General features: G+C 59.0%; 49 protein-coding genes and 7 pseudogenes. 29 read left to right on the top strand and 27 right to left on the bottom strand.

Annotation, left to right across the window (positions count from 1 at the left end):
- Nucleotides 1-575 precede the first annotated feature (575 nt).
- Nucleotides 576-4,175, top strand: coding sequence for a PAS domain-containing protein (locus ASD52_RS05345; RefSeq protein WP_057209154.1), 3,600 nt, complete (start codon nt 576-578; stop codon nt 4,173-4,175).
- 68 nt (nt 4,176-4,243) lie between these two features.
- Here ASD52_RS05345 and ASD52_RS05340 read toward each other — a convergent pair whose 3' ends face one another.
- On the bottom strand, nt 4,244-4,651 hold the full coding sequence (locus ASD52_RS05340) for a cupin domain-containing protein (protein ID WP_057209199.1): 408 nt from the start codon (nt 4,649-4,651) through the stop codon (nt 4,244-4,246).
- 406 nt (nt 4,652-5,057) lie between these two features.
- Between ASD52_RS05340 and ASD52_RS05335 the strand changes: the two genes are divergently transcribed.
- Together ASD52_RS05335 and ASD52_RS05330 are read left to right on the top strand one after the other, a co-directional pair.
- Entirely contained in the window at nt 5,058-7,358 is a 2,301-nt protein-coding gene (locus ASD52_RS05335; protein WP_057216279.1) for a mechanosensitive ion channel family protein, read from the top strand.
- 201 nt (nt 7,359-7,559) lie between these two features.
- A complete protein-coding gene (locus ASD52_RS05330) occupies nt 7,560-8,834 on the top strand; it encodes an alpha/beta hydrolase (protein ID WP_347369217.1) in 1,275 nt (424 codons plus the stop codon).
- A 304-nt stretch (nt 8,835-9,138) separates the two neighbouring features.
- Here ASD52_RS05330 and ASD52_RS05325 read toward each other — a convergent pair.
- From ASD52_RS05325 to ASD52_RS05310, 4 genes and pseudogenes are all read right to left on the bottom strand, one after another.
- Nucleotides 9,139-9,370: pseudogene (locus ASD52_RS05325) on the bottom strand (LysR family transcriptional regulator); the annotation flags it as partial.
- Nucleotides 9,371-9,495: 125 nt separating this feature from the next.
- On the bottom strand, nt 9,496-9,954 hold the full coding sequence (locus tag ASD52_RS39230) for a hypothetical protein (RefSeq protein ID WP_063963334.1): 459 nt from the start codon (nt 9,952-9,954) through the stop codon (nt 9,496-9,498).
- A 144-nt stretch (nt 9,955-10,098) separates the two neighbouring features.
- A complete protein-coding gene (locus ASD52_RS05315; protein WP_057223509.1) occupies nt 10,099-10,386 on the bottom strand; it encodes a hypothetical protein in 288 nt (95 codons plus the stop codon).
- Between the two features lie 2 nt (nt 10,387-10,388).
- The gene (locus tag ASD52_RS05310) at nt 10,389-12,182 is read right to left on the bottom strand and encodes a chloride channel protein (protein ID WP_057223507.1); all 1,794 of its coding nucleotides are present in this window, start codon (nt 12,180-12,182) and stop codon (nt 10,389-10,391) included.
- A gap of 155 nt (nt 12,183-12,337) precedes the next feature.
- Here ASD52_RS05310 and ASD52_RS05305 point away from each other — a divergent pair, with 155 nt between their 5' ends.
- Entirely contained in the window at nt 12,338-12,757 is a 420-nt protein-coding gene (locus tag ASD52_RS05305) for a helix-turn-helix domain-containing protein (protein WP_244494682.1), read from the top strand.
- 230 nt (nt 12,758-12,987) lie between these two features.
- Here the strand turns inward: ASD52_RS05305 and ASD52_RS05300 are convergent, their stop codons facing one another.
- Nucleotides 12,988-14,109, bottom strand: a complete 1,122-nt coding sequence (locus ASD52_RS05300) for an HPP family protein (protein WP_057216286.1) — start codon at nt 14,107-14,109, stop codon at nt 12,988-12,990.
- A 62-nt stretch (nt 14,110-14,171) separates the two neighbouring features.
- Entirely contained in the window at nt 14,172-15,053 is an 882-nt protein-coding gene (locus ASD52_RS05295) for a LysR family transcriptional regulator (protein WP_057209172.1), read from the bottom strand.
- A 48-nt stretch (nt 15,054-15,101) separates the two neighbouring features.
- Between ASD52_RS05295 and ASD52_RS05290 the strand changes: the two genes are divergently transcribed.
- Nucleotides 15,102-15,842: a 5-formyltetrahydrofolate cyclo-ligase gene (locus ASD52_RS05290; RefSeq protein WP_347369215.1), complete on the top strand. Its 741-nt coding sequence runs from the start codon at nt 15,102-15,104 to the stop codon at nt 15,840-15,842.
- A gap of 39 nt (nt 15,843-15,881) precedes the next feature.
- Here ASD52_RS05290 and ASD52_RS05285 read toward each other — a convergent pair whose 3' ends face one another.
- Together ASD52_RS05285 and ASD52_RS05280 are read right to left on the bottom strand one after the other, a co-directional pair.
- Nucleotides 15,882-16,133 carry a hypothetical protein gene (locus tag ASD52_RS05285; protein ID WP_146160879.1) on the bottom strand — a complete coding sequence of 84 codons (252 nt, stop codon included), beginning with the start codon at nt 16,131-16,133 and terminating at the stop codon, nt 15,882-15,884.
- A gap of 763 nt (nt 16,134-16,896) precedes the next feature.
- Nucleotides 16,897-17,871: an MBL fold metallo-hydrolase gene (locus ASD52_RS05280; protein ID WP_057209177.1), complete on the bottom strand. Its 975-nt coding sequence runs from the start codon at nt 17,869-17,871 to the stop codon at nt 16,897-16,899.
- A 101-nt stretch (nt 17,872-17,972) separates the two neighbouring features.
- Here ASD52_RS05280 and ASD52_RS05275 point away from each other — a divergent pair, with 101 nt between their 5' ends.
- The gene (locus ASD52_RS05275) at nt 17,973-18,944 is read left to right on the top strand and encodes a LysR family transcriptional regulator (RefSeq protein ID WP_057209208.1); all 972 of its coding nucleotides are present in this window, start codon (nt 17,973-17,975) and stop codon (nt 18,942-18,944) included.
- Nucleotides 18,945-19,069: 125 nt separating this feature from the next.
- Here the strand turns inward: ASD52_RS05275 and ASD52_RS05270 are convergent, their stop codons facing one another.
- Both ASD52_RS05270 and ASD52_RS05265 read right to left on the bottom strand, forming a co-directional pair.
- On the bottom strand, nt 19,070-19,507 hold the full coding sequence (locus tag ASD52_RS05270) for a VOC family protein (RefSeq protein ID WP_057209180.1): 438 nt from the start codon (nt 19,505-19,507) through the stop codon (nt 19,070-19,072).
- Between the two features lie 451 nt (nt 19,508-19,958).
- Entirely contained in the window at nt 19,959-20,828 is an 870-nt protein-coding gene (locus ASD52_RS05265) for a LysR family transcriptional regulator (protein WP_057209210.1), read from the bottom strand.
- 109 nt (nt 20,829-20,937) lie between these two features.
- Between ASD52_RS05265 and ASD52_RS05260 the strand changes: the two genes are divergently transcribed.
- Complete coding sequence (locus ASD52_RS05260; protein ID WP_199196999.1) at nt 20,938-21,927, top strand: zinc-dependent alcohol dehydrogenase family protein; 990 nt, start codon at nt 20,938-20,940, stop codon at nt 21,925-21,927.
- A 239-nt stretch (nt 21,928-22,166) separates the two neighbouring features.
- Here ASD52_RS05260 and ASD52_RS36870 read toward each other — a convergent pair.
- The 3 genes and pseudogenes from ASD52_RS36870 to ASD52_RS05250 form a co-directional block, all read right to left on the bottom strand.
- A pseudogene (locus tag ASD52_RS36870) lies at nt 22,167-22,549 on the bottom strand (DUF983 domain-containing protein).
- Between the two features lie 48 nt (nt 22,550-22,597).
- Entirely contained in the window at nt 22,598-22,906 is a 309-nt protein-coding gene (locus tag ASD52_RS05255) for a 4-oxalocrotonate tautomerase family protein (protein ID WP_025431004.1), read from the bottom strand.
- Between the two features lie 54 nt (nt 22,907-22,960).
- Complete coding sequence (locus ASD52_RS05250; protein WP_057209184.1) at nt 22,961-23,950, bottom strand: zinc-dependent alcohol dehydrogenase family protein; 990 nt, start codon at nt 23,948-23,950, stop codon at nt 22,961-22,963.
- A 249-nt stretch (nt 23,951-24,199) separates the two neighbouring features.
- Between ASD52_RS05250 and ASD52_RS05245 the strand changes: the two genes are divergently transcribed.
- Nucleotides 24,200-24,916 (top strand): hypothetical protein, encoded by a 717-nt coding sequence (locus ASD52_RS05245; RefSeq protein WP_057223687.1) that lies wholly within the window; start codon nt 24,200-24,202, stop codon nt 24,914-24,916.
- An 82-nt stretch (nt 24,917-24,998) separates the two neighbouring features.
- A pseudogene (locus ASD52_RS05240) lies at nt 24,999-26,161 on the top strand (aminotransferase class I/II-fold pyridoxal phosphate-dependent enzyme).
- Between the two features lie 242 nt (nt 26,162-26,403).
- On the opposite strand, the gene ASD52_RS05235 reads toward ASD52_RS05240, so the two are convergent.
- The 3 genes from ASD52_RS05235 to ASD52_RS05225 form a co-directional block, all read right to left on the bottom strand.
- A complete protein-coding gene (locus tag ASD52_RS05235) occupies nt 26,404-26,748 on the bottom strand; it encodes a carboxymuconolactone decarboxylase family protein (RefSeq protein WP_082571734.1) in 345 nt (114 codons plus the stop codon).
- 24 nt (nt 26,749-26,772) lie between these two features.
- On the bottom strand, nt 26,773-27,738 hold the full coding sequence (locus tag ASD52_RS05230) for an MBL fold metallo-hydrolase (protein ID WP_244497426.1): 966 nt from the start codon (nt 27,736-27,738) through the stop codon (nt 26,773-26,775).
- 79 nt (nt 27,739-27,817) lie between these two features.
- Nucleotides 27,818-28,642: an alpha/beta hydrolase gene (locus ASD52_RS05225; protein ID WP_057223502.1), complete on the bottom strand. Its 825-nt coding sequence runs from the start codon at nt 28,640-28,642 to the stop codon at nt 27,818-27,820.
- A gap of 510 nt (nt 28,643-29,152) precedes the next feature.
- Here ASD52_RS05225 and ASD52_RS05220 point away from each other — a divergent pair.
- Genes ASD52_RS05220 through ASD52_RS05210 form a run of 3 tightly spaced genes read left to right on the top strand, consistent with a single transcriptional unit; the run spans nt 29,153 to nt 32,224 of the window.
- Nucleotides 29,153-31,201 carry a PAS domain-containing protein gene (locus ASD52_RS05220; RefSeq protein WP_057223686.1) on the top strand — a complete coding sequence of 683 codons (2,049 nt, stop codon included), beginning with the start codon at nt 29,153-29,155 and terminating at the stop codon, nt 31,199-31,201.
- A gap of 3 nt (nt 31,202-31,204) precedes the next feature.
- Nucleotides 31,205-31,840 (top strand): response regulator, encoded by a 636-nt coding sequence (locus ASD52_RS05215; RefSeq protein WP_057223500.1) that lies wholly within the window; start codon nt 31,205-31,207, stop codon nt 31,838-31,840.
- A 3-nt stretch (nt 31,841-31,843) separates the two neighbouring features.
- Nucleotides 31,844-32,224: a response regulator gene (locus ASD52_RS05210; protein ID WP_057210966.1), complete on the top strand. Its 381-nt coding sequence runs from the start codon at nt 31,844-31,846 to the stop codon at nt 32,222-32,224.
- Here ASD52_RS05210 and ASD52_RS36865 read toward each other — a convergent pair.
- Complete coding sequence (locus ASD52_RS36865) at nt 32,196-33,161, bottom strand: AraC family transcriptional regulator (protein ID WP_082523787.1); 966 nt, start codon at nt 33,159-33,161, stop codon at nt 32,196-32,198. The genes ASD52_RS05210 and ASD52_RS36865 overlap by 29 nt on opposite strands.
- A 103-nt stretch (nt 33,162-33,264) precedes the next feature.
- Between ASD52_RS36865 and ASD52_RS05200 the strand changes: the two genes are divergently transcribed.
- The 4 genes from ASD52_RS05200 to ASD52_RS05185 all read left to right on the top strand — a co-directional run bounded on the left by ASD52_RS05200 (nt 33,265) and on the right by ASD52_RS05185 (nt 36,513).
- A complete protein-coding gene (locus ASD52_RS05200) occupies nt 33,265-33,717 on the top strand; it encodes a nuclear transport factor 2 family protein (protein ID WP_082523788.1) in 453 nt (150 codons plus the stop codon).
- Complete coding sequence (locus ASD52_RS05195; RefSeq protein ID WP_057210967.1) at nt 33,714-34,805, top strand: Gfo/Idh/MocA family oxidoreductase; 1,092 nt, start codon at nt 33,714-33,716, stop codon at nt 34,803-34,805. Before ASD52_RS05200 ends, ASD52_RS05195 begins: the two co-directional genes overlap by 4 nt.
- Nucleotides 34,798-35,832, top strand: coding sequence for a zinc-binding dehydrogenase (locus ASD52_RS05190; RefSeq protein WP_057223497.1), 1,035 nt, complete (start codon nt 34,798-34,800; stop codon nt 35,830-35,832). The genes ASD52_RS05195 and ASD52_RS05190 overlap by 8 nt, the downstream gene beginning before the upstream one ends.
- 240 nt (nt 35,833-36,072) lie before the next feature.
- A complete protein-coding gene (locus tag ASD52_RS05185; RefSeq protein ID WP_057210971.1) occupies nt 36,073-36,513 on the top strand; it encodes a DsrE family protein in 441 nt (146 codons plus the stop codon).
- Between the two features lie 106 nt (nt 36,514-36,619).
- On the opposite strand, the pseudogene ASD52_RS05180 reads toward ASD52_RS05185, so the two are convergent.
- Nucleotides 36,620-37,328 (bottom strand): annotated as a pseudogene (locus ASD52_RS05180) (ATP-binding cassette domain-containing protein); the annotation flags it as partial.
- 75 nt (nt 37,329-37,403) lie between these two features.
- Nucleotides 37,404-38,330, bottom strand: a complete 927-nt coding sequence (locus tag ASD52_RS05175; protein WP_057210972.1) for a LysR family transcriptional regulator — start codon at nt 38,328-38,330, stop codon at nt 37,404-37,406.
- Nucleotides 38,331-38,497: 167 nt separating this feature from the next.
- Here ASD52_RS05175 and ASD52_RS05170 point away from each other — a divergent pair, with 167 nt between their 5' ends.
- From ASD52_RS05170 to ASD52_RS05150, 5 genes are all read left to right on the top strand, one after another.
- Nucleotides 38,498-39,553, top strand: a complete 1,056-nt coding sequence (locus ASD52_RS05170; protein ID WP_057210974.1) for a glutamate cyclase domain-containing protein — start codon at nt 38,498-38,500, stop codon at nt 39,551-39,553.
- On the top strand, nt 39,550-40,524 hold the full coding sequence (locus tag ASD52_RS05165) for a tripartite tricarboxylate transporter substrate binding protein (protein ID WP_057223496.1): 975 nt from the start codon (nt 39,550-39,552) through the stop codon (nt 40,522-40,524). Before ASD52_RS05170 ends, ASD52_RS05165 begins: the two co-directional genes overlap by 4 nt.
- A gap of 63 nt (nt 40,525-40,587) precedes the next feature.
- A complete protein-coding gene (locus ASD52_RS05160; protein WP_057223494.1) occupies nt 40,588-41,061 on the top strand; it encodes a tripartite tricarboxylate transporter TctB family protein in 474 nt (157 codons plus the stop codon).
- A 15-nt stretch (nt 41,062-41,076) separates the two neighbouring features.
- On the top strand, nt 41,077-42,585 hold the full coding sequence (locus ASD52_RS05155; protein ID WP_057210980.1) for a tripartite tricarboxylate transporter permease: 1,509 nt from the start codon (nt 41,077-41,079) through the stop codon (nt 42,583-42,585).
- Between the two features lie 134 nt (nt 42,586-42,719).
- Nucleotides 42,720-43,112 carry a Rid family detoxifying hydrolase gene (locus ASD52_RS05150; RefSeq protein WP_057210987.1) on the top strand — a complete coding sequence of 131 codons (393 nt, stop codon included), beginning with the start codon at nt 42,720-42,722 and terminating at the stop codon, nt 43,110-43,112.
- A gap of 114 nt (nt 43,113-43,226) precedes the next feature.
- Here ASD52_RS05150 and ASD52_RS39740 read toward each other — a convergent pair.
- The 3 genes and pseudogenes from ASD52_RS39740 to ASD52_RS36860 form a co-directional block, all read right to left on the bottom strand.
- Nucleotides 43,227-43,407: pseudogene (locus ASD52_RS39740) on the bottom strand (aldehyde dehydrogenase family protein); the annotation flags it as partial.
- Nucleotide 43,408: 1 nt separating this feature from the next.
- A pseudogene (locus tag ASD52_RS05145) lies at nt 43,409-44,428 on the bottom strand (aldehyde dehydrogenase family protein); the annotation flags it as partial.
- Between the two features lies 1 nt (nt 44,429).
- Nucleotides 44,430-44,950 (bottom strand): aldehyde dehydrogenase family protein (locus tag ASD52_RS36860; protein WP_156612936.1); only part of this gene is annotated, 521 nt, incomplete at its 3' end.
- A gap of 212 nt (nt 44,951-45,162) precedes the next feature.
- Here ASD52_RS36860 and ASD52_RS05130 point away from each other — a divergent pair.
- From ASD52_RS05130 to ASD52_RS05095, 8 genes are all read left to right on the top strand, one after another.
- Complete coding sequence (locus ASD52_RS05130) at nt 45,163-46,197, top strand: ABC transporter substrate-binding protein (RefSeq protein ID WP_057223683.1); 1,035 nt, start codon at nt 45,163-45,165, stop codon at nt 46,195-46,197.
- Between the two features lie 4 nt (nt 46,198-46,201).
- On the top strand, nt 46,202-47,014 hold the full coding sequence (locus ASD52_RS05125) for an ABC transporter ATP-binding protein (RefSeq protein ID WP_057223491.1): 813 nt from the start codon (nt 46,202-46,204) through the stop codon (nt 47,012-47,014).
- A gap of 62 nt (nt 47,015-47,076) precedes the next feature.
- Nucleotides 47,077-47,850 (top strand): ABC transporter permease, encoded by a 774-nt coding sequence (locus ASD52_RS05120; RefSeq protein ID WP_225906586.1) that lies wholly within the window; start codon nt 47,077-47,079, stop codon nt 47,848-47,850.
- Between the two features lie 108 nt (nt 47,851-47,958).
- On the top strand, nt 47,959-49,314 hold the full coding sequence (locus ASD52_RS05115; protein ID WP_057223489.1) for an FAD-dependent oxidoreductase: 1,356 nt from the start codon (nt 47,959-47,961) through the stop codon (nt 49,312-49,314).
- Entirely contained in the window at nt 49,311-50,468 is a 1,158-nt protein-coding gene (locus tag ASD52_RS05110) for a CoA transferase (RefSeq protein ID WP_057223488.1), read from the top strand. The genes ASD52_RS05115 and ASD52_RS05110 overlap by 4 nt, the downstream gene beginning before the upstream one ends.
- Nucleotides 50,465-51,238 carry an enoyl-CoA hydratase-related protein gene (locus tag ASD52_RS05105; protein ID WP_057223486.1) on the top strand — a complete coding sequence of 258 codons (774 nt, stop codon included), beginning with the start codon at nt 50,465-50,467 and terminating at the stop codon, nt 51,236-51,238. Before ASD52_RS05110 ends, ASD52_RS05105 begins: the two co-directional genes overlap by 4 nt.
- A 44-nt stretch (nt 51,239-51,282) precedes the next feature.
- Nucleotides 51,283-52,206 carry a LysR family transcriptional regulator gene (locus tag ASD52_RS05100; protein WP_057217570.1) on the top strand — a complete coding sequence of 308 codons (924 nt, stop codon included), beginning with the start codon at nt 51,283-51,285 and terminating at the stop codon, nt 52,204-52,206.
- A gap of 71 nt (nt 52,207-52,277) precedes the next feature.
- Nucleotides 52,278-53,600, top strand: coding sequence for an amidohydrolase family protein (locus ASD52_RS05095; protein WP_347369216.1), 1,323 nt, complete (start codon nt 52,278-52,280; stop codon nt 53,598-53,600).
- On the opposite strand, the gene ASD52_RS05090 is transcribed toward ASD52_RS05095, so the two are convergent.
- The 4 genes and pseudogenes from ASD52_RS05090 to ASD52_RS05075 all read right to left on the bottom strand — a co-directional run.
- Nucleotides 53,585-54,472 carry a dihydrodipicolinate synthase family protein gene (locus ASD52_RS05090; RefSeq protein ID WP_057223484.1) on the bottom strand — a complete coding sequence of 296 codons (888 nt, stop codon included), beginning with the start codon at nt 54,470-54,472 and terminating at the stop codon, nt 53,585-53,587. The two genes, ASD52_RS05095 and ASD52_RS05090, sit on opposite strands and share 16 nt — an antisense overlap.
- 26 nt (nt 54,473-54,498) lie before the next feature.
- Nucleotides 54,499-54,837 (bottom strand): ferredoxin, encoded by a 339-nt coding sequence (gene fdxA / locus ASD52_RS05085; protein WP_057217566.1) that lies wholly within the window; start codon nt 54,835-54,837, stop codon nt 54,499-54,501.
- A gap of 390 nt (nt 54,838-55,227) precedes the next feature.
- Nucleotides 55,228-55,453: pseudogene (locus ASD52_RS36855) on the bottom strand (DUF3088 family protein); the annotation flags it as partial.
- Between the two features lie 232 nt (nt 55,454-55,685).
- On the bottom strand, nt 55,686-57,671 hold a 1,986-nt coding region (locus ASD52_RS05075), incomplete at its 5' end, for an AsmA-like C-terminal region-containing protein (RefSeq protein ID WP_244497424.1).

Below are 57,671 nucleotides of genomic sequence, written 5' to 3'. Positions count from 1 at the left end.
ATAGCACTTGTCTTGAGATCAGGACCGGGTGAACTCGTCACTTATCCTATTCCCGCTGCGCCTCGTGTGCACCCTATGGAAATCTATGACAACCGGGTGGTGCAATCTAACCTGTACTTCAGGATAGCTTGGTCTGGATCGTTGCGACGGGGTGGGAGCCGCCGGACAACGAGTTGACCTCCGTTACGTGTCGGCGTCCAGGGTGGCTTCGCGCTCTACCTCACGTTGATCATCGTTCTGGACTCACAAGCGATCCCGAGCCAAGGCGCCGTTTATCGCCCACAAATATCGACGGCCGACCAAGCTAGGCTAGTGGTTTTTGCTGCCTCTGAGCGTAGATTTCGATAGATTGAAACTTTGGCATGAGGGGTAGAGCGGTGGCTAATAAAGCCCAGGCTTTCTCTGTCCGGTTGGAGAAGCCAATGAAATCAACGTTTCGCCCAGTTAGCAAAACCAATTCAGAAGCAGCGCGTACACAAACGCAACACCGAGATGGATCCGAACCAGGATCAAGTGGGGAAGCAGTCGTTGTGCCGCCAGTTGAAAGAGAATCGGCCCGGCGCGATTTTCCAGCAATGCGCCGATGGCGTGGGGTCGGGCTGCACCGCCCGCGGTTCGCGTATCTCGCGCTATTTTTCGCAGCCTATGTGTTGGGATGCGGATTCGCAAATGTGCTGGCGATCGTGCCTGGCATAACTGTTTCGATTTGGCCTCCTGGCGGGGTCTTCGTCGCTACCCTGATCCTAACATCTCCATACAGTTGGCCCTGGTGGATATTGGGGGGCTGCCTGGCTGAGATGTTCGCGCAGATCGTGTGGTTTCACAGTCCGCTGCCTGCCGGCTTTTTGATCTACGTGGGCAATGCCCTGTGTGCTATTGCCGGCGCTGCTCTCGTCAGCCGGGCGACCGGCAAGCCGGTCAAGTTGGAGACCTTGCAGCAGGTCCTTGCATTCGTCGTTTTTGGAGCGGGAATTGCGCCGCTCATAAGTGCGACGGTGGGAAGTGCGACGCTTGCTTGGTTCGGTGTAAAAGCGCAGACTTTCACAGGCGTGTGGCCGCTATTTTGGATTGGAGATGCTACCGGCATCCTGCTCGTTGCGCCACTTGTATTGGTTTTGGTCCAATACTGGCGCAGCAAGTCCAAACTATCTGCCGCGCAGTTGGCAGAAGCCGGAGTGCTCGGTCTGATTTTTTTGGGAGTCGCCGCTCTCTCCCTGAGTGATAACTATCTTCCGTCTCCCTACATCATCCTGCCATTGCTTCTTTGGGCCTCAGCGCGTTTCGAGTTCCGGGGAGCCGCAGTCGCGCTGACACTCCTCGGCTTAATGACGTTGGCACTTACAATATCTGGTGACAGTCAGTTTGTCGGCGAGTCCCAAAGGCAAAGGCAGGTAATGCTGCAGCTTTTCCTGGCGATATCAGCGTTTTCAGCGCTGATTGTCGCCGCCATCTCGCGACAATATCAACTGGCGTTGCTGACTGTGCGCGAAAGCGAGCGCCGCCTTCAGCAATTGATCGATGCAGTCCCAGCGCTCATATGGTGCACAACTCCAGAAGGTATACCCAGCTACCTCAACAAACAGGCCACGGACATCACAGGCATGACTCTCAAGCAGGTGATCGCGCCCGACGGGTCAAGGTCTCTGACAGACATTCATCCAGACGACCGGCAATCAACAGATGAGGCACTTAAGCGCTCGTTCGAGACGGGCGCGTCATTTGTGGGTAGGTATCGCCAATGCCGAGCGGACGGACCCCACAGATGGGTTGAGGCGCGCGCCGAACCATTGCGCGACGAATCCGGCACGATCATTCAGTGGTATGGCGTGTCTGTTGACATTGAAGACATGGTGAGGGCGCAGGAGGCCCTGAGTGAACGAGAGGAGGAGCTCTCCCAGCTTGTCAATATGGTTCCAAGCCACGTTTGGCGTCTGACCCCTTCGGGCGAACCAGCATTCTTCAACAAACGCATGATCGACTTCCTTGGCTTGAATGTTTCAGATACGCTCAAACCGGGTATGACGCGGTTAGCCGCCTTGGTGGAGGCATCCGTTCATCCGGAAGACGCGGTTCCGTTCAACGATTTGCTTTCCCGCGCGCTCGCCACCGGGGAAGTCTTTGCCATGCGATACCGTCTGCGCCGGGCGGACGGCGTTTACCGCTGGATGTCCAGCCGCGCCGAACCGCGTCGGGATCAGTCCGGGCTTATCGTCCAATGGTACGGCATTTGTCATGACATTGACGATCAAATGCGTGCCCAAGACGCGTTGCGCGAACGGGAACGCGAGCTATCGCTGCTTGTGGACATGGTGCCGGCTTTCATCGCACGTCAGGCTTCAGACGGAGCGTTGACGTTCTTTAACAAGCGGTTGGTAGACTTCCTCGGGCTAGACGTTGCGCATGCGGACAAGTTGGGGATGAGGCGCGTGACCGCCATGATCCAAGCTGTCGTCCATCCCGACGATGTTTCCCTGGTGAGGGAGAACGCCACACGCGGCTTCTCGACAGGCGAACCCTTCTCGAATCGATATCGTATGCTTCGCGCCGACGGTGAGTATCGCTGGATGGACGGGCGCGCCGAGCCGTTGCGTGATGAGCGCGGGACGATAATGCAGTGGTATGCGGTCGCCATCGACGTCGATGATGAAGTGCGCGCGCAGCAAAGGTTGTACGATCGGGAGCGAGAGCTTTCGCAACTGGTGGATATGGTACCCAGCCCGCTCTGGCGGTTGACCCCAGAAGGGGAGCCGGTCTTCTTCAACAAAAGCTTGATTGAATTCCTGGGCCATGATGTTGGAGATGGGCGGCGCAAAGCATTGGCCGCTGCTCTTGTGTCTGCGATCCACCCAGATGACATGACAGCGCTTGAAGCATCACTGAACAAGGCACTTGCCACTGGCGAGAGCTTCTCCGTGAACTATCGCATGCGCCGCGCCGACGGCCTGTATCGCTGGATGTCTGGCCGCGGAGCGCCTCTGCGGGACACCGGCGGGCGCATCCTGCAATGGTTCGGCATTTGTCACGACATCGACGATCAACTTCGCGTCGAACAGGTCCTGCGCGAGAGGGAGCGCTCGCTGCGCCAACTTATTGAAACCTTGCCCGCAATGGTCGAATGCACGGGGCCAGACGGCCATCCGGTCTATCGAAGTGAGCAGCTTTGCGATTTCCTAGGATACAAACTTGAAGCGCCGGTCGGATCGGGAGAGCCGCGGCCGTCCGCAACGCTCAGTGCCGCTGTCCATCGTGAGGATATGCCCCTCGTCCGCGAGAACCATGAGCGCGCATTGGAAAACGGCACCCCTTATGCGCAGAAGCATCGTCTGCGGCGTTCGGATGGTGAGTACCGCTGGGTGGAAACCCGAGCTGCACCCATGCGAGACACCGACTCTTCGATTATTCAATGGAATGTTATCTGCCTGGACATCGATAGCGAGGTCAGGACGCAAGAGGAATTGCGTTTGACGCGAGAGGGCCTGGCGCGAGCATTTCAGGCGGCAAGCCTTGCCGAACTTTCCGCTTCGATCGCCCATGAGGTGAACCAGCCGCTGGCAGCGATCGTGGCAAACTCGCACGCATGTCAACGCTGGCTCACAGCCGACCCTCCAAATCTTGAGCGAGCGCAAAAGACGATCGGACGCATTACGCGCGATGCAAACGCTGCGGCTGATGTTGTGAGCCGTATCCGCGCATTGTTCAAGCGATCCCTGGAGACCGAAGCGAGCGCCACCCCCCACGAGGTCATCGCGGAGGCCCAGAGCCTGATGGCCGACGAGGCTGCACGACGTCGTGTCCGGATCGAGGTGAACATTGCGAACGAACTTCCGTTTGTTCCTATGGATCGCGTTCAGGTCCAGCAGGTGCTGGTCAATCTGATGAGAAATGGCATCGAAGCCATGACATCCTCGGATGCGCCCAGGGTTCTAGGTCTAAGCGTGTATCCGATGGACAACGCGGTACAGATCGCGGTGAGCGATCTGGGCACAGGCGTGGAGTTCCCGGACAGGATCTTCGAGCCATTCTTTACAACGAAGCACGACGGCATGGGCATGGGGCTGGCGATCTGCCGTTCGATAGTCGAATCACACGGTGGGCGGCTTTGGGCGGAGAAAAACGAGCCGCAGGGCACCATCTTTTTCTTCACATTGCCGACTGAGCCAATAACAGTCGCTTGAGGCGCGACTTACATGGAGTTATATCGCCGGTCTAGAGGAGCCGCACCTCGGCCCCGGCCGTTAGCGGCCTACTTTGCCGGTGTTACGAGCTCCGTTTCGGCAGTATCAAGAACGAAGACAGCCAGGATCTTTGCTGGCTCGCTATCGCTGGCGTTCGCGCTTACGCGGTGATGGTCGCCGGGAACTTCGACCCAGTTTTCGCCAGTCTTGTATACCTTGATTTCGCCGTCGTTGATCTGGCTCTTGATGCTGCCTTCGATTACCGTGGCATAGATAAAGGCGCTCCTGGGATGCGTGTGTGAAGGGTTGTGACCACCAGGGCCATATTCGACCAGAACACCGCGCATGCTCTTTCCTGGCACGTTGGGAAGCGCTTGGTCGAACACCACTGAGACCTTGGCATTATAGGGCTGGTCCGAGGCTGCTGCAGGTGTAATCAGCGCCGCAAACATCAAGCCAGTCGCCAACTTTCGCATGAATATCTCCTCCTGCTTCATATTCGATTAATCTCGGGTGCGATCGTATGCCCGGCGCTCCGAAAGGAGGAGCTATACGTAGGTTGGTGGTGTTATGCATACGTGCCCGCCCCTGCGGCCGGGCGTAATCAAACATTGCACGTTGTTGCTCGACCAGCCGGGATTGGGCAGCATCAATGGTTTCGGCAGCTGGCATGAGCCTTTGTTGCCGGCGCGACAATGCCAGACCTCAAACTCGACGCCACGCACGCCGCGTCGCCCTATACCAACAGACAATTGGAATTTTAACACGTTGTGTCAGCTTACGTCAGACTGGCGCAGCGCGGCTCGAGACAATTCGGAAAAAGCGCGCGGCGCCTCTTCCGAAACTGCGTCCGTTCAGTTGGCTTTCGAGGGTTAGATTTTCATGTCAGATAGCCCGCTCAGCCGCTGTTGGTTGCTGGCAAGCCTCGCGCTCCTCTTCGCCCTTGGCAGTGCCCATTTGACGCTGGCCCAGATGCCACCGTCCTCGATCACCGTCATTCTCACACCTGATCAGAGTGCCATCGAGATCGAACAAACGCTGGGCGCCGCCTTAAAAGTCGGCGGGTCGGTGACTGTCGAATGGCGCGACGAGTCAAATGAAAATGCAGGCTCCGGCAATGCGACAATACCCGGCACTGGAACGAGCGAGACAACGCCCCACATTGCACCTTCCGCCGACACGGACGAAAATGAGATATCGGCCAGGACGCTGCCAGCTTTTCAAGCCGCGGATTCAGTGGAATCCTTCGACAGCGTTTCCGGCCACCTTCTCAATGGGCTGCAAATCGGTTTTGCCGGCATCTACGGTATCGGTGGGGCGATGGCAGACGTCGTGGCGGGGATCCATGCCGAGGGATGGTCGGTGATTTCTGTTGCCACAACTGCCCTCTGCGCCATCACGGCTGGCCTCGCCGCAGCACTGGCCAGCCGCCTCCTCATGAACCGGCTTTTCGGTGCATCGGTTGAGGTTGTCGACGGGCTGCACCGTGTGCGGGCCTCGATGATCAGACTCTGCTTCGATATCGCCTATCTCGCGCTCCTTGCAACCGTCGCACACGGCGTCATCAGGGTCTTCCTAGGGCGGGGGACCGCTTCGGCTGAATTGGCTCACGCTGTCGTCACCATCGCGCTGATATCGGCGGCCTATATTGCGGGCGCCCATTTCCTCTTCGCCCCGACACGCCCTGCAATCCGTCTGCTCGATATCGCCCATCCCCGCTTTCACGCCAACATGCTGTCAGCTTATGGCGCGATGGTCGCCGTCGTCAGCGCCAGCGTGCGCTTTGCCCACCAGCGCGCACTAGACCCGGTCGCCATCGACGGCTGCTTGCTGACCGGCGTCACGGCGCTGACATTCGTGAAGCTCTACTGGTTCATCGCCGGCGCCCGCGATATCCGCACGCTGTTTGCCGGCTCGAATCCCGGACATTTGCGCCGCGCCATCGCCTTCGGTGTGCCGGAATTCTATGCGCTGAGCGCAATGGTACTGTGGCTAATGACCGCCATCGTCGCCGGCAGTCCGCACAGCGCCGCCTGGAGCTTTGCCGGCGGCGCCACACAGATCATCCTGCTCGCCCTACCGATCCTGGCCTTCGGGATCCATTCGTTAGCCGGAGCCGCCGCCGCGCGCCGCCGCACGCTGACCTCCTCGCCGCTTCATGCGGCGATCTCGGGCAGCGTGCAGACGGCGCTTGCCGGCGCTATCTGGCTGATCGGCCTGCATGCCATCATCGGCCTGTGGCGGCCGGTAATGGACGGGCACGAGACCTCTGGCGCCGTCGGCTGGATCGCCGTCCTCGAGCGCATCAGTCTTGCGATCGTGGCTGCCTGGGTCATCTGCAGCTTCCTGTGGAAGAGTTTCGAGGCTTTCTCACCCTCCGTCCGCGTCGCGATACCCGGCGACCAGGAGGACGACACGGATGCCCACCAGCGAAGCCGGCTCGCGACGATCCTGCCGCTCATCCGCAACCTCATTTTCGGTGGCATCTTGGCCGTCACCAGCCTCGTCATTCTCTCCGCCCTCGGCATAAACATCGCGCCGCTGCTCGCAGGCTTCGGCGTGCTCGGTCTAGCCCTTTCCTTCGGTTCACAAACGCTGGTAAAGGATGTCGTCTCCGGCATTTTCTTCATCGCCGACGACGCCTTCCGCGTCGGCGAATATGTCGAAAGCGGCAAGCTCAAGGGGACGGTCGAGCGGATCTCGCTCCGTTCCCTGAGGCTCCGCCACCAGAACGGTCAAGTGCACACCGTCCCCTATGGCCAGCTTCAAGCGGTGACCAACTACAGCCGCGACTGGAGTACGGTGAAGTTCGAACTCAAATTCGAGCACGACGCCGATCCCGAAAAGATCCGCAAGACCATCAAGAAGGTCGGACTGGCCATGCTCGAAGACCCGGAAACCGGCGGCGAGTTCCTCGTGCCCTTGAAGATGCAGGGTATCCAGGACGTGACCGAAAACTCTCTCGTCGTCCGCCTCAAGTTCACCGCGCGGCCCGGCAACCCAAGCATACTCCAGCGTGAGGCGATGAAACGCCTTCTTCCTGCATTGCGCGAAGCCGGCCTCGACCTTGCCTCGAACGCTGTCACCGTTCGCTCTCGTGCCGCCGGTATTGTTGAAGCGGAGGCTGCGGCGGCAAACATGACGCTGGCCAGGAAGCCGGTAGAAATCGAGGCGGCTGTGTGAGGCATGTGTCGCCGTGCCGACCTGGTCGCCGCAGTTCACGAAGCTACGATCACCTAAGCGCGCCGGAGCGGATTTACGCAGACACCGTAAATGAATCGAAGGGGAAAACATTTGGCAAACTGCTATCGCGTTGCTGAACGTGGGCTTGGCCGCAAGTTGACCAGCTCTTCCGAACAGCTCGGGTTGATTTTTTGGCGGGCCATGGCAGTGTTCGTCTTCCTTTTCTGCCTCGCTGGTTGTTTAACGCAGCGCGTGGAGCTTGCAACGCTGCCCAAAACTGTGTCTCCCACCTCGCAAAGCCCTCAGACCGTTCACGCAAGTTCCGAAACCTTCGACCTCCTCTACGTTACCGATCGCGCACGTGTAGCCGCTTCGGAAAGTGCACTGGCTTATGGTGCCGAAAGGGCCAGTTTCTTGAGCTTTGGCTCGGTGTCGATCACCCCGACACGTAGCTCTCTCAGCAGCAAAAAGCGGTTACGTGCCAGCGCGTTTTCCGAGACCGGACGGTTTCCGGCGACACCCTACGGCGTCGAGGCGACCGCAAACGGGCTACGCCGCCCTCCGGCGGCACTAGCGGCCCACGACCAGGCCGCCGCATCCCTACAGGCTGAAGTCGCTCGTCGTCTCGCAACAGCCGATCGTAAAGAAGTCGTGGTCTTTATTCACGGATACGGTAACAGTTTCGACGACGCCGCGCTCGCGACTGGCGAGATTTGCAGGTCGCTGCAGAACCAGTTTGTTTGCGTTGTCCTGACGTGGCCCGCGGGAGGCTCCGGCGGCTTATTTTTCGGTTACAATATCGACCGCGAGTCGAGCGAATTTTCAGTCGCGGACCTCAAGAAAGCCATCCGGATCATCGCAGAAACACAGGGTGTCGAGCGACTTCACCTCATGGCCCATAGCCGCGGAACCGATGTCCTCGCCAGCGTGATCCAGCAACTCGGCATTGAGGCTTATGTTGGCCGATCCTCGATATGGCAGCGTTTCAAAATCGCGAATGTGGTATTTTTCGCTCCCGATATCGATCTCGACGTGGCTTCCTCCAAGATGTTCGCGTGGGTATCGGATCCAGACCTGGCCTTCGGCAGCATATCAAGGCCAAGCGAGATCCCGCCTCAGGGCCCTCTGCATCTTACGGTCTATTCGTCTCCAGGTGACAAAGCGTTGGGGGCATCAACACTACTCTTTGGCAGCGCCTTGCGGCTGGGGCAGCTGGCTGTTGATAGGCTGCCCAAGGACAGGAGCGAGGCGGCGAACAGGTGGGCGGGGTCGCAGATGGGCGGTTTGGTCGATTTCATCGAGTTTTCGGGCGGCGGGTTGATTGGCCATAGTTATTTCTTGTCTGATCCGGCTGTTAAGGCGGACTTCGTTGCGCTCATCCGCGATAGAGTGAAGGCTGGCGATCCAGGTCGGCAAATCGTCGAGATCAAACGCCCTTTCTGGCGAGTAACTGATGTCCAGCAGGCCTTGCGATGATCGCTTTTCCGAACTTCGAAGCGATCTGCGGTAGGGCAGCGTCGTGCGGGGCGCCGGCTAACGAATCTCTTCTTTTGAGCGGAGTAGAACGACGGGCCATCGCTGACAGCCCAGGCCGGAAATGAGCGGATCGAGCGGCGGCAGCAGCGTAAGCCAGAGCCCGTTCGCGCGCGATTTGACCGGATAAAAGCCTCGTCTCGGAGGATCAGCATTGCAACGGCGGGGATCCGGGAAGCCCGGTCAAGCCGATCCGTTTGATTGAGGGACCCGAGACAACGAGGTTTTCGCCACCTCGCCTATCACTTCCCGCTCTGTCCAGAGCTCGTGCTATATCGATAATGTCGTCTCTGGCGGCAGTCGGTTCATTATTGGACCAGGCGACCCAAGCCCGATCCTGAATTCGCCCCCCTCACCTTTCTCAGTTCGAAATTGCCGTTGGGAAGATCAAGCGTCCATTCCGGGGCAAAGCCGATACCAAGAACGGCCGAGACGAGTGACACCAGCGAGAAGGTGTTGCACCAGGTATGGACGACGCTCTCGACCGCCGTTTCCATCGGTCGGTAGAACCGCGTCAACTTCGCGGTGGGCCGCTACAAGGTCGGCCAGCGTCTCGTCCGCGTCACGGATGATGACACACCCTGTCTTTGTACAAAGTTCGAAGTCAGGGATTTCGCGTTTGATTATCTCTATTTGGTCGTATGCCTGTCGCCTTTTCGCTTGCCTTCATCATTCGCGCTAACCGGTCCTGCACCGCTTGCGGCTCGTTGAAAATGTAAAGTCCCTCAAGGGCCTGGCGGAGTGTATCGTTAAAGGGCATGTAGGCTTCAAGGTGATCGAGCAACCAGTGGCTCATCATATCTTCGAAAGGGCCGACACCGAGTTGGCGAATGGCTTTATCATGTTCCGGTAGGCGGGCTTGCTCCAGGATGGCCATCACACGTCTGAGTTTGATCTCCGGCGGGCCATCATAGGTAGACCAGTGCCACTCCGTAGGGTCTGCGAGATAGCCTTCTGTATAAACTTGGGGATCCAACGCCTCGCCGCTACGCGCATCGCTCCTATAATCGACAGGTACCCAAGATAGGTCATTGGTAAGGTCAAAGCGGGTCGAGCGATTCATGAGACCTCCAAGGGATTGCGTGTTGATTGCAATGTCGAATCAGGCGTTATTCCGAACGGTTTCTAGTTAATCGCTCAACCAGCGTCACCCAGATCCGGTGAGAGGCTGAATCCGATTAACTGGCGTGTCAATGATGATCCGCCATCACATCCCGCTCGTTCGGACGCCAATCCTCAACAGATCTCGCGCTTCGATCATCTTACCCTTCAGATCCTCGATGCCGATCTCGTCCCAGGTAAAAGCAGTCCCGCTGTTCGCGTGATCGAGACCTGAGCGAGCCGATGTTTCCGCCCCGACGGAGAAGCCAAGATTGGCGTTCTCCAGGTCGCGGAAGATGTCGAGGTCGAACTGCTCATGATAAGCAGCTCGGTCCGGGCCACGGTGTCTGGCGAGAATGCGTCTGCACAACGCGATTGCTGGCTGTCTCCGCACAATCACGTCCTTCCGATGTATGGTCGTCGCTCCAGTTCAGCAGATTTCTGGGTCTGCCTCAGCCGGAGAAGATCTTTTCGCGCGATGAGACCGACCAGGCTTCTGGAAGTCGGATCGATAACGGGAATTCGGGCGACGTCGCTCGCAATCATGATATCCGCGATGTGGCCAACGGTATCATCGGGGTGCCCGATCGGAATCGATGTGTCCGATATCTTGTCTTTCAACAGTTCGACGCCGACGTCAGGCTCCCGCTGCCACCGCAGCGCGTCGGACCGGGACACGACGCCGATGAGCGCGCCATCGCCATCCACGACCGGATAGGTCCGGTGCGCTTCGTCCGTTAAGGCGAAATGCATGCAGACGTCCTCTATGGACATGGTTGCTGCTAAGGTGTCGACGGTGTTGACCATGATGTCGCGGGCGCGCGTGGACTCGAAGGGATCAACACCGTATTCGCGGGTAATGTGCTGTCCCCTGCGGGCAATTTTTTCCGTCAGTATGGAACGCCGCAACAAGAGCACGGTGACTGCATAAGCAGCGATCGTCGCGGACAACAAAGGAATAAGCGATTCAAGGTCGCCCGTAATCTCGATCGCGAAAAACGTTCCGGTGAGTGGGGCACGCATTGTCCCACCCATCATCGCTGCCATACCTAGGAGCGCCCAGAACCCCGGATCTCCTGGCAGTGCCAGGCCGAGCAGCCATCCCAGCGCGCCTCCCAGGATCAAAAGCGGTGCAAGCACGCCACCTGACGTACCGGATGAGAGCGCGATCAGCCAGATAAAAGCCTTGACTAGGAGAATGGCGACCACCGTCGAGGTCGGGATGTTGTTATGCAGCAATCCTTCGATGACATCGTAGCCGACGCCCAGCGCACGAGGTTCCACCAGTCCGCCAAGTCCAACGGCAAGACCGCCAAGCGCCGGCCACCACATCCAGTGGATCGGTAGCCGTTCGAAAAGATCCTCGACCTTGTAAAGCAAGGTCGTGAGGAGACCCGATTGAAGACCGGAGGCAACACCCACCCCCGCACAAACGAGAATACCCCACCAGGGAAGGCTCGTCTGGAAATGAGTTGGAAACAGCGGACCGTTGCCGAACAACAGCGGACGCCAGGTTATGGCGACACAGACCGAAACTACGACGGGAATGAAGCTACGGGGTTTCCATTCAAACAAAAGCAGCTCTACCGCAAGCATGACGGCGGCAACCGGTGAGCCGAAAATCGCCGTCATACCCGCTGCCGCGCCAGCAACCAGTAACGTTTTGCGCTCCGCTGCACTCAAGTGGAAAAACTGCGCAAACAGCGAACCGATCGCGCCACCGGTCATGATGATCGGCCCTTCGGCCCCGAACGGCCCTCCCGTGCCAATCGAAAGTGCCGACGACAGTGGCTTCAAGACGGCAACCTTCGCCGACATGCGGCTGCCGCCAATAAGGATCGCCTCTATCGCTTCGGGTATGCCGTGTCCTCGGATCTTCTCCGAGCCGAAGCGTGCCATCAGGCCGATGACAAGCCCGCCGATGACAGGGATCAAAACCATCCAGGGCGAGAAGACGACCTCGGCAATGCGAACCTCCTCGGTGCTCACCCGCCCGAACCAGATGATATTGGTCACTAGGGCTATCAGGTTGACGAGGAGCCAGGCCGCAAGGGCGCCCCCAGTACCGATAATCAGGGCCAGGCCGATCAGCAGAAGCACGCGCCGGTCCGTTGTGAAATCGCCAGCTTCGCGGCAAGCAATGCCACCCATAAAATCGTGTCCGTGCGGGTGGGAGAGTTTTGATGGCATCGAGAGACCTGTTGAGACGCAGAATGGAGGGCGACAGCGCTATTATATCGCACTACGATATAAATCAAGTCGAAGTTGGCAGGCTGTTCCTGGGCGTGTATGGACGAGGCCAGCGGAACACTTTGGTGCGAACGGTGAAAAAAAAGAGAGATGAAATCACTGACGCCGACTACGAGGCCCTTGCCAATCTGCGCTACATCTTGCGCCGGTTTTCGGAGTTTTCGACGTCAGCTGCTCACCAGGAAGGGCTTCCCAGTCAGCAGCATCAGGCCCTGTTGGCCATAAAAGGCGATCGTGGGGACACACCCATGACCGTCGGGCTCCTGGCGGAGCGCCTCCTTATCGCACCGCACACCGCATCCGAACTTGTCGAGCGACTGGTCTTAGCCGGCTATGTCACGCGTGCGCCCGATCCTGCCGACAAACGCCGGCAGACACTCGCGCTTACCACCCGGGCTGCGGACGTCTTGAAGCGACTGAGTACCGTTCACCTGATAGAGATCCGTGATATGGCGCCGCGCCTGATAGAGCTGCTCAGCGATCTCCAGGCCGAAGATCCTTTTCCCGAATCCTGACCATGGCGTGACTGGTGCCTCGCATGCAGAACGCTTGGGAAGAAATGATTCAAGGACAGGCGTCTCCGCCGGCCGGCAGGCAGCCATGTTTTCTTGATTTGCTCTCCGCACTTCCGCTCACCAATGTGCTTCGAATTTAATGAAACCTGCGGGCTGGGTCCACGGCTGGTTTGCCGTATAACTGCATGACCTGAAAAATAGAGGAGAGAGACTTGCCGTCGGCAATGGCGTTACACTGCCACTCGGCCCGCAATTTCGCGGTCGGGGATTGCCTTCGCTGCGGCTGCAAGCAGGTCGGTTTGCGAAATCAGCCCCAGAACACGACTATGATTGTCAACGATGATGACGGCGTGAATTGTGCCACTGGTCAAGGCGGGCAGCAGGCTCATCGCCCGATCATCGGGGCCGGCGATTACGGGAACAGCGAGATGGTCCGACAGCAGGACGTCAGGGTCTGAAAGCTCCCTGAGCCCAACGGTGCCGACGAGCCGGTTGTCGATGTCCTTGACTGGCAGGACGCGAACATTGTGCTTGAGCAAGAGCGAGCGCGCCAACGCGCTGTCGTCACTGTCCCGGACGCTGATGACGTCGCGCGACATGATATCCCTGCACAGAATATTCGACGTCGCGCGGATCGCAGCCTGCAATTCGACCTGCCTCAACAACCGTTCGAGATCGTCCCGGGTGATATCGAATGTTTCCTCCAGCGCTTCGAGTGCAGCGTCGACGTCTGCGCCCGTGAAACCACCGCGCCGATCCGAAGGCGGATCAACCGTCTGATGCGCGTTTGCAACGGGCACCGGAACATGTGGATAGTTGCGTCTCGCCACTTTGTGGAACAGCACGCCAAGCCCGACCAGCAGGCAGGAGTTCAGCGCGACGGGCACCAGCGGGAACAAAAGCCCCCAACTTGCAACGACCGGCCCACCAAGCACCGCGGTCAGGGCCGCTGCACCGCCTGGCGGATGGAGGCAGCGGGCAAACGACATCACAGCGATCGCGAGCGCGACGCCGATACCCGTCGCGATCAGCGGATCGGGCACCAGCATCGCCGACAGGACGCCGATAAAGGCCGAGATCGTATTGCCCCCGATAATCGACCAGGGTTGAGCAAGCGGGCTGGCCGGCACGGCGAACAGGAGAACGGCGGATGCACCCATGGGCGCCACGATCAGAGGAAGACTGGCACCGCCACCAAAGACGCTGCCGCTGATCATGCCGGTCAGCAGAATACCAACGAGCGCCCCGAGGCAGCCAACAAGGCGCTCGCGCAGTGTCGCCCCGGCGAGAATTGGCACAAAGAAACGGCGGGGCGGCTTTGAAGGAGGCACGATGTTGGGTGAAGCGTCCATGGAAGTTTCCGTTTTTGGCAGTGCATGTAAGAATCGGTCCAGCCGGCTGCCAGCCGAGAAGGTCAGTGTGCGTATGAGCCGAGATTGGCCAGCATCGCTTGATGCAGGATCTCGACCGCCGGAGAGCGTCTGTCCTTGCGGCTCACAAGCAACGTCTCAACATCGCGCAACGGGTATATCCTGACCGCCCCCCAGTCCATGAGATCAAATACGGATCTCGGCACCACGCCGATCGCGTCGCCGGACGCGACGCTCGCCAAAATCGCATGATATGAAGAGACTTCCGTGGTTGTAATCGATCCGGCTGACCTGGTCCATTTCTCCGCCATGCGCCGGTAGGTGCAGCCGGGCTCAAGCGCCGCAAGGGAAGCAACGCGCACGTCCGCAACCGTCGCGATCGGCGGGTGGGACGCCGGCAGCACGATGAGAACTTCTTCCCGGTATATCGGCTCAGCGTCAAGATCACCGGGCAGGTCTGACGGCGCATCGACAATGTCGATCGGCATCCGTGCGATCAACGCGCAGTCGATTTCCTCGGCGAGGACGGCCCGGGTCAATTCCTCTGACGATCCCATTGTCAACCGCACGGAGATATCCGGGTGAGCCAGGTTGAACGCCTGCAGCACCAGGGGCAGGCGCGCGGCAGCCGTGCTTTCCATAGTGCCTAGACGGAGCGTATTTGGCATGCGCGTCGGGTTCAACGCACTGCGTGCCTCCTTCCCAAGCGCAATCAGACGGCAGGCATATGAGCGAAACAGGCGGCCATCCCGCGTGAGGGTCATCTTCTTGCCTTCGCGACTGAAGAGTTCAACGCCCAGCTCTTCCTCAAGTGCGCGAATGCGGTTCGTCACGTTGGAAGGCGCGCGTTCGGCCGCGACGGCAGCGCGCGTCACGCTGGCATGCTCGGCGACAGCGAGAAAGATTTCAAGGCTCGTGAAGTCCATTTTAGCCTGCAAGAAGAATGAAACTGCCCTATTGTTCTTGAAATCGGAATGATAATCAAGGCGACCGCAGGAACTGAATTTCGAAACTTCGCGAGATCAGGAGAAAGGCAGACGATCATGAACCGGAACAATGAGGACGACATTCCGCCGACCTATTCGTCTCCCCCATGTCTCATGAGCGAGGTAGATGCTGCATATATGGGACTCGAGCAGGCAAACCCAGCTTCGACCTATGTTTGGCGCCACCAACAGCGTCAAGTGCTCATCAATGCAAGACAAACACGATCTGCCGCGGAACGCGCCACGTGGACGCAGGCTATCCAAGCAACGATTGATGCACTCTTGCCCGACGTTGAAGGCAAGGCGATCGCTCTTTACTGGCCGTTTCGGGGCGAACCGGATCTACGTCCCTGGATGAACGCGCTTGTTGCCCGTGGCGCCAACTGCCTGTTGCCGGTGGTTGCCGCAAAAGCGCAGCCATTAAGCTTTCGATCGTGGCGACAGGGTGAACCGCTGGAAAGGGGCGTGTGGGGCATACCGATACCGGCCGCCGGGCAGGATATCAAACCCTCGATCGTGATCGCACCTGTGGTGGGTTTCGACGAAGGCGGTTTCCGTCTGGGCTATGGCGGCGGTTATTATGACCGTACACTCGCCGGTCTCACACCAAAGCCCCTTGTGATCGGGGTGGGGTTCGAATTGCAGAAGATGGAGAGTATCCGTCCGCAATGGCACGACATTGCCATGAACGCGGTCGTGACCGAGGTGAGGACGCGGTTGCGAACATGAGGTCAGTGCTCGAAGTCGCGCCGGTTCTCCGGCCGGCGGTCAAACGGTTAAAACTAACGGGCCCGCCAGGTGAAGGTAGGAGCAGAGAGCCACAGTCGAGATGACGAGCGAGACCGTCTGCGAAACCAGTCGGGCGGCCACGAGCGAAAGCCCGATCCCAAACAACACCGCCGCGACGCCAAGCCAGAGGCCTTGATAGCTGAACACCAGGCCGAGCGCAGTCAGGCCGACGGATGTGTGGACCGTTGTCCGCACCGCGTTACCGCGCGCCTCCTCAACCTGTTCGTTCAATCCGGAAGTCGCTCCCTTGACACTGAACCCTATCGAAACGCTCAGCAACAGCGATAGCAACAATCCATTCCACATCGTCTGCCCAATCCTTGAGTTCGTGCTTCAGAAGGAGGAAAGCAAAAGCCGGGCCAGGCGGCAACATCCTGGCTGCGGCGCGCTCGAACCCTATGCCAGGAGACCGGATTGCCGGAAAATCCGGCACGTGAGCAGAGAGCTTGTCCATTCGATGTGCAGATTAAGTAATCGCATACAAGGCTTCGGCGTGATCGCCTCGATGAGTTCAAAGGCGGCAGAGCATGGGGTAGCCTGGCACGCTGGTCCAGAAACCTGGGGCGGTTCAAAACCGCCGAGGCTCTAGTCGCAGCTGGATGAAGATTCAGCGGCAGGTCCTTGACGAGCGAGCATTCTTGGATTGCCCCTCGTTTCACTAGTCCGCCCATGACATTCTCAATGCTGACATGAAGTATTTGGTTTCATGAGCCGGGAAAGAAATTCACCCCTCAGGGATCACAAGGCAGGTCATGTGCCGATAACTGCGGGAACTCCGGGGTAAGCGGTAGAACGTTGCTCTCGAACCATTGCCCATTTCTCCAACGATCCACCCGTCACAATTAGACTTCGAACCGAATGATGCCGACAAAAGCCCAAACAGACCACTGTGGGACTGGGCTCTGCAGCTAACGAAACACCATCCACAACTTTCGTTGTGAATGGCGGTCTGTTTTTCGATAAAGCCGTGCCCACCTGGCAGGGTCTGACAGCGTTAGTACTGGGCACGATAGACCAGCGGTACCCAGTCATAATTGCTCTCATCCCGACGAACGTGGCCGATCCCAGGAAACGCATGATGGGCACCGGCGACCAAATACCGCTGATCAGCGGCTTCGGCGAACGCGGCTGCCCGGGTCGATGCTGCTGCGCTCTGATCCACGTCGAATTCGACAGTCACTTCCGGATGATCATACTGGAGAACATCGCCATGGGCGATATCACCCCAGAACACGATCTTTTCGCTATTGCTCTCCACGACGATACCGCTGTGACCAGGTGTATGACCGGCCAGCAGGATTGTTCCAAAACCGGCAACAGGCGTACCATTGTCATCGAAGGTTTCAAATTTGCCGGCGTCGACATAGGGGCCGACACATTTCTCAGCCTGAGCGATCTGCGGGCCGAGCACCTTGTCTGTTTTAGCCTTGGGATCTGCGTTTAGCCAAAACTTGGCCTCTCGCTGGTTGACATGTAGGACGGCGTTTTCATACACGCGGCTGCCGTTGGCAACGAGCCCGCCTGAGTGGTCGGCGTGGATGTGGGTCAGAATGACGTCGTCGATGTCGGAAACGTTGTAACCCGCTGCACGGATATTGGTCGCAAGCTTGCCCAACGCCGGGCCCATCAGGTCGCCCGTGCCGGTATCGATGAGAACCAGGCGCCCGCCCATGTTGACAAGGTAGGCATTGACAGAAGTTTCGCTAGAGCTCGATTGAAACCGGTCAGTCAGGTAAGTGCCGATCTCCTTTTCATCCATGTTTCTGTAGATTTTGGACATCGGCAGCTTCACCGTGCCGTCGGAGAGGGCGGTAATCTCGTAGTCGCCGAGCTTTATCCGATAAAAGCCAGCGGCTTGCGTGCCGACGATGGGCGCCTTGGCAAAGACGCCAGCCGGAAACGCTGCCACGGTCCCGGCGGCGACCGCAAATCCAGCTGTGTTGATGAGAAGCGAACGGCGTGTGTGCATTAAAAAACTCCAGATGCTGTCAGGTTTCCAGAACTCAGGCCTTGAACTGACCTGGAGAGCAAATATGTTCCGGGGCATCAGCACGCAAATCGATGCAGGTCATGACAACTATCGATCATTTCAATCTTCGCTCCTTCGATCTCAATCTCCTCGTCGCTTTCGATGCGTTGATGGCTGAAGGAAATGTTACGAAAGCCGCGCGACGCTTGAAAATCCAACAGCCAGCGATGAGCCATTCGCTTTCGACGTTGCGCGTGCTGTTACAGGACGAGTTATTCATACGCGTCGGACAGGTTATGCAACCTACCGCGCGAGCCCGGAGCCTCGCCGTGCCCGTGCGCAAGGCGTTGCGGCAAGCCCAATTGGCGCTGACAGGCGGCGAGGAGTTCGATCCGGCTACAGAGGAACGAATTTTTCGCATTGCAATGTCTCCGGAAATCGAACTCTTGCTTATTCCGGATTTGACGGCGCGTTTGCGACGGCTCGCTCCCGGCATCAAGATACTCGCGCGCGTCTTCCCGTACGAGGCGATGGAGCCTTCCCTTGAGGACGGGTCGATAGATCTTGCCGTTGGCTGCACCTATACCCTGACAAGCCGCCGATCGTTTGAGAAGCTTTACGAGACGGGAGTGGCTTGTTGCTTCAATCCAGACCTTATCGCACTGTCTAATCCCGTCGGACTTGACGAATATCTGTCCGCTGAACATTCGACTATATCCCAGAATGAAACCTTGCATGGGTGCATCAAAGATGCGCTGGAGATTGCGGGGGTGGATCTCAACGTTGTTGCAGCGGCACCAGGCTACATGTCCGTTCTGTCCGCGGCGCAGCTCAGCCCCGTCATAGCCACAGTGCCTGCGCGGATTGCCGAACGATACGGGCCGCTATTGGGATTGGAGGTCAGCCCGTTGCCAGTATCATTGACCTTCCCGCCCGTGAACATGGTTTGGGCAAAACACTCCGACAGCGACGCCGCAAATTACTGGGTTCGACAGCAGATCCGCGACAGTCTCGCGAGCAACGGCGTTGCCGATAGGTTTGAACGGCCTGTTGCCCCGATCTCCAACCCTTGAGCCGGCGGGAGCGCTGGGCGCGAGGCAGTTGACGGTGACCTTGGTGGGCGAGCCGGCCCGAACAGGCCCGCCTCGGACGCACTCGCAGACATTGGTGACTTCTGGCTGTTCGTCGTCTCTTGCGCTCAGTTGAGCTCTTGGGCGAGCCCGATGAGAAGTCCTTCAGGCCCACGGACGTAGCAGAGGCGGTAAGCGTCTCTATACTGGACTACTTCGCCTACGAGCTGCGCGCCGCGGGTGCGGAGCCTTTCAAGCGTCTCGTCAATGTCGTCCACGGTGAACATGACGCGCAGGTAGCCTAGGGCGTTAACCGGAGCGTTCCGGTGATCTGCAATCACAGGCGGGGAGAGGAAGCGGGAGAGCTCTAGCCGACTATGGCCGTCTGGCGTGCGCATCATGGCAATCTCGACATGCTGATCGCCCAGCCCAGTGACACGTCCAGCCCATTCCCCTTCGATCGTGGTCCGCCCTTCGAGCTCGAGGCCGAGTTCGCGAAAGAAATCAATCGACCCTGCCAGATCTTCGACGACGATTCCTACGTTGTCCATCCGCCTGAGCGCCATGTGTCCAATCTCCAATGTGTTGCTCCAGACTACAAGGTGTCGCTCGGTCCAACAACGGACGCTTGAATTGCCTCGTTTCCGGCGGCCATCGGACCTGTTTTCGCTGCTGCCCAGATCAGAAGCTCGGATCACGGGCCGTCCGCCGAATTGTCTTTTAGAAGCGAGCTCGAATCCACCGCGCGCAGATGTCCGACGTCGAGCGCATCCTGTTTTCGCAGCAGTCCTCATAAGCCACGAGCGGGCGATTCGCGGGCTCGTCATGAACACTGGCTTCAAAGTCTGTCGCCGGAGAGGCGCGCAGCATGACCTACGACGCGCAATTTCTTCCGCCCGGACTACGAGAGTCGACCTGCTGGACGAGGCCAGTCAGATCTAGCCTTGGACGCCTTGGATGCGGGTAGGCCGCGGTCTGACAAGCGTTCAAATACGCCCGCTGCGCGCAGAGGCGGCATTAGCGATATAGGCGCTGTATTATTTGCGCTTGCTCACCAACAAACTGAATAAGCGCTCGAAGCCGTGGAAGTCGTCGAAGATCCTGATGATACCCGAACCAAGTATCCCTTCCAGGGGGAGCCTCCGACACGTCGACACGCTTCAACCCCTCCATCGAGTCCCCCAGCGGCCTCGGAAGAACGGCCATACCTGCACCATCTGCGCATAACCGTGCCTGAACATCGCGATTATTGCTTCGCATGGAAACGTCCGCATTCGGGAATCGACTCTTAATCCAACCGACGTCGGGCATGCTTCCAAATGCCTCGTCCATAATGATCACACTAAATCCTGCTCCGGAGCCGGGCGAAGGGTCGTCCGATCCTTTGGCGACATACAGGCCATAGGGAATATGCAGTAGCTTGCGTGAAATGACTTCCGGCTCGGTGAAGGACCGTATCCGGAAAACCAGATCGGCTTCGCGACGCGCCAGGTTCAAAAGCCTGGCGTCAGTGAGAATCTCGATGATTACATTGGGATGCACACGTCTGAAGTCGGCAAGGATGGGGGCGAGAACATGGACGCCGAACCAGTCAGAGCAGGATATCCGCAAGGTGCCGGACAACGTGTTCTCGGTACCCGCAAGTTGGCGCTGGAGTGCGATCGCCTCCTCCTCCATCCGTTCGGCGTGCCCCATTACGACGGTGCCCTCATCTGTCAGGACAAACCCGTCCGGTGTGCGCTGGAACAGCGAGTGGCCGACCGCGGCCTCAAGGGTTTTTAGCCGTCTTCCCATAGTCGGCTGCGTCAGGCCCAACTTTCTCGCGGCCGCACCCAGCGTTCCTTCCCTCGCGATCGCAAGGAAAAGACGAATGTCGCTCCATTCCATCATCACTTACGACCCATTCAAAAATGCATGATCAACATACAATCTATATGATGTCCATTCGGAAGCTTCCAGAGCAAAGTGCTGACATCAAGTGAAAGGGATCAATCCTATGGGCACGATGAAAGCATTAGTTCTTGAAAATCACGGTACCGAATTCCGCGTCGCGCAGATTGCACCACCGGTTTCGGACGAAGGTCAGGTGCTCGTCCGCGTAAAGGCGAGTGGCGTAAATCCATTGGACACGAAAATCCGCGCTGGTGCAGCCGCTCACGCCCGTCATCCGCTTCCCGCAATCCTGGGTATCGACCTTGCTGGGATTGTTGAAGAAGTCGGTGTAGGCGTGACTGGGTTTCGCCGCGGAGATGAAGTCTACGGCATGACAGGCGGTGTAGCCGGCGTTCAAGGTTCGCTGGCAGAATTTGCGGCCGTCGATGCGCGGCTGCTGGCCATTAAGCCATCTCACCTTTCCATGCGTGAAGCGGCTGCGCTACCGCTCATCTTCATCACGGCGTGGGAAGGCCTCGTGGACCGTGTGGGCGTCCGGGCTGGCCAGAAGGTGCTCGTCCTCGGTGGCGGTGGCGGGGTCGGACACGTAGCAGTTCAGATTGCCAAATCGTTTGGCGCGGATGTCTATGCAGTCGATGTAGCGCGCAAGGCTGACTACATCAAGAGCCTCGATGCGACGCCGATCGACTATGCCACAGAAACAGTGGAAGAATACTCAGTCAAGTATACGCAAGGACAAGGATTCGATGTCGTCTACGACACCCTTGGCGGCGCTGGCCTGGACACTGCGTTCAAGGCAGTCGCCCGCTTTGGGCATGTGGTTAGCTGCCTCGGCTGGGGCTCGCACGCCCTCGCCCCGCTTTCATTCAAGGCGGCGACATACTCCGGCGTGTTCACACTGCTTCCGCTACTCACTGGCGAAGGTCGTGAGCATCACGGGGACATCATGCGGGAAGCAACGCGCCTTGCAGAAAGTGGTCAGTTGATGCCGCGTCTCGACGATCGGTCCTTCACACTTGAGAATGTGATGGCGGCCCACGAGCTGATTGAAGCCGGCAAGGTTGACGGAAAGCTCGTCATAGACATCGCTTAAAGGCCAGGGTCCCGCGTCATCATGGCCGGGACCCGTTTGCCTTGCAATCCCATCGAGTTCTGCATACACCCAGACGCGAGGATGTCCTTCTCTTTGTCTCGCTCGCAAAAGATCATGCGGGACGGCTTGGTGGAACAGATCTGGTGTGTCTGGTTTAGCAGCAAAGGACCTTTCGTTCGAACGGACCGTGATCCCGACGGCGAACAAGACTGCCTCCGCGCCGACGCGAGGTCTTCCATTCAACTTCGCCAGTCCCGATCGATGTGGCCTTCTTCGGCTTTATGAAAGTATTGGGAGCATACCAGCCAGCCTTTCAAAGGCCTCAACAGCACGACACATGCTGCCGTGGTTAAAGGTAGAGTTGAAAGATGTACCCAGAGCGAGGGCTCGAATGTCAGTTGGAGCCACAGAGCGAAAGCAAGCGCGGGAACGGCCACGATACTCATGGCGAAAAATGCGGGCCGTCCGCAGGGTCAGCGAACGCATAGTCCAGACCACTGACCTCACAAGACGGCGCCAATGACAGGAGCCCGTTAAACAGGTGTCCCCGTTGACAACGCGGACAACGCCCCTTGAATCCGGTGAGCTCAGGATTGGTAGTCTCGTTGTAGTCGATGGTCATGTATCCGTTCCCTCACCATCGAAATCGAGATGGATGTGCTGTTGACGGCTAGCTGGCCTCGGCCTTGGGTGGCAACGCCGCTGCAAACTCGTCACGAGACGTCGGGTTCCCGTCAATCATCTCGTAGACGGCCTTAGAGCGGCCAAGGGTTTCCATTAGCGAGGATGGCCCGGCGAAGGGTTGCCCGCCAATGTGCCAGCCATCGGTGTGAAGCTCCTCTATCAGAACCCAGGTAACGGAACGGAACGCCTCGGAGCCTTCGAACTTGACCATCACATCGGTGATCGCCTTCGCCAGCGCGTGTTTTTGGGTGCTTGTAAACACACCATCCACGAGTTTGATGTTCACAAAGGGCATCGTATTCTCCTCAAGGTTCTTTGGTTGGGGGAAAGGCGACAGGGCCGACCCCCATTAATCGAGGTCAACAACAAGTTTGCCATTGGCCTTTCGGGTCTCGATTAGCTCGTGGGCGCTGGCAGCGGTCTCGAGCGTAAATGTCCTCGGGTCGAGGCGTGGCGACACCTTCCCTGCCTCCACCAGTTTCGTAGCCTCCCGCATGATATCGCCATGGTGCTCACGCCCATCACCGGTCAGCAGTGGGATCAGAGTGAAGACACCAGAGTAGGTAGCAGACTTGAATGAGAGGGGAGCCAGGGCATGAGTTCCCCAACCAAGGCAACTCACCACATGTCCGAATCGGGCGACGGCCTTGAATGCGACGTCCAATCCCGCGCCGCCGACGGTGTCGTAAACGACATCGAATCCTTTGCCGCCTGAGTGCTTTGCAACGTAGGTCTCAACGTCATCGGAGGAATAGTCGATCGGCGTTGCTCCCAGGCTGCGGAGGTAGTCTCCCTTGCTCCCCGAATCGACGGCACACACGTTAGCTCCCAACGCCACTGCGATCTGGACAGCGATATGCCCGACGCCCCCGCCAGCACCAATTACGAGAACTGATTGTCCAGCCTGAACGTTCACTCGGTCGACGAGCCCCTCCCATGCAGTGATGAAGATCAGTGGCAGTGCCGCCGCTTCGCGCATTGAGATGTTCGATGGCTTGATTGCCAGAAGGCGCTCGTCAACCGCCGCGTACTGCGCAAGTGATCCTTGATTACCACCCACACCTCCGGCCATCCCGTAGACCTCGTCACCGGGAGAAAGCCTCGTCACACCCTCACCAACCTCCTTCACGACCCCGGCAAGATCGATTCCAAGTATCGCAGGCAATTCATGTCGGGCATGCGCCGCGGCTCCGGCACGGATTTTAGTATCCAGGGGATTCACACCGCTAGCCCAGATGCGAACCAACACCTCGCCAGACTTGGGTACCGGATGCTCCAATTCAGAAATCCGGAAAGGACCATTCGCGGCTTCGACCACCGCTGCTCGCATCGTCGGCATCTCGCGTCTCCTTGTAGCGTTCGTCGGGGGAGACTGTGCGCCAACTTCCTGGTGGCCGAAATCATATATACCTTTAGATGCGCGCTTTCGGCGAAGTGGCAACCGAGCCCGGCGGTTGCAATTTCAGGTTAGAGCTCTCGCCCTAATGGAAGATATGATTTCGGATTTTCAGCAGAGGTGTACCTTATAGGAAGAGCTGATCAGACATGATCGAGCGGGTCGGTGTCACTTGGTATCGGGAGCGAAAGTTTGAACAAGCTGCTCGACAAAGCGATCGTTGCTCATGGGGGGCTGACAAACTGGGGCGCACATAATGTTGCGAAGGCAACGGCTTTACTGGGTGGCGATTTATGTGTGAATTTTGGCGACCTGGCGCCTCGACAGATAACTGTCTTCCCGCATCTGCAACGAGCGGTCATTGAACCCCTTGGATGCGTCAAATGCCGAAGCGACCTCGAACGCAACCGCTTGTCCATCCTGGGTGACGACGGCTCCCTTGTTACCGGAGTCGAGGACGTGCGTTCCGCGCAATTGCAATACGACTTCAAACTGCCAGTCGATGCATTGGTCGGAGTTTTGCTGGCATGCTCCACTGTTAGATCGTTTTTGACCGCTCCATTCCATTTAATGCTGGAAGGTGTCGAGGTATGTGAGCTTGTTCCCTGGAACGAAGGTGGAAACCAATGGCGGGTTCTCAGGGCCCAGTTGCCGCCGGACCTTGCAACCGCTGCCCGCGTACACGACTACTTCTTTGACGGCAACTTCCTCTTACGCAGGCATGACTACCATGTCGATGGCGACGCGGGCATAACCATCACGGAATTGCTTTCTCACTACGAAGAGTGTCATGGGGTCAACATACCAACGAAGCTACGTGGGTACCCTCGCCTAGCAGACCTCACGCCCGATTTGTCTCGCTTGATGATATCCATCGATGTAAGCGGTCTGGAATTTTCGGTCGCCTAGAGTTCGCACCCAACCACGCAGTTGCAGGGGGCGGATATGGTGGACACTGGTGATTTCCGCCTCGGTCAAAAGGAAGAATGCGATGAAGGACCTCACGCGCTGTGTCGTGACACCCAACGTAAATGCCGAAGGCTTCGCAACGTTCGGGGTTGGAGTGCATCGTGCTTCAACGATCGTCTTCGACACCGCCGAGGATTACGCAAACCGCGGACAACGCGGACCTGACGGCTACAGTTACGGTCTTTACGGGACACCGACCACCAGAACGCTCGAGGCAAAACTGACAGCTCTCGAGAACGGTGCCAGAACATTCCTCGTGCCCTCGGGCCAGGCGGCCAACGCGATTGCGATGCTTCCATTTCTCAAGGCGGGTGACGGCATCCTCATAGCCGATTCTGTGTACCCTCCGGTGCGCGATTTCGCCAATACGGAACTCGCGCGCTTCGGTATCGAGGTTGCCTACTACGATCCCGTCGATCCATCCGATCTCGTCGCTAAAATCAACGCTAGAACCAAGATAGTCTGGTGCGAATCTCCTGGGTCGACGACAATGGAAGTCCAAGATCTTCCCATTATTGCGGACATAGCCCATCGGCACGGGGCACTGGTTGGCTGCGACAATACCTGGGCGACACCTCTGAACTACAAACCCCTGACGCTCGGAGCAGACATCGTTACAGAGGGGCTGACCAAGTACATTTCGGGGCATTCAGACGTACTGCTGGGATCGTTGACGATCCGCGATGAACAACTAACCGCTCCGATACGGTCAACGCTCGGACGAATAGGGATCTGCGTGTCACCGGATGACGCTTCTTTGGTCTTAAGAGGACTAGAAACGCTCGGCGTTCGCATGAGACATGCAAGTCAAGGTGCCCTGCAGTTGATCGAAAGGATACAGGCGGCGGAAATCGTGGAACGTGTTATCCATCCAGCATTGCCCACCGATCCTGGCCATTCGATCTGGAAGAGGGACTTCCTTGGGGCGTCAGGTGTCTTTGGCGTCGTTTTCAAAAGAGGCCTGTCCGATCGCGTCTCGCCTTCTCTCATGTGCTCAAGACATTTGCGATAGGGGCATCCTGGGGCGGAACGCGCAGTCTCATTGCGCCCATGCCTGTCAAGGCCTACCGCACGGTGCGGAGGTGGGACGCAGATGATCTCGTCTTGCGCATAAGTGTTGGCCTTGAAGATCATCAGGACCTTTTCGATGATGTCGAAGCGCTTCTCGCCGAGATTTCCAGATGATGACAGCACGGACACTTGGGCCTCCTGGCTCAGGCGATCTGGCTCTGGTCTGCCGGCTTAGCCGAGTCCTGCAATTCACATCGAGGCAGGTCTTCGTCGCCCACGATGGCCTCAGTCAGCTTTCGGGAGTGCCTGAGCATGAACCGAATCTTTCTTTTCTCAGCGGAACCTCCGTTCACCCAATTGCGGGTTTCCCTGACAGGGCCAAACTGGGCTGAGCCTCAATGTAACCGTTGAGGTTGTCATGAAGCCTTTGATTTGACGGCATCCATCACTCGCGTGGAATAAACGAGTCCTGCTCCAGCGTTGACGCCAATAGCCGTCCCGAGCGCCTCGGCGATCTCTTCGCGCGTCGCACCCGCTTTAAGCGCGGCGTCGGTGTGAACAACGATGCAGCCATCGCAGCGCAGCGAGACCGCAGCCGCTAGAGCGATCAGTTCGTTGACCTTGCTACCCAGCAGATTGGTTTTACGGGCCGCTTCGCCGATTGCCTGGTAGCCTCTGATCACGTCCGGACTCAGTGCGGCGATTTCGCCTACCCCCGCAAGCACCTGCTGATGATAGGCATTCCAATCGATCATAGACATCACATACCCTCGTGATTTCGCAACTCAGACGCCATGATAGACAAGGCGCGTGAAGAACTCGGGACTGATGACGAACTGCCCCCACTTTGCGTCGAAGTCAGCAGTCGGTTTCGCGGCAATGATCTCGTCGATGGGCTTTCCCTCGGACTTCAGCTTTGCCACATTTCCGCGGATGTCGACAAGCATCGTACGGTAGTCACTTAATTCGGACTTTTTGCTGAGAGGCTGACCGTGCCCCGGAATGACAACTGTCTCTTCGGTGATGTTAGAGAGAATGTCTTCAACCGCCTTAATCTTGCCGTCGATCCCTCCACCAGTCGAATAGTCGATGAATGGGTAAATGCCGTTCCAGTACAAGTCTCCGGTGTGGACGACATTTGCGTCGCTGAAGGTGACCGAGATGTCGCCGTCGGTATGCGCGTTCGGATGGTGCTTCAGCATCAACCTTTCCTTGTTGAGCTCGAGCAACATTTCGTCGCCAACCGTCTCCGACGGCACCGCGGCGAGCGGCGGGCGTGGAAACTCGAAGTCCCAGTCGTCCACCCTTTGAACGGTCATCAGATGTTTCCTGGTGTTCTCGTGCGCACGGATCGCGGCCCCTTCGGCGTTGAGCCACTCATTTCCATCCGTGTGATCGAAATGCCAGTGTGTGTTGATCAGGTGCTTGATCGGCTGTTTTCCGAGGCCGGATAAGGCATCGAGTATGCGGGGACGGGACGCGGTTATGCCTCCATCGATCAGGACCTTTCCGTCCCCCCCGGTCAGCACTGCTATGTTCCCGCCTGAACCTTCAAGGATCGAAACGCCCGCCTTAGTTTTGTGAACCTTGATCGGCGCTTTTGCCGCTTCATCGCGGATCATGTCCACGATACCTTGGGCTTTCGCGAAAACCTGCCGGGGACTTAGCCAGCCTCCGGAAGCCGCGAACGTGGAGGCTGCCATGCAGCATAGACAAAACCCGCGGCGAGAAAATTTGAAGTCTTGGGTCATCACAGATCCTTTCGGAAATGGGCGGGGCAGCTCCAGAGAGCTTGGGGTATCACCTGAAGCCGCCTTTCCCGCCGGGCGATCAGGCCTGGAAAAACGCCAGCAGATCGGGATTGATAATATCGGGATGTGTGCTGCACATGCCGTGCGGCAGCCCCTCGTAGACCTTCAGCGTACCATGCTTCAGTAGCTTGACCGACAGGAGGGCGGCGTCGGCGATCGGAACGATCTGGTCATCGTCGCCATGCATTACCAGAACCGGAACATCGATCTTCTTCAGGTCTTCAGTGAAGTTTGTCTCCGAGAAGACCTTGACGCATTCATAGTGCGCGATCGCTCCGCCGATCATTCCCTGCCGCCACCAATTCTGGATCAGGCCCGGGGAAACCTTGGCGTCCTTCCTGTTGAAGCCGTAGAAAGGACCCGTGGGAACGTCGAGGTAGAACTGCGCGCGGTTAGCTGCGAGTTGGGCGCGGAGATCGTCAAACACGCCGATGGGCAAGCCACCCGGATTGTCGTCGGACTTCAACATCACCGGCGGAATAGCAGAGATGATCACCGCCTTGGCCACCCTGTCATTTCCGTGTTGGGCAACGTAGCGAGTGACCTCGCCGCCTCCTGTTGAATGACCCACATGGATTGCATCACGCAGGTCGAGCGCCTTTGCAAGCTCCGCAACGTCGGCCGCGTAGGTATCCATGTCATTGCCCGTCGCGGTCTGCGTCGAACGGCCATGTCCGCGCCTGTCGTGCGCGATTACCCGATAGCCCTTGCTGAGGAAGAAGAGCATCTGGTTGTCCCAGTCATCGGCGCTAAGCGGCCAACCGTGATGGAAGACTATAGGCTGGCCCTTTCCCCAGTCCTTGTAGAAAATCTGCGTTCCGTCCTTAGTCGTGATCGTGCCCATTGTCTTTTCCTCGGCTGATCGTTGCTGTGTCGTCTGTCCACTCGCGGTCAATACCGGAGCAATTGCTGGAAACCCCAGAAGGGAGGCTCCGACTGCTCCTGCGGCGCTGCCCAAGACGGCACGCCGTGAGATCGGGGGAAGCTCTGTTTTTCGCTCTACCATGAACCTTCATCCTTCAGTGGGCTGTCGCTCGGACGGCGGCTGGGACAGCGAGCTTGACGGAATTTCATTCGCGTGCGTGGGTCGCTTGCGGTGCTTTCGATGTTAGACAGGAGGCTCACATCGGCCAATCATATGTTTCCGTTAGTCCTGGAAGCGCAGCTAGCCTGATCATACTGATCAAAGTATAGTTTCGCCGAACCTTGAGGGGTGCCAACCAGGGAGACTGTCGTGAGGGGGCCTGAAATACGGCAATACGCACCTGCACTTGCGACGGGATGCGCCGGAACTGCTCTGGGGATATTCGAACAGGAGCCATACGGTGTGCTGTTCCTAGCCCTTGCGGCACTCATGCTTGTCAAACGTAGGCAGGTCGCTGTGGCAATTGCGTTGCTCTTGATTGGCGTCGGCGCTCTGATCGTTTTCCTATCGTCCGATGGGTTCGCCTCCATAGCCCGACCGACGGCGTTTCTGTTGTGTGCTCTGGGCGCCTTCTGGCTTGCGAGCATTTGGCGAGCGCGTGCTGATGTCGACCAACACCTGCAAGACGCGAAGTTGATCGTGGAAAGCATGCCGGGGTTAGGCTGGGCCACTGACGCTAAGGGAAACTTCGTCTACGTGAACCCAAGCGTCGTCGAGTACGTCGGCAAGCGTACCGACGAATTCAACGCGACAGGGCGAACCGGGCTGGAGGCCGTTCACCCCGACGAGGCCGAACGCGTAACCGAGGCTTGGCTTACGAGCATGAGGACCGGAACCTCCTTCGAGTCAGTTCATCGCATAAGACGGGCAGACGGCGACTATCGCTGGTTCCACGCCTACGGCCGCCCCCATCTCGATACAGAGGGCAACATTCTCGGGTGGTTCGGAACAACAATCGACATCGATGAGAAGAAGCGCGCTGAGCAGCGGCTGGAGGATAGCGAAAGGCAGCTTCAAACACTGATCGATACGATGCCGGTGATGATATGGTGCGCCTCCCCGTCGGGCGTGCCGATCTACCAGAATCCCAAGACCCTGGAGTACCTTGGGGCGACATTCGAGGAGATCAGATCGAACAATTTCGGTGTCGTTCATCCGGATGATGCTGAAGGTTTTCAGTCGGCGTGGGCGGCCTGCGTCGAACGAAAGGCATCACTCTCCCTGGTCTGCCGATTGCGATATAAGGACGGCACCTACCGTTGGAACAGGATCGACGCCGCCCCGCTCCTCAGCGAGGAGGGTGAAATCATCGAGTGGTATGGGACCAACATCGATATAGAGGAGCTTCATCGGACGCAGGAGGAACTCCGGGCGAACGCAGACCGGCTGAGATTGATGCTCGACACGCTTCCCGCCTTTGTGTGGTGCGCGAGCCCGGAAGGTCAACCAACCTATTTCAACGAGCCTTTGATGGAGTATTCCGGGGTGACGCTCGAGGAGCTTCGTGGGGTAAATGGTTCAGGCTTCGCGCCGATGATCAGCAGTCTCGTTCACCCGGCGGACGCGCCTTTGTTGCGACATCGCTTTGAGCAATCCTTCAAGTCCGGAGAACCCATTGCTCTGAAATACCGCCATCGTTTGGCCGACGGCCAATATCACCTTGTCGACTGCAGGGCACGTGTCCTGCGCGACTGCCAAAGCAGGCTCTTTCAGTGGTACGGTGTCATTGTCGACGTAGAGGAAGAAACCCAGGCGCAGGCGCAGCTTCAGAAGGCCCAACATCAGCTTGAACTCGCGACACGTGCCGCCAGTCTATCTGAGTTATCCGCTTCGATTGCCCACGAGTTGAACCAACCTTTGGTGGCCGTCGTCACAAACAGCAGTGCCACCGAAAGCTGGCTCAGTGCGATGCCGCCAAACATCGACAGGGCGAAATCCAGTGCAAGAAAGGCGGCAGATGCCGCGAACGACGCAGGCGAAGTGATCAGCAGGATAAAGGCTCTCTTCAGGCAATCGGGCGGGGTGAAAAGCCCGGGAAACATCAACGAGGTCATCGAGGAAGCCTGCACGCTGCTGCGCGAAAGGATTTCGGGTTCGAAATGCGATCTGCGAACTCGCCTGGAGCCGGACCTGCCGACGGCGAACTTCGACAGGGGCCTCATCCTCCAGGTGCTTGTCAATCTCATTCAGAACGCGATGGATGCGATGGCGACATTGAACGGGGCAATACGATTACTGGAAATCCGCTCGCGGTTCGATGACGGGACAATCCTCGTGGATGTGCGGGACAGCGGGGTCGGGCTACACGACAACGAGAAGATATTCGAACCATTCTACACCACGAAGCATAACGGCATGGGGATCGGGTTGTCGATCTGCCGAAGCATCGTCGGCGCACACGCCGGAAAGCTATGGGCTTCGCCCGCGGAGCCCACCGGCACGGTATTCAGCTTTGCACTCCCCTTGTCCGGAGAATAACCGATGTACAGTGAGGATCATGCAGTCTTCGTGATAGACGACGACAAGCGCGTCCGGGACGGACTTTCCGAGCTCCTGGAATCGTGGCAGGTCAACGTTGCGACGTTTGCAACGGCGCAGGAATATCTGGATGCCCCAAAGCCCCAGAACCCTTCATGTCTCGTACTCGACATACGGCTGCCAGATATCGACGGTTTCGAGCTCCAAGCGCGGTTGGCGGATGAACCGCATCCTCCGATCATTTTCATAACGGGCCACGGGGACATACCGATGACGGTCCGCGCGATGAAGTTGGGCGCAGTCGATTTCCTTGCGAAACCGTTCAGGGAGCACGACCTGCGCGCTGCGATCGAATTGGCACTCGCGCGCGACCGCGAGGCGCGACACGATCGAGCCGCACTCAGTGAACTACAATCTCGGCTGGAATGCCTTTCCGCCAGGGAACGCGATGTCCTCCCACTCGTTGTAAGTGGGTTAATGAACAAACAAGGTGCCGCCGAGCTTGGAATAAGCGAGATCACCTTCCAAATCCATCGAGGCAACATGATGCGCAAGATGCATGCCGACTCCTTGGCCGACTTGGTGCGGATCGCCTCCAAACTCAGCATACCGATTACGCACTCCCGACATGGAAACTGACGAATGATAGCGCAGGCGATCCATACCTTTGCAATTGTGGATGACGATAAGCGGGTTCTTGAGGGGCTGCGTGAGCTTCTTGAGTCCGTAGGTTATCTGGCCCGTACCTACAGGTCGCCGACGGCTTTTCTCTCGAGTGGAGACCTCTCCGCGTGTGACTGCGTAATCACGGATATCAGCATGGGCTCGATGGACGGGTTCGAGTTGGAGCAGGCGGTCAGAGGCCGGGAACCTGAAATGCCGATGATACTGATGACGGGTCGCAGCGATATCGATGATCGTGGTTTCGCAGGAGCCGATGACCGCAGGGTCTTTATGCGAAAACCACTGAACAGCAAAGTGCTTCTCCAGGCGATTACGCGGCTTCTTGCATTTCGGCAATGATCGGGGCCGCCCGGCCCACCTTAGCCTCGGCAAGGCTTTTCCTGTAGTGGCTGGGCGCGGTCCCCATCACCTTTCTGAAGGCCTTGGTGAAGGCCGCCTCGGACTGGTAACCCACGCTCCGCGAGATGACAGAAAGCTTGTTTGCATTCCCCTCAATCAGTCTGGCAGCCTGGAAAATTCGCCATTCTGTCAGATACGACAGCGGAGCTTGTCCGACTAGATCCTTGAAGCGGGCGGCGAAAGCTGAGCGCGACATTCCAGCCCTACTTGCGAGTTGACCCACCGTCCACGGCACTTGTGGCTCCGCATGCATGGCTTCGACCGCCAAGACCAGATTCTTATCGGAGACGGCCGCCAGCCATCCAGTCTTTGGCGTCGACCATTGTTGCGCAAACGCGCGGATCGCATGAACGAAAAGCAGTTCGAACAGGCGTCGCACGACGGCATCCGAACCCAGCCCAGGAGCATCGGCTTCTGCCGCGAGCAACTCAAGCACCGACTGGAACTGTTGGCTCCGGCTCTGCTCCGATTTCAGGTGAAGCAATCTTGGTAGCACATTCAGCAAGGGCTGGGCGTCAAGCTTTTCGATCTCGAAAAAGCCGCTGATGAAAGTCGTCGTGGCGCCACCTCCTCCGAACTGAATGCGGTTGCCCACCCGAAGGGTCTCGACATCAAGACAGTCCGCCGTGCGCGAGTCTGCATGATCGTAGACCTGGTAAGGTTCGTTCCCGAACATGATGAAGACGTCGCCTGCGCGCAACGATACCGCATCGGGGTTTTCCCGTGTGGTCAGGACTCCTGATCCGCGGACCACGAGAACGAATTTGATCGCCGGATCACCGTGCGAGGCAACGCCCCAGGGCGCAGTCGCCTCCAGCGTCGTGAACTTCGCTTTCCTAATTCGCATCGAAGAGAAGATGTCGGTCAAAGGGTCCAACTAAATGTTCCTATTATGGACGATCGAGCCAAAACTTGGGACGATCGAGACTGAAGGCTCTTGCTGTTCGTCGCTATATGGTGACCCGAAAAGGAGATTCCAATTGCAAAACCATCTCGCTCTGGTCGAAACCATACGCACATTGAAAGCACGTTATTGCCGATACGTGGATACGCAGAACTGGCCGGAATTCGCTGCGTTATTCGCACCTCAACCGTCGATACGCTTTATCGGCGAGGACGGTGTCACAGTCGCCGCGTTTGACTCCATTGATGAGTTCCTGGCCGTCACCAAGAACTACCTCGCTGGGGCCCGGACAATCCATCAGGTCCACAATGACGAGATCGACGTCGTTTCGGAAACGGAAGTCCGCGCCATCTGGTCCATGGAAGACTACCTGATTTTTCCCGATGTCAATGATGGCCGTCCCGCCTCGATGCACGGGTACGGCCACTATCACGAAACATGGCGGCTCGAAGGCGGACAGTGGCGCTTGGCGCACCTGGAGCTTCGCCGCACGATCCTAAAAATCAAGCCGAAGGAGAATGCGGCATGACCACCAATCCCATCAACGTCGGCATCATCGGCGTCCATCCGGACAAGGGCTGGGCCAACACAGCCCATATCCCCGCCCTGAAAGCGTTGCCTGAGTTTCGCATCGCGGCTGTAAGCCACAACAGGCCGGAAATAGCTCGCGCGTCTGCCGAGAAGTTTGGCGCGGATAACAGCTATGGAACGACGGATGAACTGGTGAATGACCCGAACGTCGACCTGGTTGTCGTGACCGTCAAGGTTCCACATCACCTTGAACTCGTCACCCTGGCCCTGGAAGCAGGGAAAGCGGTTTTCTCGGAGTGGCCGCTGGGCATGAACCTGCCCGACGCCGAAAAAATGCTAGCACTGGCGAAGAGCAGGAATGCATTTACGGCGATCGGGCTTCAAACGCGTTCGGTTCCGGCCATCAACTTCATCAAGGATCTGATCAAGGACGGCTATGTCGGCGAGGTCCTGTCTGTTTCCATGATCGGTTCTGGCATCATCTGGGGTGAGGAGATCAACGAGAGCTACCTGTACACCCTGGATATGGCAAATGGAGCCTCGATGTTCCACGTGCCGTTCGCGCACACGCTCGACGCGACCCTCTACGCGCTCGGGTCGAGACTGAAGTCCATCAGCGGCGCGCTGTCGAACAGCCGAGCGATGACGCGAATAGCGGAGACGGGGAAAGAAGTTCCGTTGACAGCGCCAGATCAAATCATTGCCGCTGGCTTGCTCACGAACGGCGCAGCCCTCAGCGCACATTTCCGCGGTGGCCTCTCGCGCGGCACGAACTTCCATATCGAGATCAACGGTACCAAAGGCGACCTCATTCTGACCAGCCCCGTCGGCTATGTCGGGCTGGGCGGCTTCACTGTTAAAGGCGCACAGGGGGACGGGCAGATGCAGGAATTGCCTGTGCCGCCTCTCTACGAGACCCTCGGCTTCGAGGATGGGTTCAGCCAAAGCGTCGGGGTCGCCTATTCCCGCATCGCGTCTGATATGAGAAATCACACCAAACTGTCTCCCACCTTCGAAGACGCTGTGAACCTGCATCGCGTTCTGGATGCCATCGCCTCTGGCAACGGGGAACGGCGCGATGTCTGAGAAAATGCAGGCCCTCGTTGTCACTAGACCCGGCGGACCCGAAGTGCTCGAGGTGCGCGAAGTCGACTGCCCTCGGCTAAGGGACGAGCTTGATGTTTTGGTCCAAGTGAAGGCAGCCGGGATCAATCCCGCTGACTGGCAGAACAGGAAGAACGGAGCTGTTTACGACAGCGATGGGAGGTCCCAGAAAGAACCTACGATCCTCGGAATTGACGGCGTCGGCGTGGTGGTGGAAGCCGGACGAGAGGTAGTGAACGCCCGAGTAGGTGACGAGGTCTGGTACGTGGACGGCGGCTACGCCGGAAACCCGGGAAGCTATGCCGAATACAAGGTCGTCCGTTCAGACTATGTCACCGCGAAGCCGGAAAAGCTGACCTTTGTGGAAGCCGCTGCCCTGCCAGTGGTGGCCCTCACCGCATGGGAGGCCGTGTTCGAGAAGGCGACGGTAAGCCCAGGTGATCATGTCCTGGTCCACGGCGGCGCGGGCGGGCTCGGGCATATCGCAATCCAATATCTCGCTTCCCTCGGAGCCAGGATCGCCACGACCGTCTCGAACGAGGCAAAGGCGGAATTGGTGAGAGTGCTCGGTGCCGAACTCGTAATCAATTACCGGACGGAAAGCGTTGAGGAGGCCCTTGAGGCGTGGCGGGGCGAACCGGGAGCTAACATCGTGTTCGACTTTGTAGGACATGGCAACTTCTCGGAGAGCTTCAGGCATACGGCTGCGTATGGGAGGCTGATCAACACAGTAGTGTCGGATTGGCCCGCCGAGGGAAACGGGCAGGCCGAGTGGAAAAACCTGGACATCAGCTTCGTCAACATCGGTCTGCCGCAGATAGGCCGCCACCATGCACATCGCCTTCGCCAAACCGCCGCGCTCGCCCAGATCGCCGAACTCGTCGATCGGGGTGGCTTGCGGGCGCACATTGACAGGGTGGTACCCTTCACGGGTGTCGGTGAAGCGCAAAGGGCACTCGAAGCAGGCGAAACTCTGGGCCGCCCGGTCCTTTTGATCTCAGGTGGATAAAGCCATGAAACGATGGGAATATCGGCCGCGGGAGAGCGGTTTCGCGCTATGTGATGTCCCGATCCTCAGTGGGGCATTAAAGGCCCTGATGGCTTGGAGGCACGGTCCGTCGGTTGCAGCTCTCGGAACCTAATATGAACCCATAATTGGCGGGATCTGCCCAGTGTGTAGGTTGTTCGGGCGGGGCACCAATGAAATTGCAAAATCCCTCGCCTTAACCGCCAACAAGGGAGCCATGACATGTCAACCGCCAATCACGCAATCACTATCGATGTGCCGGTTAGGCTGAAGTCGGTAAAATCCGTTCACAGCATCGGCTCGCTTCAATTTGAGGGGGATTTGCCTGCCGCCATCTTCCACCTTCAACTGATTACGAACGATATTGCGGACTGGGGCGCTGAGGCCGAAGTGATAGTGGTATTCCACACAAACGCGGGACACCTCACTTTGCATGACGAGGCGTACAACGGCTCACGGAAGATCGCAGCGGGGAATCCCAACAAGAACTTGATCGCCGATTTGGTGAAGCGGGGTGTCAAGATAGAGCTCTGTGGGGCCACCGCGGAGGCGAACGGGTGGGGCAATGCAGACCTTCTTCCGAACATAAAAATTAACACGGATGCGATGGCGCGAACAATCCAGCTTGTTCAACAGGGATACGTGAAAATCACTGAGGCTTAGTCGCGGGGGCGCCGCCCCGGCGGAGCGGCGTACCGACCGCTCCGCCACATTTGTCAACATCAAACGAGAACGGCAGGCAATGTCCCTGCCCTGGTTAAAACACCAGTCAGCCGATCGACAACGCGCGGCCCGTCGTCGGGTCGAACAGATGCATCTGGTTCATGTTGAACGACAGCGGCATCGTGGATTTGGGCTTCGGATTGCTTTCGGGGTCGATACAGGCGCACATGCCTCGATCGCCGATGGAAAAATAGACCATAGTTTCAGGCCCGAGTGGCTCTACCAAATCGATCTTCGCCTGGATTTCGGCAAAGCCCGGGCGCTGCTGCCGCTCACTGATCGACTCTGGTCGAATGCCGAAAGTGACGGCCTTGCGACGTGGCGCCCATAGAGCTCCGTTCGCGCTGCTGGCACCGGCAACGAACTACCGTCCTCAAGCTGCACGAGCAGGCCCTTAGCGTCTGAAACGACGGTTGCAGGCATAAAGTTCATCGCCGGCGAGCCAATGAAACCTGCAACGAAGTGGCTGACCGGCCGATGATAAAGCTCTTGCGGCGGTCCAGCCTGTTCGACGCCGCCATTCATCACTACCACACGATCAGCCATCGTCATGGCTTCCACCTGATCGTGCGTCACATACCCGTCGTCGTCGGCAACAGCTGGTGCAGCCGTTTGATCTCGGTCCGCATCTGAACCCTGAGCTTTGCATCAAGGTTCGAGAGCGGTTCAGCAAAGAGGAAAACCTTTGGATTACGCACGATCGCCCTTCCCATTGCGACGCGTTGGCGCTGACCGCCGGACAACTGACCAGGGCGGCTGCACCTTGGATCAGATTGACGAAAGGCCCGCCTCGATGGGAGCTTGCGACGCGTTTGCCCAGGCTGCTCGATTCAACGTGCCATCTGCAAAGCGTCTTCTACTTCGGCAATATCGTTGGCGATGACGCTGCGCATCATGCGAGCAAAAGCGATGGCCAAGGGAGAGTGCTCGCTACGCGGATAAATGGCTGAAAAGTCGAAAGTCAGTTCCGGCGTAAAGCGGCGCATGACGATGTTCGTACGATCAGCGCCGAGCACTGAGAAGATATCGGTGACCCCAATGCCGAGGCCGCGCGCGACATAGCTGGGCACGGTGTTGGAAAAAAGCGTCTGTATGACTGTTCCGCCCCTGATGCCGGCGCTCTCCAGCGCCGCCTCGATCTGGAGCCGAAGCAGGCTACTAGTTCCGAGCGAAATCAGTTGCTCTTGATGAAGGTCAGTCACGGAAATCGACGCCTTCGCCGCGAGCCGATGGTGTCTGGGAACAAGACAGATTGCCGACGATGTGGGCATCGGCAAATGCTCAATGTCAGTACGCTCTGTCGGCACGCGCCCGAAACCTATATCGAACTCGTTCCTTTGGACCGCATCGATGATGTGATGCGAGGTGTCGGAGTGAATGTAAAAATCGAGTTCGGGCTCGATCTGCTTGAAGCGGTGGATTGCTTCCGGCAAGGTACGTGACGACAGGGTGGACATTGCGGCGATCCGTAGCCGTCCACCCCGGCGATTACGCAGGTAACGAGCAGTTTCGACGATGCGGTCGACGCCGTTAAAGTACCGTTCCACCTCGCGAAATAGCTCCAGCGCCTGCTGTGTCGGTTTTACGGCGACGCCGGTACGGGTGAACAACGGAAGGTCCAATTCCCGTTCAAGGTCTTTGATCAACCTCGTCACTGCCGGCTGGCTGAGGTGAAGGATTTTGCCCGCGCCGGTCATGCTCCCGGTGACCATAACCGCGCGAAAGCTGAGCAGCTGACGATGATTTAATGAACGCATTTTCCCACCGTACACATTTTATGCAGAAACCCGACACCTTCGTCATTTTATAGGCAGAAATCGCTCCTTGTATAACAAAAGCTGATACTAAATCCGTTAATTCGATTGGCACCGGGCAAATTCTTGCTGTTAGCTCGCGAAATCAAAACAAACTTTGCGAGACAAAAATGGCAGATATCATTGGCGAATACGTCGATCGCTTGATCACCGTAGAAATGCGCAACCGCGCCATGAACCACAACATCATCGCACCAATCTATAATGAAGCACGGCGCGAAGGCGGCGGGCGACCGATCACGGCACGGGCAGCCGAGGCGTTGGTGGAGAAGGTTAGCGCGGGCGACGTCGTGATAATCGTGACCGGTGCAGGTTATGCCCCCGAGGTTCCGAACGGTGAAAGCGACGGTCCTCCCGGAGCCGCCGCGCTGGCTAGGGCGCTTTTCTGGGGCCTCAACGCTGTTCCTGTCTATGTCACCGAGGTTTGCCATGCTCCCCCGGTCGTTGCTTCAAGCAATGCCGCAGGCATCATGATCCGCGAATACGAACTGGCCAAGAACCGCCGAATGGGCGCGGCGATCCTTACCGCGCCAGAGGTACAATCCGAAATCGACGATTGGGCAGGCAAGCTTCTCGACGACTTGAAACCAAAGGCGATCATAACGATCGAGCGCCTGGGTCCGAACGAGAACGGCACTGTCCACTATTCGACGGGTGTTGCTCCCGAAGGCTGTGTCAACATCGCGCCGCTCATCGATAAAGCCACCGAGCGCGGTATCCTGACTATTGGCATCGGCGACAACGGCAATGAGATCGGCTTCGGACGCATCCATCCGTTCATGCAGGATTTTCACCCGTATGGTCGGGAAACCCAGACCGACAAGCCAGGCGGCGCAGTGACCGTGACCGCAACCGACATCTTCCTGCCGGCTTCCGTGTCCAACTGGGGCGCATACGGGATAGCCGCCATGCTTGGTTTCCTCCTCAAGAACCGTGATCTCGTTCAAACGCCAGAACTTGAAAAGCGCATCGTTCAAGCATGCCTCGATGCAGGAGGCTGGGAGATGCGGTACTGCACCTCGCGGTTCATCGTCGATGGTACCGAAGGCGAAAGCTCGATGGCGATCGTCCAGCTTCTGCGAGATATGGTGCGTCTCAATATCGCCGGGCCTGACCGTGGGCTTTCGCACGGCCAAATGAAAAAGACGAAGGGAACAAGAGAATGAATAAGCTTTTCAAAGGCGGAGCTCTTTTACTGGCGATTGTGGCGGGCCTAGCCGGGCCAGCCATCGCACAGACCTATCCAGATCGTACGATACAAGTGATCGTGCCTTATGCCCCGGGTGGCCAAGGCGACATCACCGCGCGACTGATCGCCGAGCAGCTATCCCCCGCACTTGGCCAGCCGGTCGTCGTCGAAAACCGGCCCGGCGCGAACGGCTCGATTGGCAGCACATTCGTCGCTCGAGCCGACCCAGACGGCTACACGCTCGAAGTCGTTGTCCAGTCGCATGTTTTGGGCAAGGCGCTCATGCCGAACCTTTCATACGATCCGGTCCAGAGCTTCGAGCCGATCTCGCTGTTGGCGCGTACGCAGGTCGGTCTCGTGGTTCCTGCCACCCTGCCCGTCAACACGCTTGCGGAGTTCGTGGCGTATGTAAAGGAACGCCCCGGACAGCTGGGCTTTGCCTCCGCAGGGATTGGCAGCAACGTTCATATCTTCTCCGAGTGGTTCCTCGACATGGCCGGACTCGACATGGTGCACGCGCCGTATGCCGGAAGTGCTAAGGCTCATCCCGACCTTATTAGCGGTGTCGCGACGATGGCGTTCGATACGCTCCCCTCAGTTAGCGCACTCGTGCGCGAAGGACGCCTGAAATTACTCGCCGTGGGCGGAACCGAACGGTCGCCGGAGTTTCCCGACATACCGACCGTGGCTGAGTCGGGCTATGCCGACTACAATGCAGGCTCGTGGAGCGCGATGCTGGCGCCGGCCGGCACCCCGCAGGAAATCATCGATATACTGAATGCGGAAGTCGTGAAGATTCTGAATAAGCCCGAAGTCGCAGAACGCCTCACGAAGCTCGGCGCAGTGGTGGTTGCAAGCTCTCCCGAAGAGGCGAGAGTTGCCATCGAGAGGGAAGGCAAGGTCTTCGGAGAGCTGATTGGTCGCCTTGGCATCAAGGTCGGCCAGTAAGGTTCCAGCACCAAGAGGGCCGCAAGTTGCGGCCCATTTCCCATGCAGCCAGGAGACGCTTCGATGACCGTCCTTGCAAGCGGCACTATCACCGTCAAGAAAGATGTTGTGGCAGGCGGCTTCATCACCGCTTTCGCAATCGGATTTGGCGTAATCGCCTGGAACTATTCATTTGGCAACGCCTCACAGATGGGGCCTGGCTTTTTCCCGCTTATCCTATCGGCCATACTCGGCTGTCTCGGCCTGGCCGTCGCCATCAAGGGAATAATCGGTCCGGGTGAGCAGATGACGTTCGTCGCCCCGGTCAGATTGCTTTGCGTTCTGGCCAGCCCCCTTCTCTTTGGCCTGCTCGTGAGACCTGCCGGTTTTCTAATCGCAGTGACCGTGACGGCCTTTGTTGGCACTCTGGCGGCGCCCGAGATGCGCATGTTGACGCGCCTAATCGTTTCCTGCGTTCTGGCAGTCCTCGCCACCGCGGTTTTCATATGGGGGCTGGGTCTGCCGCTGCCGGCATTGGGCCGCTGGCTAACGCTTTAACCAGGGGGACCGATTGTGGATCTGGTAACCAATCTTATGTTCGGGCTGCAAACGGCCCTTACCATCGACAACCTGTTTTACTGTTTTCTCGGTTGTCTCCTCGGCACTCTGATCGGCGTGCTTCCGGGTGTCGGGCCGACTGCAACAATAGCACTTCTTTTGCCCATCACGTTCGGCCTCGATGCTTCAACGTCAATGATAATGTTGGCAGGCATCTACTACGGCGCACAATATGGCGGCTCAACGACCGCCATCCTCGTCAATCTACCGGGCGAAGCAGCCTCGGCGGTCACAGCCATCGACGGCTACGAAATGGCCCGAAAGGGACACGCGGGCATCGCGCTTGCGACGGCCGCAATCAGTTCATTTATTGCCGGTACCATCGCTACTGTTGTCGTCGCTGCCTTTGCGATACCGCTCGGCGAAATGGCGCTGAAATTCGGCCCCCCGGAATATTTTGCGCTGATCGTATTCGGCCTAATCCTGTCGGTAACGCTCGCCAACGGCCAGCTAATCAAAGCGGTAGCGATGATCGTGCTTGGTTTGCTGTTCGGCATCGTCGGCGCCGACGTTTACACCGGCGTCGAACGATTCACCTTCGGCGTCCCCGATCTCTACGATGGGATCAGTTTCGTCGCATTTGCCACCGGCATCTATGGCCTGTCGGAAATTCTTCGCAATCTCGAGCCGAGCGACACACCAAGTCGCTCGGTTCGCGAGATCAGTCGACTGATGCCGTCGCCTTCTGATTTCAAGCGGATGATCATGCCCGCCCTGCGGGGCACGGGCCTAGGCTCCATTCTCGGCGTGCTGCCCGGCGGTGGCGCAACGCTGTCATCCTTCGCATCGTACGCTTTGGAGAAAAAGCTGTCGAAAGGACCGGTAAGGTTCGGTGAGGGGGCGATGGAAGGCGTAGCTGGACCCGAAGCAGCCAACAATGCTGGTGCGCAAACATCGTTCATCCCGATGCTGACGCTCGGCATTCCCGGCAACGGCGTTATGGCGATGATGATCGGCGCGTTGATGATCCAGGGCATTCAGCCCGGACCTAGCGTGATGACCAATAACCCGGCGCTTTTCTGGGGCCTGATCGCATCCATGTGGATTGGCAACCTTATGTTACTGATCCTGAACTTGCCCTTGGTAGGGCTGTGGGTGAAGCTGTTGTCGACGCCCTACAACATGATGTTCCCGGCGATCCTCGTCTTTAGCGCGATCGGCGTTTACTCGATCAATATGAGTTTGGTGGACCTTGTCCTTTTGAGCGGATTTGGAATGCTCGGCTACATCCTGTTCAAGCTGGATTGCGAGCCGGCTCCCCTGCTGCTGGGGTTCATCCTTGGGCCGATGCTCGAAGAGAACCTGCGCCGGGCGCTGATCTTTTCGCAAGGCGACTGGACGGCGCTTGTGTCCAGCCCGATCAGCATCACCCTGCTCGGTATGTCCGCTCTGGCGCTCATCCTTATATCGACACCCAGCGTGCGTCGTATGCGTTCCAATACGTTTTCCGAGGCCGAAGACTAAAGAACTCAGCAGAGACATGTTCGCATTCGGCGCCTGGCCCCTTCCTTGCAAATCTCAACACAAAGTCGCTTCACGTCTTGTGGGATTATCCTTGGCGCACTCTGAAACGATACAAACCGGTAATGGAGACCAATTTGCTTTCAGCCATATCCACCACCAACGCCCCCGCCGCAGTTGGCCCCTTTTCACAGGCGATAAGCACGGGACAACTTCTGTTTGTTTCTGGCCAATTGCCGATCGATCCGGCCACGGGTGAGATCGTTTCGAAAGACCCGGTGCTACAACTGCGCCAGTGCCTAAAGAACATCTCCGCCATCGCAACGGAAGCCGGAACCAACCTTGCCCGGACAGTGAAAACGACTGTGCTGATTACTGACATGTCGAAATTCGGCGCACTCAACGCGGAGTACGCTACCTTCTTCAAGGCACCGTTTCCCGCTCGCGCATGCTTCGAAATGTCCGCCCTGCCAAAGGGCGCACAGATCGAAGTGGAGGCGGTGTTGACGCTACGCCATTCTAACGAATAGGGACCTTCCCACACTGATCTAAAAAGCAACGCCCTCATCGCGCTGGCGTTGTTCAAGAGCATCGAGCATGTAACAGCGTTCCCACGCGCGCGCCCCTCGCATCTCTGACAGCACCTACGCCGATGTGTATGCGGTCTTGACGGTTGTGTAGAATTCGGCGGCGTAGCGACCCTGCTCGCGCGAGCCATGGGAGGAGCCCTTGCGGCCACCGAAGGGCACGTGGAAATCGACGCCGGCGGTCGGCAGGTTGACCATTCAAGACTTCGGAGATCTGGTTGCCGATCGTGTGAAGCGGNTCACCCGGATCACCGAAGCGACCGGTCCGAAGATTTCTTCACGCGAGATGCGCATCTGGTTGGTTGCCTCGGTAAACAGCGCCGGCTGCAGGTAGAAGCCGGGCGTGTCGCGCTTCAGAAGCTCGCCGCCGAAGGCGAGTTTGGCGCCTTCCTGTTTGCCGATGGCGATGTAGTCGGTGTCCTGGTTGAGCTGGCTCTGGTCGACCACCGGGCCGATATGGGTGCCGGCCTTSAGCGCATCGTCGATGGTGAGCCCCTTCATGCGCTCGCCCATCGCCGCCACGAACCGGTCGTGAATGCCTTCGGTCACGATCACCCGCGACGASGCGGTGCARCGCTGGCCGGTGGAGAAGAAGGCGGAGTTGACGGCGGCTTCGACGGCAACGCYAAGATCGGCGTCGTCGAGCACCACGAACGGGTTCTTGCCGCCCATYTCCAGCTGGTAYTTGCGATTGTGCTCGACCGAGGCCAGTGCCACGCGTTTGCCGGTGCCGGTCGAGCCGGTAAAGGTGATCGCCTGRATGTCGGGGCTGTCGAGCATCGTCTGGCCGACGACCGAGCCCTTGCCCATCACCAGGTTCAACACGCCCTTCGGCAGGCCGGCACGATGGAGAATGTCGACAATCGCCCATGCCGAGCCCGGCACGAGGTCGGCCGGCTTGAAGACGATGGTGTTGCCATAGCAGAGCGCCGGCGCGATCTTCCAGGCGGGAATGGCGATCGGGAAATTCCATGGCGTGATGATGCCGACGACGCCGACCGGCTCGCGGGTGATCTCGACGCCGATATCAGGGCGCACCGAGGGGATGACCTCGCCAGCCAATCGCAGCGCCTCACCGGCAAAGAAGTCRAAGATCTGGCCGGCGCGCACGGTCTCGCCGATGCCTTCCGCCAGCGTCTTGCCCTCTTCGCGCGACAACAGTCGCCCGAGCTCGTCCTTGCGCGCCAGGATCTCGTCTGCGGTCTTTCGAAGGATCGCATGGCGCTCGAGGATGCCGAAGCGCGACCAGGCCGGAAAGGNTCGGCCGGCTTGAAGACGATGGTGTTGCCATAGCAGAGCGCCGGCGCGATCTTCCAGGCGGGAATGGCGATCGGGAAATTCCATGGCGTGATGATGCCGACGACGCCGACCGGCTCGCGGGTGATCTCGACGCCGATATCAGGGCGCACCGAGGGGATGATTTCGCCGGCCAGCCTGAGCGCCTCGCCGGCAAAGAAGTCGAAAATCTGGCCGGCACGCACGGTCTCGCCGATGCCTTCTGCCAGCGTCTTGCCCTCTTCGCGCGACAACAGCCGCCCGAGCTCGTCCTTGCGCGCCAGGATCTCGTCGGCGGTCTTTCGAAGGATCGCATGACGCTCGAGGATGCCGGAGCGTGACCAGGCCGGAAACGCCGCCTTGGCCGCGGCAATCGCCGCCTTCGCATCGTCGGCCGAGGCGCGGGCATATTCCCCGATCACGTCGTTGGTGTCGGACGGATTGATATTGCGGACCGCATCGCTGCCGTGGATCCATTCACCATCGATCAGGTTTCTGTATGTCATGCCTATCCTCTGATGAGCCTTGGAGATGCGTTTGCTTATCCAATGGCGGCGGGCTCCAACAAAGAGCAATCTTTCGACCCCGCCATTGCCGAAACGGCAAACCTGGGAAAAGTTGGGTGTTGCCGTATTGGCAATGCTTAGCGCTAAAAATTATGCTTTATGAGATGGCAAATTCGATCATCATCGCTCCCATAACAAGCAAGGGGAACGATATGTCTCATTTCATGATGAACCGCCGAGGGTTCCTTTCGAATGCGGCCGCTGTGGGCGCGATTGCCGCCGCGCACAGTCTGATCAATGTCTCGGCAGGCCACGCGGCAGATACTGCCACAATCCGCATGCAGCTCGGTTGGCTACCCTCCAACGGACTTCTCGGAGAGCTCGTCGCTCGCAAGAAGGGCTACTATTCCGAAAAGGGAATCGAGCTCGAAATCGTACCCGGCGGACCGAATGTCGATGGTGTCGCCGGCGTCGCCGTTGGTCAGTCGACGATCGGGCAGGTCTCCTCCAGTCCGTCGGTCATGCTGGCCCGCTCGGCTGGCGCGCCGATCAAGGCATTCGCGGCCGGCTACCAGAAGCATCCCTTCGCGTATTTCTCTCGAAAGGCAAATCCCATTGCCGAGCCCGAGGACATGATCGGCAAGACGATCGCTGCCATCCCCACGTCGGTCATCCTTCTGCGCGCGCTTCTCGCCAAGAACGGGATCTCGGAAGATCAGGTCAAGATCGTCAACATGGGGTCGGACATGAACCAGCTGGTGACCGGTCAGGCCGATGCGGTCTGCGGCTGGCTTACCAACGTCAACGCCCTGAAAGTTCTGGGGGACGACCGCGTCGACCTGACCCTCTGGGACGGCGGCATCCGGCTCTATGCCAATGTCTACTACACGACCGACGATCAGCTGGAAAATCACGCCGACCATCTTTCGGCATTCGTCGCAGGCTCGGCGCGCGGGTGGGGTTATGCGCGCGACAACAAGGAAGAGGCCGTCGATATCCTGCTCGAATCCTATCCGAACCTTGACAAGGCAAGCGAGCTTGAGGCTATCGGGCCGTTGATGAAGTTCGTGTTCAACGACGCCACCGCCGCGGTGGGTTGGGGTGGCATGGACCGCACGAACTGGGAGGAGCAGATCAAGACCTATGCGGACCTCGGCCAGTTCCAAGGGGCCGTGCCGAAGGCGGAGGACGTCTACACGATGGCAATCCTCGATGCCACGGCCGACATCCGCAAGAGCGTAGGATAAGGCGATGTTGGAAACGCTCAACAGACCCAAGCAGGCACCGATCGGCAACACCGGTGCCTCGGCGGTATCGGTGAAGAACCTTCACATTCGCTTCGGTGCGGATGATTCCAGCTTCACGGCCCTGTCCGACGTTTCGGTCGAGATACCGGCCCGCTCGCTCGTGACCATGCTCGGCCCTTCGGGCTGCGGCAAGTCGACGTTGCTGCGGACGGTCGCAGACCTGGTGCACATCAGCGATGGCTCGGTGTCCGTACACGACAAGACGCCGCGCAAGGCGCGTGAGGGCCGCGATTTCGCCTTCGTCTTCCAGGAGGCGACGTTGCTGCCGTGGCGCAATGTCATCGACAACGTGCGCCTCCCGCTGCAGGTGGGAAAACGAGAGGCGGGAGTGACCTACGCCGACCCGGAGGCCTTGCTGGCTCTCGTCGGATTGAAGGGGCGCGAAAAGGCGCTGCCGCACGAATTGTCCGGTGGCCAGCGCCAACGCGTGGCAATTGCCCGCGCACTCGTCACCCGCCCGCGTATCCTGTTGATGGATGAGCCCTTCGGCGCGCTCGACGAGATCACGCGCGACAAGCTGAACGAGGAATTGCTGCGCCTCTGGCAGGAAACAGGGACCACCATTCTGTTCGTCACGCATTCGATCCCGGAGGCGGTCTTTCTCGGTCAATACGTGCTGATGCTCGCGGCCCATCCCGGCCGCGTCAAGGAGTTCATGAAGGTCGACCTGCCACATCCGCGATCCCTCGCGATGCGTGACACGGTCGAGTTCATCCAGGTTACCGCCCACCTGCGCACACTTTTGGGAGAATGTTGATGGCAAATGCCCTTCCTTCGCAAGCGGAAGGCCGCGCTTTGACGGACGGCAACAGGTTCAGGATGCTAGATGCCGCCGCCGCCGCTGCCCTGAGACACCTGCCGGCAACACTCGCGATCCTCGGCTGCATCCTCCTTTGGCAACTCGTCGTCTGGGGCTTCTCGGTGCCAACGTTCATGGCGCCCGGTCCGGTCGACGTGATCAAGGCCTTCGGCGAAAATGGCGGCATCCTGTGGACGAACTTCTGGCCGACGCTCATGGAAGCGTTTCTCGGTTTCGTGTTCGGCAACGTCATTGCCGTCCTCTTGGCGGTCTGGTTCGTCTACAGCCCGCTTGCCGAGCGGGCGTTCTATCCGATCGCCGTGATCATCAAGTCGATCCCGATCATCGCGCTTGCGCCGATCCTGGTGCTGCTCGTGGGCAACGGCATCGCGCCGAAGATCATCATCGCCGGCCTGATCTGCTTCTTCCCGACGCTCGTCAACATGGTCCAAGGACTGAAGTCGGCGAGCCCCGCAATGATCGATCTCATGCGCGTCCTGTCCGCCAGCAACTCCGAGATTTTCTGGAAGGTCCGCCTTCCCAGCTCGCTGCCTTTCCTTTTCGCCGCACTGAAAATCGCGGCAACCAGCAGCGTCATGGGCGCTATCGTCGCGGAATGGATCGGATCCAGCTACGGCCTTGGCGCCCTGATCATCGAGGCGACCTATAATTTCCGATCGCCGCTGCTCTATGCGACCGTCGTGATCGCCGCCTCGCTCGCCGTGGTTCTCTTCTTCGCCGTTTCGTTCGCGGAATCGAAGATCGTCCGCTGGAAGCCGACGACGGACCACTAACCCCAAGACACCTGCAGCCGGACCTATCCAGGTCCGGCCACCCAACGAAGTCACTGGCTGTGAACTCTTTCACATCTCGCCGGACACTTTCCCTATGGAGGAACGACAATGGAAACAATCAGGGAGCCTTTGCGTAACGCCAAGATCGTCGATCGCTCGGACGTGGTCGTCGTCGGCGGCGGCCCGGCAGGCATCTCCGCGGCCGTGTCGGCGGCGCGCACCGGAGCCAACGTCACTCTGCTCGAGCGCTATCCCTATGTGGGCGGCCTTGCCTCGGGCGGTATGGTCTTGGTGCTCGACGACATGGTCAACAACGTCGAAATCACCGTGCGCGGCATCTGCATGGAGATGATCGAACGGATGAAGACGCTGGGCCTCTGCGTCACGCCGACGGATGGCGACCGCCAGCTCGATCTCCGCGATACGCCGGAAGCGTGGCGTCGGTGGGCGCGCTGGGGGTTGTTCGATTTCCACACGCCGTCTGCGCCGCATCCGATCTGCTACGCGGCCGCATTCGATCCGGACGCCTTCAAGCGCGTCGCCTACGACATCCTGCGCGAATCTGGCGTGAAGCTCAGGACACACAGCTGGTTTTCGTCGGCGATCGTCGAGAACAACACGATCAAGGGCGTAGTCTGCCAAACCAAGGCAGGGCGCGAGGCCATCATGGGCGATGTGGTCATCGATGCGTCGGGCGACCTCGATGTTGCCGCCGACGCCGGCGCCCAGCATACCGACGGCAACTTCATCCTGACGACGGTTTCCCGCTGGGGCGGTATCGACACCGAGGCAGCCGAGCGTTTCGAGTTCGAGGAACCGGAACAGTTCAAGCTGCTCGATCACGAAGCCAAGCGCCTGATCGGCGGTTGCTGGTCGTTCTGGTGGCTGAAGACGCCGCTGCCCGGCGTCATCTGGCTGAACTGCCCACATATGCCGAAGCTTTCCGGTCTGCGCGTCGAAGACTTGACCTATGCCGAACTTGAGGGCCGCAGCCGCATCGCCCGCCTGCTCGATTTCGCCCGGGCGAACCTGCCGGGCTTCGAAAATGCCTATGTCATCGATTTTGCGCCGCAGACGGGCGTGCGCCAGTCGCGCCTGCTTCAGGGTGAGTATGTCGTCACCAAGGACGATGTGATGACCCGCCGCCACTTCTCTGACACGGTCTGCCGCGGTCGTGACTACTACACGCCTTACCGGGCGATGCTGCCCAAGGAAGTCGACCAGCTGATCGTCGCAGGCAGGCACTATTCCGCGACGATCCAGGCGCAGAAGTCGAGCCGCGAGATCCCGCCGTGCATGGCGATGGGCGAGGCGGCAGGTGTTGCTGCAACCGTCGCTCTCAACGCGGGCGTGAAGGTGCGAGACGCCGATGTCAGGGCGATCCAGAAGCAGCTCCGAGCCCAGGGCGCCGATCCAGGCGACGTTCCATCCGAAAATGCAACCTATCTGGAGGCCGCAGAATGACATCGCTTCCCCTCGACGGTATCCGCGTCGTCGATTTCACCCAGGTCATGCTTGGTCCTTGCTGCACGCAAATGCTGGCCGACTATGGCGCAGAGGTCATCAAGGTCGAAAAGGCCAAGATCGGCGATCTCTCTCGCTGGTCGCTGGGGTCGGATCCGGACGGCCTCAACAATCCGGTCTTCTCGTCGCTCAACCGCAATAAGAAGAGCCTGGCCCTCGACCTCAAGCAGGACGAGGCGCGTGCCGCCGTGCGCGCACTGATCGAAACGGCCGACGTGGTCGTCAACAATTTTCGGCCGGATGTCATGGAACGCATGGGCTTTGGCTATGAGGAGCTCAAGAAGACCAATCCGCGGCTCATCTATGCCGTCGGCACCGGCTTCGGCCTGGAGGGACCCTATCGGCACAAGGGCGGGCAGGATATTCTCGCGCAGGCGCTTTCGGGCGTCATGCGGCGCAAGTCGGATGCGAGCCACCCGCTGTCGATCTATGCGACACCGCTTGCCGATTATTCCGCCGGCATGCACCTCGTGCAAGGCATCCTGCTGGCGCTGCTGCACCGTGACAAGACCGGTGAGGGCCAGCAGGTCTCGGTCAGCCTCTACAGCTCCATGCTCGCCATGCAGATGCAGGAAGGCACCACGCATATGATGCGGGAGAAGGACCTGAACTGGGGCGCTTTCCCGCTGACCGGCGTTTTCGAAACCACGGACGGCGCCATCGTCATGGTTGGTGCGTTCAAGCCAAATCCGTTGCGGGATATCTGCACCGCTCTGGAGATCGAGGACCTGTCCCTGCAGCCGCAATTTGCGGACTTCGATGAGCAGATGAAGCGCCGCCCGCAATTGCAGCAGGTGTTTCGCGAGACGTTTGCGAGGAACAGCAGCGCGCATTGGCTTGCCCGCCTGGAGCAGGTGGACATCCTCTGCGCGCCGGTGCGCTCGCTTCCCGAAGCCCTTAACGACGAGCAGACGACGATCAATGGCATGATCCTGGATGCCGGCGAAACCAAAGCCGGTCCGGTCCGGCTGATCGGTTCGCCGATCGACATGTCGGCGGCGACTGTGACGGTGCGCATCGCCCCGCCGAAGCTCGGTGAGCATAACGACGAGATCCTCTCGGCGATTGCTGTGCGTCAGGGAGATGCGGCATGAGCGTCGAGTTTGTCGTAGAGGGCCGCGTTGCCACCGTCACGCTCTGCCGTCCGGAGCGAATGAATGCGGTGGACGCGGCGACCGAACGCGAACTGGAGGCGATCTGGCAAGAGATCGAATCTCGCGACGACATAAGCTGTGTCGTGCTGACGGGTGCCGGCGAACGGGCATTCTGCGCCGGGGCCGACCTGAAGGGGGCCGAAACGACGGGCCTCGAATACTGGACCGAAAGCCGACCGAACGGTTTTGGAGGGCTGGCTTTTCGCCGCTCGCTGGATGTTCCCGTTATCGCCAAGGTCAACGGCTATGCGCTCGGTGGCGGGTTCGAAATGGTCCTTGGCTGCGATATCGTCGTCGCCTCGACGACCGCGGCGTTCGGTCTGCCGGAGGCCCGCGTCGGACGCCTGCCGCTCGATGGCGGCATGGTCCTGCTGCAGCGCCGGATCCCGCACAATCTCGCGATGGGTGTGCTTTTGACCGGCCGGCGGTTCTCTGCCGCCGAGATGCAAGGTTTCGGCGTCGTCAACGAGGTGGCCGAACCGCAGGAGCTCGATGCGGCTGTTGCGCGCTGGACCGATGAAATCGTCGCCTGTGCGCCGCTTTCGCTTCGGGCGATCAAACAGACCGTCAATCGGACCGGTCATCTTTCGCCGGCCGAGGCCCAGGGCTTGCGGACGCCCGCGCTCGTAAAGGCGCTCAAGAGTGAGGACGCCCTGGAAGGTGTCACCGCCTTCCAGGAGAAGCGCGCGCCCGTTTGGAGGGGACGGTGAGCGTGCTATAAGGCGGGCCCCAGGGGAGGGAAGGTTCCAATTGAATGCACGCCAGCATCCTGAAATACTTCGTCTCGGTCGCGCGGTCCGGATCCATTCGCAAGGCTTCCGAGGAGCTTCATGTGGCTTCCTCGGCGGTCAGTCGGCAAATCAAGAAGCTGGAGGACGAGCTTGGGATTGCGCTGTTCGAGCGGCTCTCGAATGGGCTGAGGCTGACTGTCGCCGGGGAGAACGTGCTGCGCCACGCCCGCGCTACGCTGGAGAATTTCGACCTTCTGCGCAGTGACCTCGGCGCCTTGCAGGGAAAAAAGACCGGCCGCGTCCAGATGTCCTGTCTCGACAGTCTGGCCATCCAGTTCCTGCCGGATATGGTCAACGCGTTCCACAGCGTTCATCCCGGGGTCAGCTTCCATATCCACACAGCCGGTCACGGCAACATCAGCAGCCTGGTCGCCGAAGGCGACGTCGACATGGGCCTGACCTTCGATCTGGCCCGGCCCGACGACACCGAGATGCTCTTTCGTGTGCCGATGCCGCTGATGGCTTTCGTCGGGCGTGGGCATCCGCTGGCCAAGCAGCGGCAGGTTTCGCTCGCCGAGTGCGCCCAGTACGACCTTCTCCTGCAACTCGACACGCAACCGATCCGTTCGCTCATCGAAATCGAGCTCTCCGTCTTTGAGCGGACCGGACGGCCCTTTGTGCTCTCGAACAGCCAGATGATGCTCAAGCCGTTCATCATCTCCGGTCAGGGCGTGGCCTTCTTCACGCCGATCGGTTTCCTGGCGGAGATCAATTCGGGCGATGTCGTCGCCATACCGCTTTCCGGCTCGCGCCTTCAGAACCTGCACGTTGGAATTCTCGTGCAGCGGCGCCGGCAGCGCACACACGCGGCCGAGGCCGTCATCGAGTTCGTCGGCGCGGAACTGTTGAGGTTCAGCGACCAGATCATGGAGGCTATCCGCACGTGAGCGCAGGACCAATCCCGGGACGACTTCTCTTGCGCCCTGGTCATGAAGTCGCACGACGCGAGCCGGACCTCCTGCGTCACTTGCCTGACGGCATTTCCCCGGCAACGATCCCGGCCAATGCTCTCCTCATGCCACCGCCCGTCAACGCGCATGACCACGGCTATGGCATTCGCACGCTCGATTTCGGCAACATCGACGATGCCCTGGAGACGTGGATCCCGGGCCTCCGGCTCAGGCCGCGGACTGACCCCTACCTGGAAGCGCTCGTAGCATTTTCTCGGCTGGCGCAAACGGGCGTCGGTGCGACGATGCATTGCCACAACTCTCTGAACATCGACCGGCTGGTGGACGAGGCTGGCGCCGTGATGCGAGCCGCGGATGAGCTAGGCATCAGGCTCGCGCTCTCCTGCCCACTGCTTGATTTCGACCCGTGGGCCTATGATGGCGGGCCGGAGCGATTGCGCCCGTTCCTCGATCCGGCAGACTGGAAGGAAATCAGCGCCTCGATCCCGAAATACGCACCGCCCATGGTCCAGATTTCGGCAGTCGACGCTGTCGCTGCCGGCAACACCAGCCCGTTGATCGATGTTCAGTACGGCCCGATCGGGCCGCAGTGGTGCTCCAATGCGCTGCTCGAAGGCATCGCCGAGGCATCTGCAGCAACGGGCCGGCGCATTCACATGCATCTCCTCGAAAGTCCGCGGCAGCGGTGCTGGCTGGACCGGCGCTTCCCTCAGGGTGTCGTGCGATATCTGGACGATATCGGTTTCCTCTCGCCGCGCCTCGCGGTTGCCCATGGCGTTCAGTTGCGCCCGGACGAACTCGAGCTGCTGGCCGCGCGTGGGGTGCAGCTCGTTTCCAACCCGTCGGCCAATTTACGCCTGCGTTCAGGCGTGGCACCCGTCGCCGCCATGCCGGCGAATGGACCCGCTTTCGCTTTCGGCCTGGATGGGACAGGGTTCGATGATGATCAGGATCTGTGGCGGGAACTGCGCCTGGCCCATCTGTTGCATGGCGGCCGCGACATGACGCGGACCTTCACGGCCGGGCGGGTCTTCGATGCAGCGATCCATGTCGGCGCCAAAGTCCTGAATGCGCCGGTGAACGAAGACCTCGTGCTCGTGGATTACGCCGCATTAATTGCCGACAGCCTGACGGGCGATCTGGATGAGGCTGAGATTCTGCTCGTCCGGATGACGGCGGCCCATGCAAAGGGCCTTTACGTCGGCGGACGGGAGATCATGCGCGATGGAAGACTGACCCGTGTCGACTACGAAGGCGTTCGGGCCGAACTCCTGAAGCAGGCGCGCGCTGATCTACCTCGGTTGGCCGGCGAGCGCGCGCGGGTGATCAAGCTCGCCGCGGCGACGCGCGCCTATTATTCCGGCTGGTAAGCACGCGCGGCGATCAGGTCAAGCGTCTCCCGATGCGCGTCGCTAAGGGTAGGCTGCGGCGGGGCGGCATTGTACCAGACTGGATTTCCTGACCTCTTGGCGACCAGGTATTTGACGGCTGGGATAAGCGGGTTGGCGGCAATCAACTGCCGTAACCGAAGCACGCGATCCTGCAAGGGGGTATCGTCCTGGCTCTTCCAGAGCTTGTCCGACAGGGCCGGGGCGATATTGATCGTCGCAGAAATCGTGCCGGCGTAGTTGTCGGCGCCCGCATCGGCGAGTGTGGCCTCATTGCTCGGGAAGACGGCGAAGTTCGGGATCCTCGACAACTGGCGCGCATAGTCGAGATCGCCCGAACTGTCCTTGGCCCCCTTGATGCGATCCGGAAATGCTTCGGCGAGCCTTGCGGCGAAGGCCGGACTGTAGGTGATGCCGGTCATCTGCGGAAAGTTGTACAGATACATCGGAATCGGGTTTTTGGCGGTGCCGCGAATGAGCCGGGCAAACCAGGCGAAGAGCCCGTCGTCGGGGGCGGGCTTGTAGTAGTAAGGCGGCAAGACCAGCACTGCCGCATAGCCGAGACGGCCGGCAAGGCTCGTCAGGGCGATCGTCGTCTCGAGATCAGGCGTTCCGGTTCCGACCATCAGCCTTTTGGTATCCAGCGCCTCGGCTACAGCGACCATGACAGCGCTGCGCTGTTCGAAAGACAGCGAATTCGCTTCGCCTGTCGTGCCGAGCACATTCAGGCCATCACAGCCATTGTTCAGGCACCAGCTGGCATGTTCGACAAAGGCTTCGGTATCGATCCGGCCTTCATCGTCGAACGGCGTCGGCACGGCGGCAACGACGCCACGGAATTCTGTCACAGACATGTCTCGTTCCTGTTGCTGAAGTGTTGTCATGGTGACGTTGCTACCCTCTCGAAGCCGGCAACGAACGGGTGGTCCAGCGCCGTCGAGCACTCCTTGCTCCACCCGCCCGGCGATCCCAATCCGGTCACGTCGGAGTCGAAGAACTCCTTGTTGACTGCGATGAAGTGGCGCTGGCTCTCCGGGATCTCGTGATCCCAGACAATGGCGTCGACAGGACAGATCGACAGACAGAGCCCACAATTTATGCATTCTTCGGGGTGAATGTAGAAGGTGCGGCCACCTTCGTAGATGCAGTCCACGGGGCAGGCCGCGGTACAGTCGCCGTCCTTCACGTCGATGCAGGGCTCTGTAATGACATAGGCCATCTTGCTTGCCTCTAAGGAGTTGCTTGCAACACCAATGTTTCAGAGTTTCTTCCGGCGAAGAAGCATAGATATTCGCCGTGACGGTTGCCAAATAGGCAACATCTGGACGCTGCAAGCTTTTGGCCGCAATCAGTTCAAGATTTGGTATGGGGGTGATTTTTTGGACGCATTTGCTTGCGCCACTGATGTGCCGCGCTGCGACGACCGACGATGATATCGCGAATGGCGCGTTAGGAGACGAGATCGTCGAAGTCCCTGGCTCCGCGCATCAGGTTGCGGAAATCGGCCGCCGGCGTTCCTGGTCCGCATCGGCCGCAAGTATCCCGATCGAGCTCGACGCGGCAGGGGAACATCGCGGTTCACCCTTGGACATCAACCCTGGAGTCCAGCTTATGGATGTGGATCTGGGAAGCCGTGCCTTTCGGACAGGGCGGCAAAGATTTTGTTTTTTTCGGAAATGAACGCTCTTCCTTGAAAAACATCAGTTTGATGCTTCGATGTTTCGCCGTCCGCCAGCACAAGCAGCGGCAGGGACTGACTCATGTCTCCTACTAGAGCAATGACGGGCGATCGCGGACGAGCACGCAATCCGTTCAACATCAATCTTTCGCGCAAGAATTGAGTGCGACCTCCGCGAAGGCATAATCCGAAGTTACGATGTTTGCAGGCACGGAAACGTCGTGCTGCACCGATCCCTATCGACATCCACAAGTCGATCACATCCCAGTGCTGACATGCGCCGAAGGGCGCTTTAAAATTACCAGGCGCACGGGAACGGCTTGACCAGGCACGGGGCTGCGGAGGATGGTTACGTCTCCACGCCCGGGAACTGCAACAATCCCCTGTCTCTATTGGAGAAGCCGGTTGAACAGATTTCCAAACGTCCCCGCGTCCTGATCGGGCTGCTCCGCTCCAGGGACCGGTTGCCTGGCCGCGGGTTCGAGAGTAGCGGGGTCTTCGTCAGCTTGGACGTCCGGCGGCGCCTCGCCGCTCTGCGCCACATTGCCGTCAATGATCTCCTCGATGGAAGGTTGGTTTTGCTTGCCTTTGAAAGTCTTGTCGATGGCGCCGCCGACGATGTCGCGCAAGGATCCTCCAGTCGCTTTGTCGGAGAGCAGGTCATCGATCCGCAGCGTGTCGGTCGGCAATCCGAACTTCTTCAGTGTCGCCAAGGCAGCGGTGGGGTTCTTCAAAAGTCCCGACAGATCGGGATATATGCGAGGACGGGCAAAGGGCCCCTCGATCAGGACCGGAACTCCGATTCCGTCAGTTGAGATCTCGGCGCCCTGTCCATCCAGCGATGCGACCACCCGCGGATCGAGCCGAAACTTCATCTGTCCGTCCGCAAGATTTGCCTCCCCGGTCCCGTTCATGCGCACGAGCGGGCCGATTAGCTTGATGTCCTCGGTTCGCGCAACGCCGCTATCAACGGCAAACGAGGCACTGAGTTCAGTGAACCCTGTCGCTTGGCTTTCATTCTGCTTGAAGCCCGACGACATCAGGCCAACGAGGTTGTTATAGGCGTCGGCGATATCGATGCCGCGGATGGCGCCATCGGAAAACCGGACATCCGCGCTGCCTTGAAGCGATTGTTTGAGTGCGCCAGTCGTGCTGCCAGCTCCCGTTAAGTCGAGCTTGGCCTGCAGCGCGCCTTCAAGATGTTTGAAGCCTGCCATGTCGGTCAGAAGCGGCGCCGCCGAAGCGCCCGTGATTGAGGCGTTTAAAGCAATCGACGGTTCTGACCCGGAGCCGTCGGCCCTCAGGCTTGCGGTAATATGGCCGCCATAGAACGGGCTTTCAGGAAGGCTGAGACTTGCGACTCCATCGGCAACGGTAAGAGTGGTTGCCACCGGCCCTGCAAATACGTTGCCGTATCCAAGTTTATCGGCGTTGACATTAATGGATGCATCGATCAATCGAAGCGAGGAGAAATCCAACGGAGCATCGGGCGCAGGGTCAGCTCCCTGCGCCTTCGATTGAGGTGCACTCGAGCGCGCGCCGGCGAGACGCGCAAAATCTAGCTGTGCGAACTTGAGGGCACTGGATATCTTCAATGGTGTCGTGAATTGGACAGATCCACTCCCGGTCCCCTCGACACCATTGACCGACAAAGTGGCACTTTCGAACTGAACGCTCGCCGGGCTCGCGCTGACATCACCGTTGAACGCAAATAGGTCGATGTTGTCCGGGCCGCTCTGTCCAAGCCAGCCAAGGAACCCGCGAACGTCCGCTGTCGAAAAAATCAGCTTGCCGGCATAGCCGTTCGGAATGGCCGCTTTGCCATCAAGCGAAAGAGCCGCTCCCGGCATACGCATGTCAAGCTTCAGGGGTATACCCCCCGAGTTGAGGTCCCCGGCCAAGAGACTGCCTAACGGTAGCTGCAAGTCGACTTCGGCAGGTTTCCCGCGCCAGGCCAGGCTGCCCGACAGACGCCCCGGTTTTGCAAAGTCATCGATCCTGAGCGCCAGCTTCTTAATCTTGACTTCGCTCAACGAGGGATCGGCGACGCCCGGCGCGATGAAGGTGGCGCTGTGCAGGCCTAGGCTGCCGGTCATGTTGATTGTTTTTCTCAGGGCATCCCCCGAGAGGCCGCGAAACGCGAACCGGGTATCGATCGTGACAGACCCGGTCAAAGGAACGGATTGCCCGGTCAGATTTGCCACTTTGGCGACATCGAGCCCGCTGCTGGATATGCGGCCCTTGAAGGTCGGCTCAACCTCGCGAATATCGACAGAGATATTTGCCGCAACGCTGCCGGCATCGATGCCGAGATGTTCTATCCTTGCCGTAACCAGCCCGTCCTTAAGCGTTGCCGCCAAGGCAACGTCTGATGC

Source organism: Ensifer sp. Root142 (assembly GCF_001426785.1).
Classification (GTDB): domain Bacteria; phylum Pseudomonadota; class Alphaproteobacteria; order Rhizobiales; family Rhizobiaceae; genus Ensifer; species Ensifer canadensis.
This window is presented reverse-complemented; position numbering and strand designations above follow the sequence as displayed.

Excerpts from the sequence above, each read along its gene's own strand:
- ASD52_RS05100 (WP_057217570.1), top strand. The coding sequence starts at position 51,283 with ATGCACGCCAGCATCCTGAAATACTTCGTCTCGGTCGCGCGGTCCGGA.
- ASD52_RS05310 (WP_057223507.1), bottom strand. The coding sequence starts at position 12,182 with ATGCCATCAAAACTCTCCCACCCGCACGGACACGATTTTATGGGTGGC.
- ASD52_RS05270 (WP_057209180.1), bottom strand. The coding sequence starts at position 19,507 with ATGGCGCTCAGGCGGATGGACAACGTAGGAATCGTCGTCGAAGATCTG.
- ASD52_RS05130 (WP_057223683.1), top strand. The coding sequence starts at position 45,163 with ATGTCTCATTTCATGATGAACCGCCGAGGGTTCCTTTCGAATGCGGCC.
- ASD52_RS05125 (WP_057223491.1), top strand. The coding sequence starts at position 46,202 with ATGTTGGAAACGCTCAACAGACCCAAGCAGGCACCGATCGGCAACACC.
- ASD52_RS05090 (WP_057223484.1), bottom strand. The coding sequence starts at position 54,472 with ATGTCTGTGACAGAATTCCGTGGCGTCGTTGCCGCCGTGCCGACGCCG.
- ASD52_RS05210 (WP_057210966.1), top strand. The coding sequence starts at position 31,844 with ATGATAGCGCAGGCGATCCATACCTTTGCAATTGTGGATGACGATAAG.
- ASD52_RS05175 (WP_057210972.1), bottom strand. The coding sequence starts at position 38,330 with ATGCGTTCATTAAATCATCGTCAGCTGCTCAGCTTTCGCGCGGTTATG.
- ASD52_RS05105 (WP_057223486.1), top strand. The coding sequence starts at position 50,465 with ATGAGCGTCGAGTTTGTCGTAGAGGGCCGCGTTGCCACCGTCACGCTC.
- ASD52_RS05230 (WP_244497426.1), bottom strand. The coding sequence starts at position 27,738 with ATGACCCAAGACTTCAAATTTTCTCGCCGCGGGTTTTGTCTATGCTGC.
- ASD52_RS05280 (WP_057209177.1), bottom strand. The coding sequence starts at position 17,871 with ATGCACACACGCCGTTCGCTTCTCATCAACACAGCTGGATTTGCGGTC.
- ASD52_RS05335 (WP_057216279.1), top strand. The coding sequence starts at position 5,058 with ATGTCAGATAGCCCGCTCAGCCGCTGTTGGTTGCTGGCAAGCCTCGCG.
- ASD52_RS05275 (WP_057209208.1), top strand. The coding sequence starts at position 17,973 with ATGACAACTATCGATCATTTCAATCTTCGCTCCTTCGATCTCAATCTC.
- ASD52_RS05215 (WP_057223500.1), top strand. The coding sequence starts at position 31,205 with ATGTACAGTGAGGATCATGCAGTCTTCGTGATAGACGACGACAAGCGC.
- ASD52_RS05170 (WP_057210974.1), top strand. The coding sequence starts at position 38,498 with ATGGCAGATATCATTGGCGAATACGTCGATCGCTTGATCACCGTAGAA.
- fdxA (WP_057217566.1), bottom strand. The coding sequence starts at position 54,837 with ATGGCCTATGTCATTACAGAGCCCTGCATCGACGTGAAGGACGGCGAC.
- ASD52_RS05195 (WP_057210967.1), top strand. The coding sequence starts at position 33,714 with ATGACCACCAATCCCATCAACGTCGGCATCATCGGCGTCCATCCGGAC.
- ASD52_RS05220 (WP_057223686.1), top strand. The coding sequence starts at position 29,153 with ATGCTTGTCAAACGTAGGCAGGTCGCTGTGGCAATTGCGTTGCTCTTG.
- ASD52_RS05235 (WP_082571734.1), bottom strand. The coding sequence starts at position 26,748 with ATGTCTATGATCGATTGGAATGCCTATCATCAGCAGGTGCTTGCGGGG.
- ASD52_RS05165 (WP_057223496.1), top strand. The coding sequence starts at position 39,550 with ATGAATAAGCTTTTCAAAGGCGGAGCTCTTTTACTGGCGATTGTGGCG.
- ASD52_RS05110 (WP_057223488.1), top strand. The coding sequence starts at position 49,311 with ATGACATCGCTTCCCCTCGACGGTATCCGCGTCGTCGATTTCACCCAG.
- ASD52_RS05160 (WP_057223494.1), top strand. The coding sequence starts at position 40,588 with ATGACCGTCCTTGCAAGCGGCACTATCACCGTCAAGAAAGATGTTGTG.
- ASD52_RS05115 (WP_057223489.1), top strand. The coding sequence starts at position 47,959 with ATGGAAACAATCAGGGAGCCTTTGCGTAACGCCAAGATCGTCGATCGC.
- ASD52_RS05190 (WP_057223497.1), top strand. The coding sequence starts at position 34,798 with ATGTCTGAGAAAATGCAGGCCCTCGTTGTCACTAGACCCGGCGGACCC.
- ASD52_RS05250 (WP_057209184.1), bottom strand. The coding sequence starts at position 23,950 with ATGCCGACGATGCGAGCAGCGGTGGTCGAAGCCGCGAATGGTCCTTTC.
- ASD52_RS05290 (WP_347369215.1), top strand. The coding sequence starts at position 15,102 with ATGATAATCAAGGCGACCGCAGGAACTGAATTTCGAAACTTCGCGAGA.
- ASD52_RS05340 (WP_057209199.1), bottom strand. The coding sequence starts at position 4,651 with ATGCGAAAGTTGGCGACTGGCTTGATGTTTGCGGCGCTGATTACACCT.
- ASD52_RS05330 (WP_347369217.1), top strand. The coding sequence starts at position 7,560 with ATGGCAGTGTTCGTCTTCCTTTTCTGCCTCGCTGGTTGTTTAACGCAG.
- ASD52_RS05265 (WP_057209210.1), bottom strand. The coding sequence starts at position 20,828 with ATGGAATGGAGCGACATTCGTCTTTTCCTTGCGATCGCGAGGGAAGGA.
- ASD52_RS05225 (WP_057223502.1), bottom strand. The coding sequence starts at position 28,642 with ATGGGCACGATCACGACTAAGGACGGAACGCAGATTTTCTACAAGGAC.
- ASD52_RS05185 (WP_057210971.1), top strand. The coding sequence starts at position 36,073 with ATGTCAACCGCCAATCACGCAATCACTATCGATGTGCCGGTTAGGCTG.
- ASD52_RS05255 (WP_025431004.1), bottom strand. The coding sequence starts at position 22,906 with ATGCCCTTTGTGAACATCAAACTCGTGGATGGTGTGTTTACAAGCACC.
- ASD52_RS05300 (WP_057216286.1), bottom strand. The coding sequence starts at position 14,109 with ATGGACGCTTCACCCAACATCGTGCCTCCTTCAAAGCCGCCCCGCCGT.
- ASD52_RS05120 (WP_225906586.1), top strand. The coding sequence starts at position 47,077 with ATGCTAGATGCCGCCGCCGCCGCTGCCCTGAGACACCTGCCGGCAACA.
- ASD52_RS05345 (WP_057209154.1), top strand. The coding sequence starts at position 576 with ATGCGCCGATGGCGTGGGGTCGGGCTGCACCGCCCGCGGTTCGCGTAT.
- ASD52_RS05295 (WP_057209172.1), bottom strand. The coding sequence starts at position 15,053 with ATGGACTTCACGAGCCTTGAAATCTTTCTCGCTGTCGCCGAGCATGCC.
- ASD52_RS39230 (WP_063963334.1), bottom strand. The coding sequence starts at position 9,954 with ATGAATCGCTCGACCCGCTTTGACCTTACCAATGACCTATCTTGGGTA.
- ASD52_RS05260 (WP_199196999.1), top strand. The coding sequence starts at position 20,938 with ATGGGCACGATGAAAGCATTAGTTCTTGAAAATCACGGTACCGAATTC.